Below are 57,671 nucleotides of genomic sequence, written 5' to 3'. Positions count from 1 at the left end.
CTTTAACACGGGATAATATCCAAATGAGGTCGACTCAGCAAATTCATAGCATTTCTGAAAGATTAATGGGACTGGTGGAAAAAAAGAAATTGGTGATTGTTGAAAACATCGTTAATTCGATTGTTCAAGAGCTGCCATTCTCAATGGCAGATAGTGCTTATATTGGTCTTGTGGTTCATTTAGCACTGGCTGTAGAAAGAATCCAAAAAGGAGAAGGAATTAATATCAATTTTTCTTATTTGGAGGACCAGAAGGTTACAAAGGAATACAAATTTGCTGAGAGAATAGTATCACAATTAGAACGGGTATTTACTATTAGTATACCGGAAGCGGAGATTGCTTATATTACCATGCACTTAAAGGGTGCAAAATTAAGGCATGAAAATGAACATTCAATCGAGGATACAAGTTTACAGGCCGCTATAAAAACGAAAAAGCTGATCGAAATAGTTGGGAAGCTAGCCGGGATGGATTTATCGACAAATCGTTCACTTTTTGAAGGATTAAGTGTTCATTTAAAGCCAGCTATCTATCGTATTAAGCAAAAGATGGGCATCAGTAACCCTTTGTTAGATAAGATTAAAAAGGATTATGCCGATTTATTTGAACTTGTGAAACAAGCGGTAAACCAGGTATTCCCTGAGTTTTATGTTCCCGATGAGGAAACGGCTATCTAGTCCTGCATTTTGGGGCAGCATTAATGGGCAGCAAAGACCTTGGCAATTTTAAAACACTTGTGGTCTGTTCGAGTGGAATAGGTACCTCTAAAATGCTGGCAACTAGATTACAAAAAGAGTTTCCTGAGTTGAGGTTCATCCAAAACGTTTCGGTAATGGAATTTCAGAAAATGGATAAGACCGATTATCAACTTGTTATCTCTACCATCCCTATACCTGATTATAACGGGGACTATATAGTGGTCAATCCATTCTTAAATAAGGATGAAATAGAAAAAATCCGCTCCTTTATCAATGAATATAAATTTGTAAATAGTTCAGAAACGCAACTTCCGGTGACGTTCCATCCGAATAAGAGTCAAAAGTCTACTTCCAAATTAATTGAAGAGATGAAAACAATCAAAGAGTATACAGGAACGATTGCAACCATTCTAGAGGGATTTGATTTAACCGAATTAGGTAATGAAACTGTAAAAGAGCTTTTAACCGTGACCTGTCAAAAGGAATTTCAGCTACAAAGAATCATTGACGTTGAAAAGGTTGTGGACGCCATCCTCGAAAGAGAAGGACTTGGAGGGAATGGTATTCCCGAAACAGCCATGGCGTTATTTCATGCACGATCCCCATATGTCATTCAGCCGATTTTTACTATCACGACACTAAATAAGCCGATAAGAGTTTTCGGTATGGATGGTGTAGAAATGAACATGGAATGTCTCATCCTGCTTTTATCACCTGCCAATGCATCAGAACAGATGTTAGAGGTATTAAGCTTTTTAAGTTCATTGTTAATTGAAAGCGAAGAGAATAGTAATGTTTTTCAATCTATTATCAAGGAAAAAATAGCTGGATTGTTAACAGATAGACTGGGACAATTTTTTAATCATAAATTAACGGAATTAAGGAGTGTATAAGGATGACAAAATCAATCTTAGCAAAAGAAAATATTCGATTAAACACAATCGTAAATTCTAAGGAGGAAGCGATTCGATTAACTGGGGGAATTCTTGTAGAAAAAGGCTATGTGGATGCTGACTATATTGAAAAAATGCTTGAAAGAGAACAATTAACGTCTACTTATATGGGCAATTTCGTCGCGATTCCACATGGTACCGAGGATTCCAAGCCATTTGTAAAGGAATCTGGCATATCATTTGTTCAAGTTCCACAAGGTGTGGACTTTGGGGCAGGAAATATGGTTAAGCTTCTGATTGGAATTGCTGGAAAAGATAATGAACACCTCGATATACTATCTAATATTGCCATTGTTTGTTCTGAAGAAGAAAACATCGAGAGACTTGTCTCTGCCCAATCAGCGGATGAGATCTTGGCCATCTTTGAAGATGTCAATTAATTCAATCGAGCCGTCATACCCAAATATAGTAGTTAGTTATTAAGAATAAGCCGTGGGCCTTTCCATGTATAACCTTTTGTTAGAAATGCTGTATATTCAATTTTCTTTGAGAAACAATAGGTTTGTCCCACTATGTGTGACAAATCTCACTTTACTCTTTATTGAATGCAGTGGTTCAGTGCCTTACTATAGATAGGGTACTATAACAAAGAAGGGATGAGAGCAAATGGCTCAATCTAATATAAAGGTAGCTGTACAAAAATTCGGCAACTTCCTAAGTTCGATGGTTATGCCGAATATATCAGCTTTCATAGCATGGGGGTTAATCACGGCCTTATTTATTCCAACTGGTTTCTTTCCGAATGAAAGCCTTGCCAAAATGGTCGGCCCAATGGTTACATACTTACTTCCTCTTTTGATAGGTTACACGGGTGGTAAGCTTGTACATGATCAACGCGGAGGAGTAGTTGGGGCAATTGCAACAATGGGGGTTATTGTCGGAACAGATATTCCAATGTTCTTAGGCGCCATGATCATGGGACCGTTCGGCGGTTGGGTCATTAAGAAATTTGACCAATCTGTTGAAGGAAAAATTAAAGCGGGCTTTGAAATGCTTGTCAATAACTTTTCAGCAGGTATCCTAGGTGGATTACTGGCGATCTTATCTTTCTTAGCAATTGGTCCAGCGGTGGATGTATTTACCGGGTGGCTTGTTGCGGGTGTTGATTGGCTGGTAAGCACAGGTTTATTGCCATTAACAAGTATCATTATTGAACCTGCTAAAATTCTGTTCTTAAATAATGCGATTAACCATGGTGTATTATCACCAATCGGTGTTGAGCAAGCAAAAACAACAGGAAAATCATTATTATTTCTTCTTGAAGCAAATCCAGGACCTGGTATCGGAGTACTTTTGGCATACTGTATTTTTGGAAAAGGTACAGCGAAACGAACTGCACCAGGAGCTGCCATTATTCAATTCTTTGGTGGGATTCATGAAATCTACTTCCCTTATATCTTAATGCGCCCAATGCTGTTCCTAGCAGTTATTCTTGGTGGAATGAGCGGCGTATTTACATTAGTCCTTTTAGGCGGTGGATTACTTGCTCCTGCATCACCGGGTAGTATCCTTGCTATTATGGCAGTCACTCCGCATCATGCAGGCACGTATCTTGCCAACCTGGCAGGGGTGCTGGTAGCAGGAATTGTTTCGTTTGTTGTTTCATCGTTTATTCTTAAAACAGGTAAACAACAAGAGGAAGATATCGAAGAAGCTGCCAAAAAAATGCAGGAAATGAAAGGAAAGAAGAGTTCAGTATCGAATGTCTTTTCTGCCACTTCCGCTACAATGCCTGAAACAGTAAATAAGATTGTGTTCGCTTGTGATGCAGGAATGGGTTCAAGTGCAATGGGTGCATCCTTGCTGCGTAAAAAAGTAAAAGAAGCCGGATTAAATATTTCCGTTACCAATACAGCGATCAGTAATTTGCCAGCAGATGCTCAAATTGTTGTTACACAAGAAGAGTTAACACCTAGAGCACAGAATAAGCTGCCAAATGCTTACCATATTTCAGTGGATAATTTCTTATCAAGTCCTGAATATGATAAATTAATTAACCAGCTTAAAAATCCGGAAACGGCTGGACTTCAAGAATTGGTAGACGATGCGGAAGCAAATGTTCCTGATGGAAAAAATCAGACGGATGATGCGTTACTTCTTGAGGAGAATATCTTCTTAAATCAATCATTCACGACAAAAGAAGAGGCGATTCGTTTTGCAGGAAGAGCGTTGGTGAAGGCTGGATACGTTAAAGAAAGCTATATCGATGCTATGATCGCAAGAGATGAAATGACGTCAACTTATATGGGGAATGATGTAGCAATCCCGCACGGAACAGAAGATGCGAAAAAGGATGTCTTAAATTCCGGGTTTACCGTATTACAAGTACCAGATGGTGTCGACTTTGATGGCCAAAAGGTTCGATTAATTTTTGGTATTGCTGGGAAAGATGGCACACATCTTGAAATCTTATCGGGAATTGCCGTTACATGCTCAGATATGGCTAATATAGAAAAATTAGTAGAAGCAAAATCAGCAAGAGAAATTATCGACATTTTAAATGATAAGTAAACATCAGATCGTTTGTGAATAGAAAAGCTGTTCTGCTGCTTTTCTATTCACTTTTTTAGAAAATGCCTCTATCCTCATTCATCATCCTTACCAAATTGTAAGTTCTCATATTGTTACGATCACAGAAACGAGCTGGTAGCATGTATATAACAAATAGGGAAAAGGCAATTATTGAATTACTCGTTAAAACATCTGGAAAACAAACAGCAGCATCTCTGGCGAACCACTTAAATGTAAGCGGCCGTACAGTTCACCGTGATTTAAACGGGGTAGAAAAGATCCTTCAGACGTTTGATCTTCACTTAATTCGTCATTTGGAAACAGGGCTTAGGATTGAGGGAAAGAACGAAAATATCTTTCGGTTAGTACAGAAGGTAATGAGTATGGTTCCAATCGATCAAACTCCGGAAGAGAAGAAATTGCAGCTGCTGATTGTCTTGATGCAAGAGGATGCCTTTAAAATTCAAGCTTTAGCAATGGAACTCGGTGTTAGTAACGCAACGATAACCAACTATATTGAGGAATTGACGGAATGGTTACGCCCTTTTAATGTGACGATTACTAGGAAAAGAGGAGTAGGCGTTGATCTTACGGGATCAGAGTCAGCTAAACGAAAAGCACTGGCGAGCTACTTTTTGTTGTATTTTTATGAAGAGTTAATTGAGAGTTTATTTTTAGTAGAAAACGGAAAATATACTCAAGAATTAATAGTGAACTACTTTGTTCCTGAATACATCGTTGTGATTGATCGACTAGTAAATACGATATTTAATCGTACACAGCAGCGGTTAGCCGATAATGATTATATCGGACTGATTGTACATATAGGTATAACCATGCAACGGACCTATGCTCTCTTCCTGCTTGAAGAAGAGGCTGGATCTATGAATAACCTGCTGACCGAATATAACTTGATTAAGGAAATATGCGGGCAGCTTGAAGAAGCCTTCTCAGTAACATTTAGGGAACAAGATCTGATTTATTTGGCTGGGATCTTGAAGGGATCTAAGCTTCAGTCTGTAGATGTTGTGCCTTATGACAGCCTTGTTCTAAGTAAAATGGTAAAGACCCTAATACAGGATGTTTCATCACAGTTACATATTGATCTCACGAATGATTTTTCCTTGTATCAGGGGCTCTTAGCTCATATGGAACCATCCCTGTATCGAATTAAACAACAAATGGGATTGTTTAATCCTTTAAAAGAGGAAATAAAACAGAAGTATCCCTTTCTGTTTTTAGCGGTTAAAACTAGTGTTGAAAAGCTGTTTACCGATATTGATTCTATCCCAGATGATGAAATTGCCTTTATTGTCCTTCATTTTGGGTCTGCCTTAGTGATGCGGGAAGAGAAATTATCAGTAAATGCATTAATTGTCTGTCCAACAGGTATTGGGACATCCAAAATGTTAGCTAGCAGGATCAAAAAAGAGATTATGGGTATTGACCATATTGAAATAAAATCATTAAAAGAAATCCAAAATCAAACAAATCTGAAAAGGTTTGATCTCATCATTTCGACCGTAAAGCTCCCTTTTTTAGACATTGATTATCTTTTGGTTTCTCCACTTTTAACAGAGGAGAACATTCTCGCCATTAGGAACTTTTTGAAAAACAACCTAAAAAAGGTAATGGAAAAAAGAAATTATCTACCCTCGTCAGATACCAATGCCTCATCAACGGGTGTTAAACCAATTGGAACCATTTATGAAAAGTTAAACCTGCTGAAGGATGTACAAAAAAGTATAGAGGCTATATTAACTAATTTCAAAGTGTATCAACTGCAACAGGTAAAGGAGCATGAAAAAGTGCTGGCAGAAATGGTCCTTACGATCCAAAAGCAAAAGCTTTTAAGCTCAAGCATAGATGTTCTAGCCTCGTTAAGGGAGCGGGAAAGAAAGGGCGGCCTGGGTATACCGGGTACGGGAATGGGCCTTTTCCATTGCAGAGATAAGAATATTCATGAACTTATTTTTCAAATCTCGCCTTTACAGGAACCGATTATGGTTAAAGGCATGGACGGAAAGGATATGTCCATGAAAACCTTGCTATTACTGCTCGCTCCTGAGGAATTAAGTGTGAGAGAGCAGGAAATAGTAAGCTTGATTAGCACTAGTTTGATTGAAAACCAAGAAGCCATTATGATTTTTTCATCAGCAAATGAGCAAGTGATTCGTGCAAAATTAGAGGCGATTTTTTTACATTATCTCCAAACAAAAATAATAAAGGAATGATAAGAATGGAACTAGCAGTTCATTTTGGAGCAGGGAACATAGGAAGAGGATTTATCGGGGCGCTTTTTTCACAGTCTGGCTATCATGTTACCTTTGTGGATATTGCCGATCAAATCATTAATCAATTAAATGAGGAAAAACAATACCAAGTAAAATTAGCCACGGCTGAACAAGAAAGTATGACGATCAAGAATGTTTCCGGATTAAATAATATGACGCAAGAAAGTGATGTAATCGAAGCCATCAAGCAAGCTGTCTATCTAACCACTGCGATTGGACCGAATATTCTTCCCCATATTGCACCGTTAATTGCTAAGGGATTGGCGGAAAGAGTAAAGGATAATGATGAAAAACTGTATGTAATAGCATGCGAGAATCAAATTTCGGCTACCGACTTACTAAAAGGATATATCTTTGAACATTTAGATAGTGAAACCAAGGAGAAATTAGAGGGTAAAGTATACTTCTTTAATTCGGCAGTTGACCGAATCGTGCCCCTTCAAAACAATCAAGGATCACTTGATGTATTGGTAGAACCTTATTATGAATGGGTAGTAGAAACCAGCGATAACATTCCACCAGTTGAAGGGATGAAAATGGTTGCTGATCTTGCTCCTTTTATTGAACGAAAATTATTTACCGTAAACACAGGTCATGCCGTGATTGCGTATTTGGGATATCTAGCGAAGAAGTCCACGATTGATCAGACATTAGCAGATGAGGAAATCGTAAAACAGGTACAAGCAACGCTAGGCGAAACAGGTGCCTACCTCATTCATGAATATGGTTTAGATCCTGAAGAACATGGCCAATACATTGATAAGATTATTCATCGTTTCCAAAACGCTTATTTAAATGATGATGTGACTAGAGTAGGACGCTCGCCTCTCCGTAAGCTTGGTCCTAATGATCGTCTCGTACGTCCTGCTGTTGAAGCAAATAAATCCGGTCTTTCCTACACGAACCTTGCAAAGGCAATTGCTTCCGCCCTGCTGTTTGATTATCAAGATGACCCAGAGGCTGTAAAGCTGCAAGCCATGATAAAGGAAAACGGACTCCCATCTGTCTTAAAAGAAGTGAGCGGGTTGGCTGAAAATAGTGAAATTACAGTAGAAGTAATCAGGTATTATGATTTGTTAAAGAAATAAAAGAAAGGGGTCAGTCCCTCGCTGCTTGTAAAGGAGCGGGAGGCCGACCCTTTTTTTGCTATTGAATAATAAAGATTTTCTCTTTAAGATAGTAGAAAAGTTGGTACAAAGGGGATTGAGTCATTTGGAACAAAAGATATTACCTGCTTCAGGGAATATGAAGGAATTTGAGAAATTCCTAAAAAGCCCATTTGAAATCGGTGTTTATTTAGATATGCACATAGCGCAGCTAAAAAATATTAACTTAATGGCAAAGCAGCACAATAAACAAATGATTTATCATGTTGATTTAATCCATGGAATTAAAAATGATGAATATGCAACCGAATATATCTGCCAAGAATTCAAGCCTTATGGATTAATTTCAACCAAGTCAAGTGTCATCCAAAAGGCAAAGCAAAAAGGTGTAGTTGCAGTGCAAAGGATTTTTTTAATTGATAGTCATGCACTTGAAAAAAGCTACAAGCTGATTGAAAAGACACAGCCAGATTATATTGAAGTACTTCCTGGAGCAATGCCTAAAATGATAACAGAAGTAAAAGAACGAGTGAAAACACCTATATTAGCTGGAGGACTCATTCGAACATCTGAAGACGTTTATGCTGCATTAGAAGCCGGTGCCTCTGGAATTACCACATCTAAAAAAGAGCTATGGAACCTATTTGCCAATTAGTTTTTAACTTTAATACTATTTTAATCATAAAAAGGTATTGACACCGCTTTCAACTTTGTACTATACTCGTCTTAAGTTAATATTTTGTGACGGAGATAAGGAGATTCACACAGAGACCCATTAATGGGTTCATTCTGTTGTGAATCTCTTTTTTTTCGTTTACAGCCTAGACATAACAGGAAAAATAATATAAAAGAGAGAGGGAAAGAAAAATGACACCATTCGTTGGGGAAATGATTGGAACAATGATTCTCATTGTGTTTGGCGCAGGAATTGGGGCTGGCTCTTCTTTAAAGAAGTCATATTCCAATAATGCGGGATGGATCGTAATTACAGTTGCTTGGGGACTTGCAGTAACAATGGGGGTTTTTGCGGTAGGTTCGGTCAGTGGAGCTCACTTAAACCCGGCTGTCACAATAGCCTTAGCACTAAATGGAGATTTTCCTTGGTCTGATGTGCCGTCCTATATTTTGGCACAAATGCTTGGCGCTATTTTAGGATCGGTGTTAATTTATTTACATTACCTGCCTCACTGGAAGGAGACGGACGATCCTGCAACAAAGCTTGGGGTATTTGCGACAAGTCCTGCTATATCGCATACTTTTTCAAATCTATTAAGTGAAATGATTGGTACCTTTATCCTTGTTCTTGGTCTATTATTTATTGGAGCTAATAAATTTACAGAAGGATTAAATCCACTTGCAGTCGGTTTATTAATTGTGGTCATCGGTATGTCTTTAGGTGGGACAACTGGTTATGCAATCAATCCAGCTCGTGACCTTGGTCCGCGAATTGCTCACTTCTTATTGCCAATCAGTGGAAAGGGAAGTTCTAATTGGGGCTATTCATGGATTCCGGTTGTCGGACCGCTTTTAGGCGGCAGCCTTGGTGCGGTTTTTTATAAAACAGTCTTTTTAGGAAAAGCAACAGGGTCTCTTTGGATTGTATTAGGAATCAGTGTTGTGGTCCTATTACTTTCATTTGTAACTAGTAAAAAGCAGAGTTCTCTTAGAAGTCAGGCTAACCAAGTAGCTTAATAGTAAGATATTTTATAAATGGGGGAATTTATCATGGAAAAGTATATTTTAGCTTTAGATCAAGGTACAACAAGCTCAAGGGCTATTCTCTTTAATAAAAATGGAGAAATTGTTCATACTGCTCAAAAGGAATTTACACAGCACTTTCCGAAGCCAGGATGGGTGGAACATAACGCAAATGAAATTTGGGGTTCCATTCTTTCTGTCATAGCAGGTGTGCTCTCTGAGTCAGGCATCAAACCTGAACAGATATCTGGAATTGGCATCACCAATCAGCGTGAAACAACGGTTGTATGGGATAAGGAAACGGGAGAGCCTGTATACAATGCACTTGTTTGGCAGTCTCGCCAGACAAGTGAAATTTGTGAACAGCTGAAAGAGAAGGGATATAATGATCTTTTCCGTGAAAAGACAGGGCTTCTTATCGATGCCTATTTTTCCGGAACCAAAGTGAAATGGATTCTTGACAATATAGAAGGTGCGCGCGACAAAGCAGAGCAGGGCAAGCTTTTGTTTGGCACAATCGATACATGGCTGATTTGGAAGCTCTCCGGAGGCCGTGCCCATGTAACCGATTATTCTAATGCATCTCGTACACTCATGTTTAATATTTATGACCTTAAATGGGACGATGAATTATTAGAAATACTAGGGGTTCCAAAAACAATGCTTCCAGATGTACGCCCTTCATCAGAAGTTTATGCAAACACCATTGATTACCATTTCTTTGGTAAAGAAATCCCGATCGCAGGAGTGGCAGGGGATCAGCAGGCAGCATTGTTTGGGCAGGCTTGTTTTGAAGACGGAATGGCTAAAAACACTTATGGCACAGGCTGCTTTATGTTAATGAATACGGGAGAAAAAGCAGTTCGGTCTGAACATGGCTTATTAACTACCCTTGCCTGGGGATTAAATGGCAAAGTGGAATATGCACTGGAAGGCAGTATTTTCGTAGCAGGTTCAGCCATCCAATGGCTGCGTGACGGCTTACGAATGTTCAAGGACGCCAAAGATAGTGAGGAATATGCGAAAAAGGTTGAATCTACTGAAGGTGTGTATGTCGTTCCTGCTTTTGTTGGATTAGGAACACCTTATTGGGATAGCGATGTCCGCGGAGCTGTGTTTGGTTTAACAAGGGGAACAACGAAGGAACACTTTATCCGGGCAACGCTTGAGTCGTTAGCCTATCAAACAAAGGATGTATTATCCGCAATGGAAGCAGATTCTGGAATAGAACTGAAAGCACTTCGTGTTGATGGCGGTGCTGTAAAAAATAACTTTTTAATGGAGTTCCAAAGTGATCTATTAAACGTCCCGGTTGAACGTCCGGTTGTAAACGAAACAACTGCATTGGGAGCCGCTTATTTAGCGGGACTGGCAGTCGGTTTCTGGGAAAGTCAAGAGGAAATCGCAAAGCAATGGGCGGTAGACTGTAAGTTTGATCCAAAAATGACAGACGACAATCGAAACAATCTATATGATGGCTGGAAAAAGGCAGTTAAAGCTGCAATGGCCTTCAAATAATATTAGTTGTATCATGATGATTCAATATGTTAAGATAAACCTAAGTTAATATTTGTCAGGAGAAGTCGGAGAGACCACAAAAACATTATCGCAATTGGATAATGTATTTTGTGGTCTTTTTCTATTTCCATCCTATATTTCAATGCATATGTAAATAATAAGACACGTAATCGGGAGGAAGAGACGATGAAATTTTCAACCTTACATCGAGAAGAGATAGTCAATAAATTAAAAGGTGAAACATTTGATGTATTAGTTATTGGAGGCGGTATAACCGGCGCAGGGATAGCCTTGGATGCCGAATCACGTGGATTGAAAGCGGCTCTTGTTGACATGCAGGATTTTGCAGCTGGTACATCAAGCAGATCAACAAAGCTCGTTCATGGCGGCTTACGATATTTAAAACAATTTGAAATAAAGATGGTAGCGGAGGTTGGAAAAGAACGGGCCATCGTTTATGAGAATGGTCCCCATGTAACGACACCAGAATGGATGTTATTACCGATCCACCAAGGGGGAACGTTTGGTAAGTTTAGTACATCCATCGGCCTGCGGGTTTATGATTTTTTAGCGGGAGTGAAAAAGCAAGAACGCAGAAAAATGCTTTCAGTTGAAGAGACACTTGCCAAAGAACCATTGGTGAAGAAATTAGGATTAAAGGGAGGCGGTTATTATGTAGAATATCGTACGGACGATGCCCGTCTGACGATTGAAGTAATGAAGGCTGCCGTTGAAAAAGGTGCCACTGCCAGCAATTATACAAAAGTAATGAAGTTGCTTTACAACAATGGAAAAGTGATTGGAGCACTTGTACAAGATCTGTTAACCGGTTATAAATACGAAATCCATGCAAAAAAGGTCGTCAATGCTGCCGGACCATGGGTTGATAAGATCCGCGAAATGGACCAGTCAAAAAAAGGAAAAGTGCTGCAGCTGTCTAAAGGGGTCCACCTTGTGATTGATCAGTCACGATTCCCTTTAAAACAAGCTATATACTTTGATACACCTGATGGCAGAATGGTATTTGCGATTCCTCGTGATGGTAAGGCGTATGTTGGAACAACTGATACTTTCTATAATGAGGATGCAGTAAATCCTAACCTGACGGTTGCTGATCGGAATTATATTATCGATGCTATCAATTATATGTTCCCAGAAGTAAAGATAAGCGAGAATGATATTGAATCAAGCTGGGCAGGTGTTCGCCCGCTGATTTATGAAGAAGGAAAAAGTGCGTCTGAGATCTCTCGAAAAGATGAGATTTGGGAATCTGAATCAGGATTACTTACAATTGCTGGAGGGAAATTAACGGGTTATCGTAAAATGGCTGAAATTGTGGTTGATCGATTAGTAGCTATATTTCAATTAGAAGAATCAAGAAGTTTCTTACCTTGTCAAACAAAGCATCTGCCGATTTCTGGTGGAGATGTGGGAGGTTCAAGTAATTTTAATAGTTATGTTGCTAAGATGCTTAAAAAAGGAGAGGAAGCTGGACTAACAAAAGCAGAAGCGGAACATTTATCGAGAATCTATGGCTCGAACGCAGCTGCTGTTTTTAACATTCTTAAGGAGAATGCAGCTGATGCAGTGAAATATAACTTGCCGCTGCCTCTTTTTGCAAAATTAATTTATGGAATTGAACATGAAATGGTTGTAACACCAATTGATTTCTTTAACCGCCGTACTGGAGCTATTTTGTTTGATATTCAAACAGTGCAAAGGTGGAAAAATCAGGTGATTGCCTGCATGGCTGAGAAACTAAACTGGACGGAACAAGTTAAAAATAATTATTTACTATTACTCGAAAAAAATTTAACAGATGCTATGATCCCTTTAGATGAACAAGATGTACCACTTCGTGTGGTTAACGGGGACTAAATATTCCCTTTTCAATATGGCACAAAAAAAACAATCCAGCTTCATAAAACTGGATTGTTTTTTTTGATCAAACTAGATTGCCCAATCCCCATTACGGAAGATAGGAACGATCGTACCATCTTGTTTAATGCCGTCAATATCCATCTTGTCAGAACCGATCATGAAGTCGACATGAACAGTCGAAGTATTCATGCCATTTTTGATTAATTCCTCTTCACTCATCTTTGTACCACCTTGAATCGTAGTAGGATAAGCTGCCCCTATGGCTAAGTGGTTGGATGCATTCTCATCATATAGAGTAGTAAAGAAGGTGATCCCAGATTGAGAAATAGGGGATGGGTCTGGAACGAGGGCAACTTCACCCAAGCCGGTTCCGCCTTCGTTATCAAAAACCAATTTCTTAATGGTCTCATCACCTTTTTCAGCGGAAATATCAACGATCTTTCCGTCTTTAAAGTGTACCTCGATGCCTTCAATTAATGTTCCAGCATAGCTAAGCGGCTTTGTACTGCGTACGACTCCATCCATACGGTGGGTATCAGGTGCGGTATAAACCTCTTCAGTTGGCATATTAGCGATAAACTCTTCCCCTTTTGGATTATGGCTTTCTGCGCTCATCCAAATATGATTTTTAGGCAGGCCTAAAGTCAAATCTGTACCAGGGGCTTTGTAATGCAAAGCATCAAACTGAATTTCATTTAATTTTGCTGCTTTATCATTCAATCTCTGCTTATGTTCATCCCAGGCTGTTACTGGGTCATCCGCATAAACACGGCAGGTTTTGAATATTTGGTCCCAAAGGGCATCGACTTGCTCTTCCGAGGTGGCTAAGTCAGGGAAGACCTTAGCTGCCCAGCCAGCTCCGGCAGCCGAAGCAACCGTCCATTTTAAATCGTCATTTTGTGTCGCTGTACGTTGAGCTTTGAAGGCCTTTCCGGCTTTATTTTGGTAGGCAGCAATTTTAGCGGGATCCACTTCATTTAATAAACCAGGATCACTTGAAACAATCGAAAGCCTGCTTACACGATGATTTAAAACATGGTCTTCAGATTCCTGAATTTCGTAGTCAGGGATGTTGGTTAATACTTCTACAGGTTGATGTAAGTAATTAAGTTTACTAATTTCATCATCAGACCATTTTATAATTACTTTTTCAGCACCTAGTGCATAGGCTTCTTTGGTGATATAACGTGCTAAAGGAGCTTGGTCAACAGTAATCGTCATTTTAACCCAATCGCCAGGCTGAACATTGATTCCTTTTGCAACAAGTAATCTTGCATATTTATGTAGATTTTCTTCAAAGTTAGGCAGCACTTTGTTTCCCTCCATTCATTTACCATCAATGACTATACTAGCATAGTATGCGAAATTTTCCAGAAACTAAGCCGTTCTTTCCCATCATGAATTTGATTTAAAAAAAGGTCAGTCTTTCAGAGGTGAGGGACTGACCTGTAATGGTCGAGATTTACCTGCTCTCGCTTGGTTTTTTATCTTTTTCCAGTAATACAATTAAACCGGGCAGTAAGATCCCTCTAATGAAGAAGGTATCAAGTAGAATTCCGACAGCAACAATGAAACCGAACACAAATAATAATTGAATCGGCTGGGTCATCAAGACGGCAAAAGTGGCAGCCAGGATGATTCCTGCCGATGAAATGACTCCGCCTGTGCTGGCAACAGCAATTTCCACTGCTTCCTTTACGGTATGTTTCTTTTGTTCCTCTTGGAATCTTGAGATTAGCATAATATTATAGTCAATTCCGAGAGCTACCAGGAAAACGAACGCATAAAGGGGAACGCGGTCACTGACGGTGCTGATATCAAAAAACAGACTGCTTAAAAACGTACCTAAACCCAGTGCAGCAAGGAAGGAAATTAAGATGGTCCCCATCATATAAATAGGCATCTTAAACGACTTGGTTAAGATAATTAACATGGCAAAAATTAAGATTGTCTCAAGCAGGACAATAACCAGTACATCGCGATTATTGGTCGCGCGATCATCTACTTTGGTAGCTGTTTCGCCTGCAAAATAAAGCTTTCCAACCAAACCACTGTTGTCGATTATTTTCCCGGATTTGTTAATGACTTTTTCCATCGCATCGATGGTCGAAGTGAAATATGGATTTCCCTTAAAGGTCAGGCTGTAGTTAATCACCTTTTGGTTTTCTGTTATCCTATTTACGCGGACACTGCTAACATGCGGCTGATTCGAGAGAACCTTTTTTAATTTCTCTTGTTGTTCGACAGTAACGGGCTTTGGTGATTCCAAAATAACGGTTGTTGGAGCCAGCTCCCCTTTTTCAAACTTTTTCTCTAATATCATAGCCTAATCATGATGGCATATCTTTAGGGAAAGACTTCATGGTGTCAAATTCATATTTAAGATTAAATATATTACTTGCAGCTAACAGAAGCAATATACCGATTGCAGCAACGGATAGACCGGGTTTATTGGCAACAAAACGACCTGCTTTGCTCCAAAGGGAATGGTGGTTAATAGCGGAATCCCCTACCTTTGGAACTTTAGGCCAGAAGGACTTCCTGCCAAAAAGGGTAAACAAGGCCGGAACAAGTGTAATCGAAGCCAGCATAATAATTAGCATCGTAGTGGCGAAAGCAGGAGCAAAATTATGATAGTCGCCGGACTTTGCAAAAAATAACACAAGCATTGCCGCGAGTACAGTTCCCCCTGAGAAGAATACAGGGGTACCCGTTTTCCTCATAGCTTCTTTCATGGCATCATATTTATTTTCATATGCTTTCAGCTCCTCACGGAAACGTAAGAAAACAAATAGTGAATAGTCTATAACCGCCGCAAAGAGAAGAATCGACATTATCGAAACGGTTTGGCTGGTCATCACGAGTCCTGCTTTTCCCATCAAACCGAGTGTTTGAGTCACAACCTCATAGACAAAGACTGCCGCAAGGAGTGGAATGAGTGCCAGCAATGGCGAGCGATAGATAATGATTAATAATAGAAGGATTAAACCAACTGTAGAGAAGATAAGGACTAAATCAGCACGTGAGAAAAGATCAAGTGTATCAGTTGCAATCCCTGCCGGTCCGGTCACATACAATTTTAATTTTGTTGTGTCGTTGGTAATCTTAGTAATTTCCTCAATTGACTTTTTCACTTCTTTTGTTTCTAGAGATGAATCAAAGGTTAAAGGAATGATGGCTGTCGTCTTGTCAGAAGAGAAGAATCCAGCTGCAGCCTGAGGAGGCAATGCTGATAAGGAGACTACTTGTTGTACTCCTTTGATTTTTTCATCTTTAACCTGGTCTAAAAGCTTCGTTAGATCACTAAGGCTGATCTCGCCATTTTTCATTTGGAAGACTAATATGGCCGGAAGCCCATCATTATCTTTAAAATATTGGTCAACTTTCTTTTGGGCAATGACGGATTTTGCGTCATCGGGAAGAGAAGCAATATTGGAAACCTCATAATCTCTTACACTTGGAGCAAAGACAGCTAAAAGCATAGTGAGAATTAGCCAGGCAGAAAGGGTAATCCACATTCCTTTTCTGGTTGTTACGCGGTCCGTAATAGCTTGGAGAAGATTTTTCATACATTTACTCCTTTTTTAATTAGTCCCCCTAAAGTGACAAATGTGTCACTTTAGGGGGAGAAAGAATAAACACCTGTGTTACTTTAATTATCAGTTAAAGTGACACTAGTGTCAATTATTCATTTCTTAACATTCCATGACGAATCATTTCTTTAATGGAACTAATCCATATGGAATGAGGAATTCCAAAGTGATTAGGAATCATAATCGTTTGAAAAATGAATCCAAGTATTAACGGATCGGGCAGTGTCTCTCTCAACTTTAATTCCTGCCTGCCAAGAGAGATGAAGCCTTGTAAATGTTGATACATATTTAAATGTTGTTTATCGAGCTTTTCGTGGTTTTCTTTGACCTTTTGGTTACCGTTGATGGGTATGCGGCGTCCTAATTCAATCATATGCGGAATGGTCGAATTCTTGAAAATAAGATTTATTAAAAAGTCAAACTGTGCATCAAAACCATCTACGGATTCAATGTCCTTTAATTCTGCCAGAAAATGCTCCATTTCATAGAGCATATAATCTGTGATGAGTTCTTCTTTATTATCGTAATACTTGTAAATGGCTCCTCTGGAGATTTCCAACTGGTCAGCTAAAAGACTAAATGAAAATCCTTCATAGCCATGTGCTAAAAGCATTTGTTTGGTAATTAGAAATAAACTATCTGTTGAAAATTTGCGTTCACGTGCCATGTGCTCACCCCAATCCTATTATAGACGATTGAGAGAGCAATGAAAATTCTCTCTAGTGATAGACTTGTGAACATTCATTTTTAAACAGCTAAGCCACAATATAGTTTCCTGTCCAACAAAGGAGGATTGTTCAAACTAACTAAACGTTTGATTAACTTTTTGAGGTGGTGAAAACTAATTAAACGTTTGATTGATTTTTTTAAGGTAGCGCTGGAAAACTAATTAAACGTTTGATTAGATGGAAATATGCCTATAGGGAAGGGATTTTGAGAACTAATCAAACGTTTAGTTAAAGAATAACAGTAAGGAAAAAAACTAAACGAACGTTTAATTAAATTTTTAAATGAAGTTGAAAACCGGAAAATACCGCTAGAGTAAAAGACAAGCCGGCCTCCATTTTGAGGCTGGCCTGTTTTACTTTTGAATATAATGCTCCTCACTCTTAAATTCCGGCTCACTTGTGTTCGGTAAATACCAGAGTGTTTTTAAGGTAATACCGTTTTCGGTAAACATCGCTCTCAGTTCTTCCATGAAAATTCCTCTTATCGGGTCACAAGATGGGCTGCTTTGTATTCCTAGTAAGCCCATAATCTCGTACCCGTTATTAACATAATCTTGTGCCTGAAGAAGGATCGAGAGTAAGATTTCCCTGCAATGTTTCCTGTATTCCGGGGTATTGTATTCTTCATAGGTCATTGATGGCCGGTCTAAACCAAGGAAGGTAAATTCCGGACAGGGAAGCTGAAGAAATCCGAATCCTTGTTTTAGGGCCCACTCAACTGCTGAAAGGACGGCGCCTTCTGCCCGGGCTTCACCTTCAATAACCGTATTCTGATTTAAAATGCAATGAGAGACGATTAAAATCTTTTTGCTACGCTGCATTACTTTTCCCCTTATTTATCATTTTTGAGAAATTTGGCAGACGGGAAACCATAAACGCAACCAGCAGGCAGGTAATAATTTTATCCATAAAGTTCCCAGTAATCCTTGAAATAAATGTCGAGGCAAACACGCTTTCTCCAGCAGAACGCAGCCATAAGACGACTAGGTCCATACCGCTTCGATTTAATCCTCCATAGACCGCCACGGCAATTGGCGTTCCGATAAGCGGAGCAATAATGGATAATACAATTCCGGTGAGTAAGGCAATGTACCATTTTCTAAAATCAAACCTTTTCCCCATGTATCCTGCAACCGATGCAATGGCAACATTGACAAGCCCAAAGAAGATCGCAGATGGTTCGGTTGTAACGCCAAGAACCATATTAGTTAAAGCGCCGGCCAATGCTCCCCACCATGGACCGAACAACACAGCAATAAGGACGGTTCCAATGGTATCGAGGAACAATAGCGGGATTTTCAGTGAAGAGACGACAGTGCCTAAGATAACGTTCAGTGCTATCGCCAATGCTGAGTAGGTTAAGATCAGTGTCTTGCTTGTTTTCATTCTATACTCCTCCTTGTTTAGGATCCTATTATTTCGGAAAATTCTTTGATAATCGGACGATCTTTCGCATCACTAAGAGTGGTAAAATAAAAATTTCGTTGGAAGGGCTCGAATTTTTCAATAATTTGAATCCGCTTTGCTTTGGCAGCTGGCACGGCTGCTAGTTTCGAAACAAAACTAATCCCAAGTCCTGCTTCTACCGCAGCAATGACGGCTTCAGTACTTCCGATGGATACAACAGGGTTTAAATCAGAAAGTGAAGGGGAATGGGAATGGATTGATAGGTAATCTTCCATAACCTTTCGGGTACCAGAACCCTCCTCTCTAATCACAAAATCAAACTGTTTAATTTGCTCAAAAGTCGGCTCATTAGAAAGCCCCAATGGATGGTGATAGGGGGCAATTAATACTAAGGCATCAGAGGAAACCTGTTTATAGCTAAGTGCTTTCGATTCAGAAGGCAGTCCGGTAATACAGACATCCACGAGCTGATTCTGAAGTTTTCTAAGAGCCTCTTTGGAATCGCTAATCTCAATGGTCACCGCTACGTTCGGATAGAGACTTCGGAATTTTTTAACCCAGCTTGGGACCAGGTAAGTTCCAGGGATGGTGCTGGCTCCGATGGTTAGGGTTCCTGTCAAGGTATCTTCAAAGGCACGGAGGTCATCTTCAAGCCTCCGCCAGCGCTGTACCATCTCTTTGGAGGCTTGGTAAACAAGCATACCTGCTGCCGTCGGCTGGATGCCCGAACTTCCTCGGTCTAAGAGGTCTAGCCCCAGTTCTTCTTCTAAACTCTTAATTTTTAAACTGGTCGCCGGTTGAGAACTTTTAAGAGCGATGGCTGCTTCGGAAAAACTTTTCTTTTCAATAACTAAAATAAATGCTTCAAGTTTCGTTAAATTCATAAATTCTCCATGAATGTATAAGATTTTTTAATACTTTGTATAAATTAATTTTAATGGGGGTAATTGGATTTTATAACCGAAAGATAAAAGAATATTTGTCTGCTTTGGAAAGACTTGATTAGGAACTATAGGTATCCTGTTCAAATAAGAAACGTGCATGATTTAGCGAATTGACGGGCTTTGTTTTTTTGAAAAAGGGTATTATTTAGACAAGTTATGTGGAGTTAAGGCAGTTATTGTCCAATAGCAGCGGTTCTAAAGGACAAAATTTCAGATTTGAAGAAAAAAATGTCCAATAGCAGAGTTCTATTGGACAAAAAAGTACCCCTGATTAAGAAATTGTCCAATAGAGCTGTTCTAAAGGACAAAACTTCTGATTTGAAGAAAAAAATGTCCAATAGCAGAGTCCTATTGGACAAAAAAGTTTCCCCGCTTAAGAAATTGTCCAATAGAGGGGTTCTAAAGGACAAAACTTCTAATTTGAGAGAAAAAATGTCCAATAGCGGAACACCTATTGAACAAAATAATCAAATTTTCTTGAAGTACTCCCAGCCAATCAATCAAACTAAAGTATCACTCATAATAAACCCATGACGCTCCCCAATCAAATTAAAGTTTCTCTCAAGAATCCGGTTTAATCTCCGCTTACACTCCACAACCTGACACCAATCATGGATTGTACTGGTTGTGATCTTTCGGTCTGGAAAAAGAAGCCGTAACTGTGCCACTTGCCGTAATACAGCTGATTCCACCTCCTCTTCATGACCGCATTCCCCACAGACACAGTATTTGCCGCGTAGAAAAACCATAAAAGAATGGCATACTTGAAAAACGATTCCCTTTTTTAATTGATCATGAGTATAAGCTGGCAAATTAGAATAGGGCGACTTAACAATATGAAGGGAGAGTAGTTGATCGGCAAGCCGTTCGTGCTTACTAGTTAATTTCGATGGGGTAGTGTTTATTTTATTTAAATAGCGTTTAACTTGTGTTGGGAGAACAAGTTGCTCATTCCGTGGGGCTTGATATAAGGAAAATTCAGGATTGATATGAACAACCCAAGGTTCAATTGGTATAGGATATCCAAGATATTGGAGCAATTGGCGGAGGAGAGAAGAACAGCGGTCCAATTGGAGTAGGGGGTCTTTCCGTTCTTTTTCAGTTATAGAATAGAACTTCTTATTTTCATAGAAGTAGTCACCTTCAAAGTTTTTCACTTCGTTTAGGTAAATAAGCTGTTGCATGATGATCAATGAATCAATTTGGAATTTTGTATGGTTGATCTCAAGTAGTAACCCATTTAAAATAAGACAATCACATTCAAGTTTTTCCGTCATCCCATTGAAAATCACCTCACCCTCATAGCCTCTTTTTAAGTTTTCGAAATTTTGCTTGTCATCCTTGGATAAATTCATTCGTGTAATTAATTAATCAAGGATAAGTAAGTCAGTCGATTTAGTTAAAGCCTTCTTAATCATCACTTCCACTTCCTTTCTAATATCAAATCTATTCTACTAAAAAATCTCTCCTTGATAAGTGAAAACTTTGAAAACATTTCCAAATATCTCTTACCTATGTTTGAAAGGAAGCAAAGGCTATGTTATAGTAAAATATGACCAGAGAACTAAATTAGTCAAATAGGAGGGTTGTGAAATGGCTTCCGACAGAAGAACCATGATTGTAGAAGCGGCAACAAAGTCCTTTTCTTTATTCGGCTATAAGGCCACCACCATGGACCAGGTAGCAAGGCTCGCTAATGTTGGAAAAGGAACCATTTATACCTTTTTTAAAAATAAAGAAGAACTATTTGAAGAAATCATATCTAAATTAGTAAAAGAAATGATTGCCGAGGCAGAAGCTGTTATCGAACCTGGATTACTATTCACGGAAAATGTTCACCGGGCTCTGACTCGATTATTAGCTTTTCGTTCGCAGCATCAGCTGATGATCAAGCTAGTCCAAGAGGAAAAAGAAATGGGGACATTAGCCGTATCAGATATGTTACGGCATGTTGAGGATGAAATCATTGCTTATTTAAGAAAAAAGATTAAAATAGCGATTGAAAAAGGAGCTATCCCACCTGGAAATACAGAGGTTATTAGTTTCCTCTTGTTAAAAATGTACATAGCCCTTGTTTCCGATTGGGAAAGAGATCATGAACCATTAAGTTCGGAGCAAATTGCCGAGCTCATGAAAATCTTCCTAGTAGGAGGAAAGACAAAATAAAAAGACTTGTGAGCACTCACAAGTCTTTTTTTCTAGCTCCAGCGTCTGGAAGCCCTAAGGTCAAAGCCGCTCTTCAGGGCGCTTTCGTTTCTTTTTGTATAATCATAATAAAACTGCCCTGAGGATCGTGCCATCGATGTTTTTCCTTTATTTGAATGCGTGTATTCTTCCATTAAAGATAAAAAGGTTCCACATAGGAATAGGACGATAGAGGCGGCGGTTATGCCGATGCCAAGTCCAAGTATAAGATTGTAACCGCTTGCAAAAATTCCGAATAAAAGAAAGATGATTCCAATTCCGCCACCGTAGGCTGCTGCCATTTTAAAAGCCCGTAAATTCTTTACCTGTTTTTCATGCATCTCAACCATTCCCCCTTATACTGAATATTCTACCAATTGTCACAGAATTGTCAAACTTTTTTTGAAATAGTGTTAGAGCCATTGACAAATGGCTCCTTTAAATTATTGCTTTTTACTCAAATTTTCCTGTGCCATTTTGACCAGTTCACGGACCATGCTGCCGCCTAGCCTGCCGCCGACCTTCCCAGCCTGTTCAGATGTCAGTTGGCCATTATACCCTTTTTTCAGGGGAACACCAACCTCTTCGGCTGCTTCAAATTTAGCATTCTCAGGACTACCCGATTGGACCACTCTTGCTTTTAAAGCGTCTAATCCATTACGGGCTTCTGGAACAAGTATTTTATTTCGTCTTGACATGAAAATCCCTCCTTACAGTAAGGATTCCCAATGAAAAAAATAATCAACGCCTATGGATAAATCCTAATCTTTCCAGTATAATAACTGTTAATCAACCTGTAAAATCTATGAAAAAGAGAGTAGTTATCTGGGAAGTCCTAGCGAGTCAGGGACGGTGGAAGCCTGATATTGAGCAGATAATGAAGCGCACTTTGGAGATGCCAGCCTGAACGAAATAGGGTGTGGCCGGAGATTCCTCCGTTACAAAAGAAAGCTGGTTCATGTGAACAATTAGAGTGGTACCGCGGGAAATACAAACTCTCGTCTCTTTTATAGAGGCGGGGGTTTTTTTATTTATTTTTATCAAAAAAGGAGGTTTTTAAAATGAACTATAAAAAGGAGCTGGCATCCATACTCAATGGGCTGCTTGACCAAGAAATTTCAACTGCACAATTGGAAATATTAATTGAAAAACCAAAAAATTCCGACCATGGAGACTTAGCATTCCCCTGTTTTACACTTGCTAAAATAAAACGAAAATCACCTAACGTTATTGCCAACGAACTAAGTGTGCAAATTAAATCACCAGCTTTCGTTAAGGTAGAGGTCGCAGGCGGGTATATCAATATCTTTTTAAATAAAAAGCTTGTGTCCGAAAAACTCATTAACCAAGTGATCACAGAAAAGGGACAATTTGGCGCACTTGATTTCGGGAAGGGCGGCACGGTCACGATTGATATGTCATCGCCGAATATTGCCAAGCCGTTCTCAATGGGGCATTTGCGTTCGACCGTGATAGGGAATGCCTTAGCCCATATAGCAGCAAAATGCGGCTATAAGCCGTTCAAGATTAACCACCTTGGCGATTGGGGTACACAGTTTGGAAAACTAATAACAGCCTATAAACTTTGGGGCGAAGAAGAAAACGTTAAACAAAATCCAATCAAAGAACTCTTATCCCTGTATATTAAATTCCATGAAGAGGCAGAAGAGGACAAATCATTAGAAGATGAAGGCCGCAGCTGGTTTAAAAAGCTGGAGGATGGAAATGAGGAGGCCCAGAAACTTTGGCAGTGGTTCCGCGATGAGTCACTAAAAGAGTTCTCGCGAATATATGACCTGATGAATGTAGAATTTGATTCGTTTGCCGGTGAAGCTTTTTACAATGACAAAATGGATCGAATCGTTAACCTGCTTGAGGAAAAACAGCTGTTAGTAGAATCTGATCAGGCGATGGTCGTGGATTTAACAGAGGAACAGCTCCCGCCATGTCTAATCAAAAAGTCGGATGGGGCTACCCTTTATGCCACCCGCGATTTGGCAGCGGCGCTGTATCGTAAAGAAAACTATGATTTTGTTCAGTCGTTATATGTAGTCGGCCATGAACAAAGTCTGCATTTCAAGCAGCTTATCGCAGTTCTAGGGAAAATGGGCTATGAATGGGCTGAGAAAATGGTTCATGTCCCATTCGGAATGATGTTAAAAGACGGCAAAAAGATGTCCACACGTAAGGGTAAGGTCGTTTTATTAGAGGAAGTATTAAACGAGTCGATTGCCATGGCCCGCCATAATATTAAAGAAAAGAATCCGAATTTGCTCAACAAGGATCAGGTAGCGAAACAGGTCGGCGTAGGAGCGGTCATTTTCCATGATTTAAAAAATAACCGCATGAATGATATTGAATTCTCCCTGGAGGAAATGCTCCGTTTTGAAGGAGAGACAGGACCATATGTGCAGTACACCTTTGCACGTGCATGCTCGATTTTACGAAAAGGAGAGTATCACGCAGAAGCCCTTGCCGAAAACGAGCCAAATACGTGGGAAAAGGAATGGAAGGTCGCGAGTCTCTTGCTTGACTTTGCACCGGCTATTAAGCGGGCATGTGAGAATCATGATCCATCGCTTGTCGCGAAGTACATTATTGATGTAGCGCAAAGCTTTAACAAGTACTATGCAGAAGTGAAAATCCTAGAGGAAAATGAAAATCTAGCGTCACGCCTAGCACTTGTCTATTCGGTTACCATTGTACTTAAGGAGGGCTTGCGCCTGTTAGGTATTGAAGCACCCGAAGAAATGTAAAGTCATTTCATTTAATATTAGTTCACTATTGAGTATAGAATAGAAAGCGAGAAGGTATGAGAGGAGAAGATAGAATGAGTGAACTTCTAATTAAAAGCTTTGAGCTGACAAGAAGTAAATTAGTAAAAAGTGTAGAGATGCTTGATGGGGCAAATGTGGATGTACAACCAGTGGGATTTAACAATACCATCCATTGGCATGTGGGACATGTCCTAACGGTTGCAGAACAATTTATGTTTGGTTTTCCTATAAAGTCAACCAGTCTTCCTGCTAATTATATGGAGTTTTTTGCCACTGGTACAAAACCTGCTGATTGGCAAGGTGAGGTTCCATCCATAAAAGTATTAGCGGAGCAGTTAAAAGACCAAATGAACAGAATCAAGGTAATTCCGGCCGAGAGCTTTAGTGAAAAGTTAAAAACACCGTTTCTTGGTCAAGAAACCTTTGGAGAATTGGCTAATTTTGCTATCTTCCATGAGGCGATCCATCTAGGGCAAATTCAGGCGATGAACCGAGTAATTGAGACAGCAAACACCAAATAATTTTCGCGGAAAGTCGTTTCTATTGATCAACAGAAACGGCTTTTCATACATATAAGGGAAGGAGAATCTTTGCTTTATGGAAAAACAGCTTCAGAAAGAAAGAATTTGGACAAAAGACTTTATACTGATTTGTCTGGCTAATTTCTTTATCTTTCTTGGGTTTCAAATGACACTTCCGACGATTCCACTGTTTGTGGAAGATTTAGGCGGCAATGATCAACTAATTGGCTTTGTTGTCGGAATATTTACATTTTCTGCGTTATTGCTTCGACCTTATGCAGGTAAGGCTCTTGAAACAAAAGGCAGAAGATTTGTGTATATATTCGGCCTGGCCATCTTTGTGGTTTCAGTTGGTTCTTTTGGTTTCTTAACTAGCATCGTCTTGTTATTTATGATGCGGGTCGTACAAGGTGGCGGCTGGGGCTTTTCTACAACCGCATCAGGAACGATCGCCTCAGATTTAATTCCTGTCTCGAGGCGGGGGGAGGGGATGGGGTTTTACGGACTTTCAGGTAATTTGGCGCTGGCGTTTGGCCCGTCACTAGGTCTGATTTTAACAGGGATGATCCCGTTTAAACCATTTTTTCTTCTTTGTGCTGGTTTAGGTTTGGCCGCACTGATTCTCTCATCGAGAATAACCTATAAACAAGTCGACCCCAAACCAGTGCAAGGAAAAACCAAACTTGATTTGTATGAAAAAGGTGCCTTAAAGCCATCAGCTCTAATGTTTTTTATTACGTTTACCTTTGGCGGGATTGCAGCTTTTCTTCCGTTATATACAGCCGAAAAGCATATCTCGGGGATTCAATTATACTTCTTATTCTACGCATTGGCTTTAATGATTACGAGAACGTTTGCGGGTCAGTTATATGACCGAAAAGGACTTCGGGCCGTTTTTATTCCGGGAACCTTACTCATTTTAGCTGCTATGGTACTGCTGGCCTGGCTGCCTAATAGCCTAATCTTATATCTTGCGGCGATTCTTTATGGGTTGGGATTTGGGATGGTCCAGCCTGCTCTTCAGGCCTGGTCTATTGAAAAGGTGCCTGTCAACCGAAGGGGAATGGCGACAGCCACCTTCTATTCCTTTTTTGACTTGGGAATCGGCCTTGGTGCCATGATATTCGGCCAAATAAGCCACCTCCTTGGCTACAGCAGTATTTATCGAACATCGGCTGTCTCGATTGCGGTTTCGATGCTGCTCTACTTCTATTTCTTACATAGGGATCGCTTGAGGTCCCAAAGAATGGGTAATTAAAAGGTATGGATTAGATCCATACCTTTTTCGATCCTTTGGGGATAAAGCTGGATGATTTCATTGGAAATGGAAACAGTAAAGGTAGCTATCCCTTTTTTTAAAATGACAGACGCTTACATCAAAAGCGTTCATCAAAATGTTAAATATTGCGCTCTTTTTTAAAGAAATACTTCATATTAACAACGCTGTTGTGATAAAATCAATCGGTAATTCTACTTCAAAAAGTGGTGGGTGAAAATCACGTGCTTTCTTCTTTTAAGCGTTTTTTAATCGGCCGTCCGTTAAAATCGACGGAATTAGGCGAGCAAAAGTTAGGAATTTTAAAGGCGTTAGCCATTTTATCTTCAGATGCCTTATCATCAGTAGCTTACGGAACTGAACAAATCCTGATTGTACTAGCAACAATTAGCGTTTTGGCTTTCTGGTATTCCGTACCTATTGCTGTTGGGGTACTATTTCTCTTAGCTGCACTCATATTATCTTATCGGCAAATTATTTATTCTTATCCTCATGGCGGAGGGGCTTACGTCGTTTCGAAAGAAAATATCGGAGAGAAGGCAGGTTTGATTGCCGGTGGCTCCTTATTAGTTGATTACATCTTAACGGTGGCGGTTAGTGTTACAGCCGGTACGGATGCGATTACCTCTGCATTTCCGTCTTTACATGCACATACCGTTTCTATAGCCTGTGTATTAGTTATCTTGATTACAATTTTAAATCTGCGCGGATTAACCGAATCTGCCACTATTTTGGCTTATCCGGTCTATTTATTTGTCATCGCGCTGTTTTTACTAATTGGTGTTGGGATTTTTAAAGTTTTAACGGGGGATATTTCCCCAACTGCCCAGCATGCTCCAATTGGGGCGCCTGTTCAGGGAATTACCCTATTCTTGCTTCTTCGTGCCTTTGCGTCAGGATGTTCAGCCTTAACAGGAGTAGAAGCCATTTCTAATGCAATCCCGACCTTTAAAGATCCGGCACCTAGAAATGCCGCGAAAACATTAGTATTAATGGGTTCTCTTTTGGCTTTGTTATTTTCGGGAATCACCTTTTTGGCTTATTATTACGGAATTGCACCAAAAGCGGACGAAACCGTTGTTTCACAAATTGCAAAAGAAACTTTTGGGCGTAATTATCTTTACTTCTTTGTCCAAGGAACAACAGCCTTGATTTTGGTACTAGCTGCCAATACCGGCTATTCAGCATTTCCACTATTAGCGTTTGCGCTCGCAAAAGATAAATACATGCCGAGGATGTTTACGATTCGAGGAGACCGTCTTGGTTATTCCAATGGGATAGTATCTTTAGGAGTTGCTTCCATCATTTTAATCATCGTGTCAAAGGGCCAAACGGAGCACTTAATCCCACTTTATGCGGTTGGGGTGTTTATTCCGTTTACCTTATCGCAAACAGGGATGATTATTAAATGGCTGCGTTCAAAACCAGCGGGCTGGGTAGCCAAATTAACCGCCAATCTCATTGGGGCCCTAATTACTTTAACCGTATTAATCATTTTCTTTGTCACGAAATTTAGTCAAGTATGGTTTGTCGTTATATTCTTGCCGTTAATTGTTCTCATGTTTAAACGAATTAACTCGCATTATGAAGCTGTTGGGGAACAGTTACGAATTCATCCGGAAGATGAAGCAATGGCGATTCAAGGAAACGTGATTATTGTTCCGGTTGCTGGGATTACCAAAGTGGTAGAAAATTCTATTAATTATGCCAAATCTCTAACGGATCAAATTTTTGCTGTTTATGTCTCCTTTGATCGTGAAGATGAGAAACGATTCGAGGAAAAATGGCAGAAATGGCAGCCTGATGTCCGGTTGGTCACCTTGCACTCGCACTATCGCAGCATCTTAAATCCATTGTCAAAGTTTATTGATACGGTTGAGCACAAAGCGAGTGAAAATAATTATCGAGTTACCGTGCTGATTCCGCAGTTTATTACGAAAAAAAGCTGGCACAATATCCTGCATAACCAATCAAGTTTGTTAATTCGTGCCTACCTGATTTTTAAGAAGAAGGTTATTGTGGCGACACTTCCATTTCATTTTAAAAAATAGGAATGGCTGCTTTTAAGGAAAATATACTTATAAAAAATGGTTTTCTAGGGTTCCGTGGTCTAAAACCAGTCTGGTCCGAGAGAAAACGTACAGAAGCATCTGCTTCTGTATCCACGGAAGGAGAAAAGCCTGGGAGAAATGGTCGTGCTGCGATCTTTCTTTCAGGTTTTTTATTTTGAATAGGAAGGGGTTGTTGATGTTGGATTTTTTGCTTGAAAATAAATGGGTGATATTAGTCAGTCTTGAGGTTCTGGCATGGACTTCCACTTTTTTTCTTTTATATGCACGGTATCGGCTTAAATCTAGCTTTTGGTTTAAGGTGGCGACGGTTTTATTCGCCCTAACAGGTGTGATTCCGCAAGTGCTCATGGGGATCATCAATTTTATTTCTTCGAAACGAATCGATCTGTTTACGCTGATTATTGTCCTGCTCCTTGTATATGGCTTTACGATTGGGAAACAACATGTAAAAAGGCTTGATGCCTGGGCCCAAACAAAATTTTCGAAGCAATCAAAATGAAAAAAACCACCGAGTATCCATTATTCGGTGGTTTTCTTCATTTTTTTAACTAAATAATAAATAGCACCCAACACAATAGCTGCAATAATAAGCGGAAGGACATAAGGCTGTGCGACCTCTTTTACATGTGACCAATTGCTGCCTAACGCCTTACCTAAATACAAAAATAGGATCGACCAAGGCAATATGGCTGCGACACTGTAGAGAATAAATTTACTGACAGGCATTTTGGCAATCCCTGCAGGAATAGAGATAGCGTGTCTTACCACGGGAATAAACCGAGCAGAAAAGATAACTCCGGCTCCATATTTTTCAAACCAGTGTTCTGCGACATCGATATGTTTCTTTTTAATGAGGATATATTTCCCGTATTTCTCCAAAAAGGGTCTCCCGCCATAATAACCGGCCCAATATAAAAATAGCTGGGCAATCGTTCCGCCGATTGTCCCGGCAATCACAGCGCCGATAAAATTCAAGTGCCCCTGTGAAACCATATAGCCGCCATAGCCTAAAACAATTTCACTTGGGATGATCTCGATCATCAGTCCCAAAGCAACACCAAAATAGCCTAACTGTGATAAGAATTCCAAAATAGAGCTAATATAGTCTGTCATAATTCACCTTCGCTTATTTCTTGTTAACAAATTATGTTTCTTATTTTAAACCAGTTTGTCTCATATTGAAATAAATATGGTGGTACTTTCGAAATCATGCCTGATTCAGGAATGTGACTTCTAGTATTAACGAATTGTTAAGCGAAAGGTTTCATATTTTTTGTGAATTTAAAAAGTATAAAAAATGACTTTGAAAATTGTCCAGCTCCAGCGCCCTAGCGGCTAGTGTCCTTCGCGCTCCGCCCTACGATAAGTCAACATCGAATCGCTGCCGCTCTTCGTGTTTCCTTTATCTCAGTTGGAGCACTCCAGGCCATACGCCGCTGACCAGGGCGCTTGCGCTTTTCTTACATCAAATGTTTCAAAAACATCGTTGCGATCCCAAAGTAAGTCATGAGCGAGAAGATATCATTTAACGTTGTAATTAACGGACCTGACGCTACAGCTGGATCAATCTTCAAACGATATAAGATCAACGGAATAATCGTCCCGGCAAGGGTCCCAATAATGAGCGTGAAAAAAAGCGAGGAACCTACGACAGCACCTAAAATTAAATTTCCTTGCCAGATGTATGCGATAATGGCGATAATTAGCGCACAGATTACCCCAATTGTAATCCCAACACCAAGCTCCCGTGCAACTAATCGAGTAATCACCTTTTTATTGACCTCTTGTGTAATCAAGCCTCTGACCACCACTGCGAGCGACTGGGTACCGGTATTTCCCGTCATCCCAGCAATCATCGGCATAAAGAAGGCCAGTGCGACAACTTTCTGCAGGGTCTCCTCAAAACTGCTAATGATCCTTCCAGAAATAACACCTATAAATAATAATAAAATCAGCCATGGTAACCGCCTCGCTGCAGCTACTAGCGTTTTTGTTTCGAAGTCAATCGATTTCCCTGAAGCTGATAATTTTTCAATATCCTCATTCGCCTCTTGGATGAAAATATCAATAATGTCATCGACGGTCACAATCCCGACTAAGACAGAGTTTTCATCCACAACAGGTATGGCTAGAAAATCATATCGTTCAGCCGTTTGGGCAACGACTTCCTGGTCGGTTGTAACGGAAACGGCAATCACTCGTTCGTACATAATGTCACGGATTTTTTCCGCCGGTTCGGCCAGTAATAAATCGCGGTACGAGACAACGCCAACCAGCTTCCGGTCCTCATCAATGACATACAAGTAGTTAATCGATTCAGCAAACTCGGCAAATATTTTAAACTTGTCTACGGCTTCCCTGACTGTAAAATAGTCCCGAATCCAAACAAAGCGATTGGTCATCACTCGCCCCGCCGTTTCCGGCGGATAATTCATAATGCCTTGAACGGCATGAGACTCCTCTTTCTTCATTCCAGATAAAAGGGAATCCTTTTTCTCTGGGGATAATTCATTTAACAACAGGGCTAAATCATCATTGTCCATCAAGTCTAAAACTTTACTGGATTTTTCAATTCCAAGAATATTTAATAACCCAAGCTGTTCCTCCTTATCAAGCTCCTCCATTAAGTCTGCTAATACATCAGTGTTTAGAAATAGTAAAAATCTGCCCTTATGCTTTTCCGGCAGGTCCTTATAGATTTTAGCGATATCATAAGGCTGGAGTTCCTCAAGGATGGTTTCAAATTCAGCTTTTTTATTTTCCTTTAGTGTTTTAATAATATAAAGGCTTATTTCATCTGCCGTCATATTTTTTATCATCTTAAATTGCCCCTTTCTATGGGTGCTTTTAAAAATTAGCTATTAAAAATGGTAGATGAACAAATAATAACAAGTAGGATATATAAAGTAGTATGTGTAATTGCTGAAAATTTTTTGTAAAAGAAATGAAATATGCTATTAGGCCTATAATTTGATAAAATAAGGAAGGACTTACAAAAGGAAAATTGGAAGTTTCACGGAAACTGTCCATTAACATATTACATATGGTTGAACGGAGGAGTTTGGCTTTGAAAAAGCATCATCAAGACATACGGGATCTTATCTATGTTCATCTTAATCAATCCGACCAGTATGTCATGTCCTACGGTATCGAATTCAGCGAATTTGCTGCTGCTTTTTCAGGTTCATTAAATCATCTGCTTTTACTCAAGCACCGTTTTGATGATGCTGATTTTAATATGCATACCCTGCTCGATTATTGTCCGGATGACCGAATTGATAAGTTAGCAGCAGAGGATGTTTACAGTTACGGAAACTTTTGCTGGATTGATTTCACAGAGGAAGAAGTATTGAATGAACTTTCTGGTCAGGAATTAGCTGAATTATTATACCTAGGACATCAGAAGCAGCATTTAAAGCTGCCCTTTTACAATAAACTAGGCAATCGCTTTGTTTATTTAGCGCATGATGATGGGTGGTATAACAAAATTTATTATCGAAGCTTTAAGGACTTTTTTCACTTACTAAGTGAAGTGATTGCCGTTAAGCTTGGGGAACTAAAGCTTGAAAAAACGATCCTTGGAATCAGAAAGAAACGGAGTTATCCGCAGGTCAATAAAGAATTTCTTCTCTCGTTAACACCGTTTATGAAAGAGGGTATTTGTATATCCTTACGAGATGCGGAACACCAGCGGACAAGAATTGATATTCCGATTTGGGTCATGGGCGATTTTGATAATATGGATGATATGTATGAGGAGTATCAAGACATTTCCAATAAGCCATACCATGCCAAACTCATCTTTGATAAGAGAACAAAAGAGTGGAAGCTCAATGTCGTATAAGATAGAAAAACAGTCCTAGTGGCAGGACTGTTTTTCTTATAAATGGAAGTTTATTCTTCCCTAGCTTTCGTCTTGATCGTGCTTCATAAGAAGTGCTCGCGCTTTCTTTGTTAACCCCTATTATGCAGGAAAAACAGGCCTTATGGATAGACATCGTGACAAAATGCTGATAGACGGTATTGAAGCAAGCACTTGGCATCATAAAATAATACATAAGGGAAAAAAACATGTAAAAACAGGTCTGCGACATTTCCTTTCTTAATTAGTAAAATGGTAAAATAAAATGTGAGAGAGAATTTGGAGGAATAGAAATGAAAACAAAATTAGGTTTGTTATATGGAGGGAAATCTGCTGAGCATAAGGTTTCCTTACAGACAGCTCTAGCTGTCATGCGAGCATTAGACCTTGAAAAATTTGAAATTTACCCCATTTATATAAATGTTGAAGGACAGTGGATTAAAGGACCGCAGCTGCTTGAGCCGGTTGAAAATGTTCAAGCACTTGAATTCACCAATGCGCCTCAGTTATCCCCTTTAACCTTGGCGCCTGCCCTTTTTCAGGCCAATCAGCAGGAAGCTGCAGCGCTTGATGTTATTTTTCCATTACTACATGGGCCAAATGGTGAAGACGGGACGGTCCAAGGCTTATTAGAGCTGCTTAATTTGCCGTATGTGGGAAATGGAGTTCTTGCGTCAGCCGCTGGTATGGATAAAGTGTTGATGAAAAATATTTTTGAGCAAGCAGGGCTGGCTCAGGTTGACTATGTTTCTTTCATCAAAAGTGAATGGGCGAAGGCGAAGGAAGAGGCCTATACTCGTGTAGAAGAACAGCTTGGTTATCCGTGCTTTGTTAAACCAGCTAATCTTGGCTCTAGTGTGGGAATCAGCAAATGTACCAATCGTGCTGAATTAGATGCTGCATTTGTTGAGGCCTTCCAATTTGACCGGAAAGTCATTATTGAACAAGGAGTCGTTGCCCGTGAGGTTGAAATCGCAGTTCTTGGCAATGATGATCCGGAATGCTCGGTAGCCGGTGAAATCGTTCCGAAGAAAGATTTTTATGATTACAAAGCGAAGTATGAGGATGGGGAAACAGCGTTAATTATCCCTGCTGAGGTAACCAAAGAAGAGTATGAACAAATGAAGGAGATGGCTGTTCGTGCTTTTAAAGCACTCGACTGTTCTGGACTTGTTCGTGCTGATTTCTTCTTAACAAAGGATGGCAAAGCCTTCATTAATGAGGTAAATACGATGCCGGGCTTCACCCCTTTCAGTATGTTCCCGCTTTTATGGAAGCATACAGGCATAGAGTATCCGCAGTTGATTGAACGACTTGTTCAGCTTGCCAAAGAGCGCCATGCGGAGAAACAGCAGATTAAGTATACCTTTTAATTAAAATAATGGAGGCACGGCTCAGCTGCCGTGTCCGTTTCTATTTAGCAAATAAAAAAAGGAGGGAAACCAATTGATCAAACGTTCTTTAAAACAGATTTCAGACATGGCCTCCGCCATAAATGATATTACCCCATTCGCTGATATTGTCATTGAGGGGGTTACCATCGACACGCGAAAAGTTCAAGCAGGAAATTTATTTGTCCCTTTTAAAGGCGAACATGCCGACGGTCACAAGTATGTAGAAGAGGCAATCAAAAAAGGGGCAGCAGCATCTCTATGGCAAAAGGATGTACCCAATCCGCCACAAGGGCTGCCGATCTTACTTGTTGACGACTGCCTTGTTGCTTTGCAGGAGATGGCACGAAAATATCGACAGGAATTATCAGTAAAAGTAGTAGGGATTACGGGCAGTAATGGTAAAACCACTACAAAGGATATGACAGCTAGTTTATTAGCTACCCAGTATAAGGTTCAAAAGACGGAAGGGAACTACAACAACCATCTTGGACTTCCATTAACGGTTTTAGGGTTAAGTGAGGAAACTGAAATTGCGGTATTGGAGATGGGAATGAGCGGCCGAGGGGAAATTGCTTTCCTGACCAAACTTGCCTGTCCAGATGCTGTAGTGATTACCAACATTGGGGAATCTCACTTACTTGACTTAGGTTCAAGAGAAGCGATTGCCGAAGCAAAGCTTGAAATTCTTCAAGGACTCCGTGATGGTGGACTTGCCGTGATTCACGGTGATGAGCCCTTATTAATGGAGCGGATTTTCGAATATAAAGGGAATATTAATATCCAAACCTTTGGAAGAAATGTAACGAATGATCTTTATCCTAAGGATATAACCCAAATCGAGCAAGGCAACTCCTTTAAAATTAACGTATCCGAGACGACCTTTGAACTTCCTGTTCTCGGCACGCATAATATTTTAAATGCACTAGCCGCCATGCTGATTGCCCGTTATTTTTCAATTCCATTTGAAAAAATGAATCCAGGATTGGCTAATATTAAGCTGACAAACATGCGAATGGAGTTAGTCGAAGGAAAACAAGGTGAAAAGATTATCAACGATGCTTATAATGCCAGCCCGACATCCATGATAGCAGCGATCGAATTGGTATCCAATCTTCAAGGTTATAAACGAAAAATCCTCGTTCTCGGAGATATGCTCGAGCTGGGACCGCAGGAAGAACAGTACCATCTGCAAGTAGGCTCACAACTAAACCCAGAAAAAATTGATTATCTGTTCACCTATGGGGAGTTAGGCGGACATATTGCCAAAGGGGCAAGTCAAGCTTTAGGCGAGAATCAGGTATTTGCCTTTACAGATAAGTCAAAACTAATTGAAAAGCTAAAAACATTTGTAGATGAAACCACGCTTGTTCTTGTAAAAGCTTCACGCGGAATGAGATTAGAGGAGATTGTTCAATCCTTACAAAAGAAGTAAAGGGACGGGCAGGTGAGAAGATGATTGGCTGCTTACTGATTCATGGCTTTACGGGTGCTCCTTACGAAGTCGAGCCCCTGGCAGAGTTTTTAAAAGAACGAACGGATTGGAAGATTAGTGTTCCCACACTGCCGGGGCATGGTGTTCCCGGCTCCCTAAAGGGGGTGCACTATCAAGAGTGGATCAATCATGCTGAAGCCGAATTGACAAAACTAATTGATACCTGTGACACGGTATATGTGGTAGGTTTTTCAATGGGTGGAATGATAGCCAGCTATCTTGCCGCCCAATACCCTGTGGACAGGCTTATTCTTTTGAGTGCTGCTGCCTACTATGTGAACCCCAAGCAATTAGCAGTTGACATTAAAGAGATCATAAAAGATTACCTGCGCGGAAAATTACAGGAAAATGAATTATTTCTCCGTTATAAACGAAAAATAACAGAAACACCCTTTGCGGCTACCTTGCAATTCCGCAGGCTTGTTTCTTTTATTAAACCTCTACTGCATCAGGTAAACGTGCCAACCTTCATTGCACAAGGGGAGTGTGACGGGATTGTGCCGCCTAAAAGCGCTGAATATTTATTCCATACGATAAGTGCCAAACAGAAAAAACTCGCCCTTTTCAAGCATTCCAAGCATCTTATTTGCCACTGTGAGGAACGGGATACCCTGTTTTCTCAAGTGCTGGAGTTTTTAATGGAGAAAAGGACTATTTAAGATAAAGACTGGTTTAAAACATGTCTTTATTGCAAAATACTAGTAATAGTGGTATGATATTCATCAACGTGTCTAAAGGACGATGATTGAAGGGCATACTCTTTTGGAGAATGTCTTTTTTTTGGTAAAATAAAGAAGTAATATTACCGCATTTTGATGCGTATGTTTGTATATTCAGCACTTATATACCAAATATTTCCATATAGATGAAGGAGAATGAACACATTGACAAAGTTTGAAGAATTAGGCATAAGTCAGGCCACCTTAAAAGCTGTTCTCAAAATGGGTTTTGAGGAAGCTACACCAATCCAATCCGAAACTATTCCGTTGGGGCTAAAAGGTATTGATTTGATCGGGCAAGCTCAGACAGGAACTGGTAAAACAGCTGCTTTTGGTATTCCGTTGGTGGAGAAAGTTGATACAAAAAGGGATGCCATTCAAGGGATCATTATTGCGCCAACTCGTGAATTAGCGATCCAGGTTTCCGAAGAGCTCTATAAAATTGGGTCAGGAAAAAGAGTCCGCGTACTGCCGATTTATGGTGGTCAGGATATTAGCCGGCAAATCCGCTCATTAAAGAAAGCTCCACATATTATTGTTGGTACCCCTGGACGGGTTCTAGACCATATTAATCGGAAAACAATGCGCTTAGATACCGTCAATACGGTTATTCTGGATGAAGCAGATGAAATGTTAAACATGGGATTCATCGAGGATATTGAATCGATTCTTGCTGCAACACCAGCTGAGCGTCAAACACTATTGTTCTCTGCGACAATGCCAGCTCCAATTCAAAGAATGGCAGAAAAATTCATGAAGGAGCCGCAAATTGTTCGTGTAAAAACGAAAGAGATGACCGTTCCTTTAATTGAACAATATTATATTGAAGTGCAAGAAAGAAATAAATTTGATGTATTAACAAGACTTCTTGATATTCAGTCACCTGAACTTGCGATTGTTTTTGGACGGACAAAGCGCCGTGTGGATGAATTATCAGAAGCATTGACTTTAAGAGGATATACAGCAGAGGGTATTCATGGCGATTTAACTCAAGCAAAGCGTATGTCGGTCCTTCGAAAGTTTAAAGAAGGAACAGTGGATGTGCTTGTTGCAACAGACGTAGCAGCAAGGGGTCTGGATATTTCCGGCGTTACACATGTATATAACTTTGATATTCCGCAGGATCCAGAGAGCTACGTTCACCGTATTGGACGTACTGGCCGTGCCGGAAAGACTGGTGTTGCGATGACTTTCATCACACCACGTGAGAAATCTTACCTTGCCGTTGTGGAAAAAACAACGAAGAGGAAGATGGAAAGAATGCAGGCTCCAACCCTTGATGAGGCTTTGGAAGGTCAACAGCGTGCAGTTGTAGATAAAATTGTACAAACAATTGAATCCAACAACCTTCATTATTACAAAGCAGCAGCACAAGAATTATTAGATGGCAATGATGCTCAAACAGTTGTGGCTGCAGTCTTAAAGATGTTAACAAAAGAGCCGGATACGACTCCTGTTAAATTAACTGAAGAATCTCCACTTCCACAAAAAAGAGATAGAAAACAGTTTGATCGTGGAGACCGTCGTAGAAGGGACGACTCTAGAGGTTCATACAACTCTGATCGTAACCGAAAAAAAGCACCGGTAAAACCAAGAAGCGGTGAAAAGCGGACTGGCGGTAAGACATCAAAGCCAAGAAGTTATAACCATCAATAAACATTAGAAGAGCAAGGACAATGTCCTTGCTCTTTTATGGTTTTTTCTCGATTTGGTTCATCGACTTCTTATTTACATAATTCTTAATGGTATCCATTAGAAGGTATAATAATGGGATGGACTCTACACAGAGGGCGAAGGTAGGCCATGCGTGTTCATAAACATCAATAAGACTGGCATAGTTCTCCGCCATCGTTACCGACATTGAAACCACAACTGCGGCTAAGGAAAAGGTTAAGGGTCTGTAATCTTTTAGTTTTAATAACTGAGCAAGGATTTGAACGGCCAGATAAAAGAAAAAGCTAATTTTGATATAAACCATTGTAGACCACACGGCAATTAATAGCGGATCTAAGTTCTCAATAAATTCAGCGATTTTAATGAATCGAACCATTTCTAATATTGGGTAGGCTAAATGTACCGTTAAATTTGGGCCGAAAAGTAGTATTAAAATACCAATATAGATGATAATCAAACTAATTGAAAAGAATATCGCCCAGAAAAGCGATCTTCTTGTTCTTTTCTTATCCATAATATAAGGAAAGATAAAAATTAAGAGGACTATCTCGCAGAAAAAGGGCGAAATAAAATAACCTCCTTGTAGAATTCCTTGGAAATCATGATTGGTTATAAAAGCGATTGAACGCTCCCATCTTAGCTCTTTTCCAACAAAGAGAGTGTTTAAAAGGATGGCGAAAATGGTGATAAAAAATAAACCTTGAGCTGATCGAAATAATGTAACGATACCTAATCGAGCCATTATGGCGACAGTTGCACCAAAGAGAATCCCAATGGCCCAGTTTGGTGTTTCCGGCAGATAGACTTGGATAATGAAGTCCTCATACTCTCTTAACATAAAGGCGCTGCCATGAAAGCAAAAAAAGAACATTGCCCCCATAAGGAAAAGATGAATCCAGTAAGGAAAAATTTCTTTTCCATAAATCACAATAAATTGATCTGGTCTTCGATTGGCAAGTTTTATTCCTATTAAGGCTTGAACAACAGCACTTAGACCCCCGATAAAAATGACAATTAAAGAATCATATTGTGCCATTTTAATGAGTTGAACCGAAGAAAATCCAACAAATGTTGAGTAAAAAAAGAGAATTAAAAATTGGATGATTTGTTGTTGAGAGATTCCCTCTGTTTTCAACGATGCCCCACCTAACTTATAATCTTTTTTTGCAGCGGTTTAAAAAGGATTTCAATTAAATCATTGGGATCCAGACTATACTTGAAAAGGTGAGTAGATAGACAATAACAGAACGAAACGCCCATGATACATAAGACAATGAAGAAGGTTCTTTTCTTTCGATTTCGATTCTTAAGGTAATTCCATTCGTATAAAAAGATAATGAGGAAAAATAGAATAATGATCATCATGAGCTTAATTCCTTTGTCCAAAATGGATTATTCTCGGTACCTCTGCGTTTAATTTTTAAATCAACAGTGATATTAAGTTTTACTTTGTCTTGATAAATTGATGTCCAATTCCTTTGTGCTTTTTTCCATATTTTTGGTTTGTACCATGATAAATATTCACCAAATTGAAAGGCATCAGCACCTGCTTTTTTAGAGGTGGTAAAGGCTGCCTCAATCCTTTTTCTAATATCTTTTTCTGCAATTAATTCTAACTTTTTAATGTTTGCTTCCCTACTTAAATCGATCGTTGAGTCTGATTCAGCAAGGTCATCCTCAACATTGAAGTGTACATCAAATGCATATGGTTCGTTTTTTGATGGATGTATTTTTGCTTTTGCCTGCAATACGGTTAAGTTAATTTCTTTGTGATCCGTTGGGGAATGAATGGTGACTAACGCCTGTTTGATTGTGTTTCGCAGCCAAAGGGCACCCCGTCCTTCATAAGCTGTAAGTTTACCGACCATTTTGTAATTTTTAAATAAGGCGACCCCATCAGTACCAACCCAAACGACCTTTTTGCCATTTTCACTAACCATTTTGCGTTTTCCTACTTTTAAAATACTGACAGCCATATCACCATTTACTGTTTCAAGGAAGTCCTTAGGTGTAGTTAATAGGGCAATTTCATTTTTACTAAAACCTAACAGGATTCGTGTTTGCGACTTTTCAAAGGTTGGAGCCATGTAAATAACTTCCTTTGCCTTTCCGGGTGCTACAAACATAGCTAGATTGATGTTGAGGCTGGGTTCACGAATAATAAATTCCAATATTTTTTTAATTCCTTCCTTTGCCATTTCTTGCCCAATAATCACAAGTTTCGCTTGTCCAAAACTAATTTTCCGCGGCAGGTCCACCTGCATTTTATGAAAGGCTTGCGAGATATTTGTGCCTGAGTAAGTTAAGGTGGCATAAGGTTTCCCCAATGACAGCGATCCGCCTGATTGGCCTGTTGCAAGCCGGTTGGGGAGTGGGAAGGTCAAGGTTACATCAATATTGCCGTTTTTCCCCTTATCCACTAGGATGGATGATACAAACGACCGTTCATTTATTTCCACGCGTGACCAGCATCCTGTTAAAAATAATATGCAAGATACCATTGTTAAAAATAGAGCTTTGATCAATCCTCATCTTCCTCTTCAAATCGATATTTGACATTAGACCTTTGTGAATCCTTTGTTCCGACGAATGAAGGACGACGTTTCATCAACCACCATGGGACTCGTAAAATCGAATCCTTTAAATCATTGACACGTAAGGGTGCAATAGGGGCCATGTACGGCATTCCAAATGAACGCAGGTGTACCAAATGAATATAAGTAAGGAGACAGCCAATCATCAATCCAAAAATTCCAAAAGAACCCGATAATATCATGATGGGAAAGCGGAGCACACGAATCGAAAAACCTAAATCAAAATAGGGTACGATAAACGAGGCAATCCCTGTTAATGAAACAATGATGACCATTGGAGCAGAAATAATTCCTGCTTGAACCGCTGCTTGCCCAATGACTAATGCACCTAATATGCTTATAGCTTGCCCAATTGCTTTTGGAATCCGAAGTCCAGCTTCTCGTAAGGCTTCAAATGTTAATTCCATAATAAGGGCCTCTATTAATGCTGGAAAGGGAACTAAATCCCTAGCCGCAGCTACACTTAATAATAGATCAGATGGAATCATCACAGGATGAAAAGTGGTTAACGCAATATAAAAGGATGGAAATAGCAGTGATAGGATTAAAAAACCCGTCCTCAGCCAGCGGACAAAACTAGCGAAAACATAGCGTTGATAATAGTCCTCCGGAGATTGAAGAAACATCGAAAAGGTAACGGGTACAATAAGCGGGATCGGTGTTCCATCCACCAAAATAACCGCTCTTCCTTCGAGCAGGGCAGCAGCAACCACATCAGGCCGCTCTGTTTTTTGCGATTGCGGAAAAGGGGATAATGGGAAATCATCAATATTTTCTTCAATATAGCTGCTTCCCAATACACCATCCATTTGAATACGGCCAATCCGCTGTTTGACTTCCTCGACGATTTCCGGCTTGCATATTCCTTCTAGATATCCAATCACTACTTTTGTTTTTGTGAATTTACCAAGTAGTTGCTGGTCCATTTTCAATGCGGGGGTTTTAATTCTTCTGCGGATCATGGTGATGTTCGTATGAATATCCTCAACAAATGCTTCCCTAGGTCCCCGGATTACATTTTCGTTTGCAGGCTCACTGATGGCTCGTTTTTCAAATTTTTGTAATGGAAAGGCAAGCATCCGCGGATCGCCCTCGAAAAAAATTAAGATATTTCCATCAAGGACAAGTTCTACAGCCTTCTGCATATCTGTTAGTACAATGCTTGACATAGAGCTGACTAATTTTAATTCAAGTAATTTATGAATAAATTCCTGATGGGAAGAGGCAAAATCCTCATTCGTAATGTAGGCTAGCACTTGCTCATCAAATAACGCATCATCAACCATGTTCTGTAAGTAAACAATTCCGCAGCGAGTGCGATTAGCGGTTAATTCGTAGATGGTGATATCCGAGCATTGCTGGAATGACTGCTTCAGCCAGTTAAACCGGTCTTCAAAATCCTTTCCTAAAAAAACTTGTTCAGGTGTATTGCTGTTTGGGGTTTGTTTTTTTTCTTTTGAAAAGAAGGGCATAGTGTTCACTCTCTCCGCAAACTTTTTTATAGATTTCCCCTTTTTTAGGAAAATAATTTGTAGTTAAAAAGTTCCAATTAGGTGAGAATAATGATAACGATAAAGCAGAGGGTGGAAAGAAATGATTGTGAAACTAGGGTATGTAGCGATGAGTGTGGAATTGCAGCATGCATCGCCCTCTCAAACCATGACGTTTGCCCAATTCTCAAAAATTAAAGACCGGGAGGCTGCGATTCGGAAATTAGAAAGAATTGCTGAATCCAATTTGGAGAATTGCCTGCGTCTCCTTAAGCATAATGTGGGGAATGATATTCAGTTTTTCCGATTTAGCTCACGCTTGATTCCACTTGCCAATCATGAGGAGTTAGGGGACTGGAACTAGATTAGACCGCTGAAGGAGTCTCTTGGGAAGATTGCGGATTTTTTAAAGGATCACTCGATGAGAGTCGATTTTCATCCGGACCACTTTGTTGTGTTGAATACTTTAGATAAAGATATACTAAAAAATTCTTTGAAGACATTATCGATGCATGAGGCTCTATTGAAGGGGATGGAGATCAATCCCGAGCACCGGTGTGTACTTCATGTTGGCGGCGGGTACGATGATAAGGAAAAAGCGCTGGAACAGTTTATTCATAATTGGGGCTACATTAAGCCTGGGATTCAAAGAATGATTATGTTAGAAAATGATGACACGACGTTTACGGTCAAGGAGACGTTATATCTTTGTGAGAAGTTAGGGATTCCGATGGTGTTTGATTACCATCACCACCTGGCGAACCATGAAGAGAGGGAGTGGATCTCAGATTGGGATCGGATTGTTTCGAGCTGGGATCATTCGGATTTGCCGATTAAGATGCATATTTCGAGTCCCCGGTCGGAGAAAGAGTTTCGAGCGCATGCTGATTATGTGGACCCGGAGATGTTTTTGACGTTTTTAAATGAAGTAAAGGGGAGCGTACCGGAGATTCATTGTATGATTGAAGCGAAGCAAAAGGATGCAGCCTTGTTTCAGCTGGTTCGGGATTTGAAGGAGCGCGGCGGATTGAAATGGCTGGATCAGACGAATTTTGTGGTGGAGTAGGGGAAGTGTTGTCTATTGGACGGATTTTTGAATTTTTCCTTGGTAGTGACCGATAGACCAGTTCTATTGGACACTTTTGAGGTTTCTTTTTGAGATTTTGTCTTATAGAGGAGTTCTATTAGACACTTTTGAGGTAGCAGCTCGGAATATTGTCTAATAGAACCACTCTACCTGATAATTCCCTAAACAAAAAAATAGCCCTCCTAACAAACAAGAGGGCCATCTCCTTTAAACAAAACTTACGCACGATAAGTCCGGCTGTATACGGTATACTTATTAACCTTTTCCAAACTAGTCTCAAAACCAATCCCAGGTGCAGTGGGAAGGGTAATCTCCCCATTTTCAACCGTTACCTCAGGCTCAATGATATCCTCAGCCCAATAAAGAGAAGAAGCTGCCGTATCACCGGGGAGAGTAAAATTCGGAAGAGAGGTAATCGCGATATTATGAGCCCGGCCGACCCCAGACTCAAGCATGCCGCCGCACCATACCGGGATATCGTTAGCTTGGCAAAAATCATGAAGCTTGCGTGATTCCGTTAACCCGCCAACACGTCCAATTTTAATATTAATAATTTTACAGCTGCCAAGCTTTAGCGCTTTTCGGGCATCCTCAACAGAATGAATACTCTCATCTAAACAAATAGGTGTTTTTAGCTTAGCCTGTAAGTCAGCGTGATCAATTATATCATCATGGGCCAAAGGCTGTTCAATCATCATTAACTGATAATCATCCAATGCTGCCAATCGATCTAGATCATGAAGGGTATAAGCAGAATTGGCATCAGCCATTAACGGAATATCAGGATATTCCTGACGAACCCGGTCAATTAAAGCTACATCCCAGCCTGGCCTAATTTTTAATTTTACCCGCTTATAACCTTCCTCGAGGCGTTCGCCAATCGTTTCAATCGTTTCTTCAATCGAATCTTTAATTCCGATGCTGACACCAACATCAATCTTGGAACGATTACCACCCAGAGCTTGGGCAAGCGGCATATTTTGCTCTTTTGCATACAAATCCCAAACGGCACCCTCAATGGCTGCTTTCGCCATATTGTTGCCGCGCAGGTGAGCAAACCATTTTTCTGATAGTTCATCGGGATGCTTGATGTCATTTTTTAAAACGATAGGGATCAAATAATCCGCTAGGATATGCCAATTAGTTTTGACGGTTTCTTCATTATAGAGCGGATCGAGCATCGCTACCGATTCGGCCCAGCCTGAAAGCCCGTCCTCGTTTTTGACTTCTACCAAAATAAAATCCTTATCATACTCGGTCCCAAAGCTAGTGGTAAAAGGGTAGAGTAAATCAAGTTTTAAATGTCTTAAAATGACTTGCTTAATTTTCATGCCAAACGTCTCCTTTAACGCTAAGGGTTACTGTTTAGTGAGAATATAAAAATTCACCGGAATCCCGGGATTGCTTATTTTTTTAAAACCGCTGACCTGCCAGCCTTGGGCGAACAGCCCAGAAAAAGCGTCTCTAGTTCTCATCCGCCAATCGCTTGCTAGTTCGATGTCTGTCTCCCGAATCGTACGATAGTTTTTTGGGACAGGAACAAACTGAACTTCATGATTATGTAAGTCCTCATTCCTAAAAGGCAATACAACAGGCAATCCTTTATCATTACCATTCCACTGAACAAGCGAGTTTGCCAAGACAAAGTCTTGGTCGAAGGCATTCCCGAAAGTATCCGCAGATTTTTCATCATCAATATGCCACTCCACAAGAAAGCGGTCTGATGGGAGCCCACTATTTAACAGATCCTCCATCTCGCCGTAGCAGTTGGGAAGATAAGTGGAGACCATCCCGCCAAGCTTGGCGATATTTAAATAGCCATTAATGCTTTCAAGTGGATCATACGTCCAGGTGATGAGAGAGTAGCCAAGCTTTAAGGCCTCATCGCGCTGAGCAAGTTTTAGTTTTTCACCAATCCCTTTATTACGAAACAGTTCATCCGTCCCTAAAATATGCGAGCAAAGATAGACAGATTGGCCGTTAAACCCTGGGAAGCTGTATTGAAATCCAATAAGCTCATCACCACTATAGGCACCAAGCACTAAACCGCCGTTTTTGACGGCGGTAATGGTTTGGTGTGTGGGGACGGAGTCAGACTCACCCCAAATTTTACTTTCAAGTCTGCGGACAGCTTCTAACTCTGCTGTGCTAGATAGGGAGCGGATTTTGATCTCTTCTTTCATCATCGTTATATCCCTCCAGTAAAAACTATTCGCGGCTGAAATCCGCATCTTGCAATGGAACCAATTTGGTCTTTTTCACAACCTTAAAGCCGAAATAAGCAAGTAGGAATAAAGGCAGACCAATATAAGAAACTAATGCACCGTACCAATCAATTTTTGGACCAAAGAAGGCGCCATAGTTTTGTCCGAAGACGGCCACTAAACATAATACAGTAGCTAAGATTGGCCCAAGTGGGAACCATTTCGCCACGTATGGTAAATCTGACAGACTTCTTCCTTGGGCAACATAGGCCTTACGGAAACGGTAATGCGAAATTGAGATTCCTAACCATGATAAAAAGCCTGCTAAACCAGAAGCATTTAATAACCAGCCATATACCGTTCCATCACCGAACAGGGAGGTTAAGAAGCAAAGCATACCAATTACGGTTGAGACTAATAATGCATTAGTCGGAAGACCTTTTTTGCTTACCCTTTTTAAGAAGGCTGGAGCTTTTCCTTCCTTCGCCAGCACCCATAATACACGGGATGCAGCATAGAGGGCCGAGTTACCAGCAGAGAGTACTGCTGTAAGGATAACAGTATTCATTAGGGCAGCTGCAAAAGCAAGACCGGCATTTTTAAATACAAGTGTAAATGGACTTACGGCCACATCTTTTACATCTGTGCTTAGTAATAATGGATCTTTATAGCTGACCAAACAGCCGATAACAAAAATCGCTAAAACGTAGAATAACAGTATTCTCCAGAAGATCTGTTTAATCGCTTTTGGCATGTTCTTTTCAGGGTTTTCACTTTCACCGGCAGCAACTCCGACAAGCTCTGTTCCTTGGAACGAGAAACCTACAATCATAAACACACCTAAGATGGAAAGGAATCCGCCTTTAAATGGAGCTTCACCTTTTGTAAAGTTGTCAAATCCGCCAGTATGACCTTTCATGATTCCAAAAATCATTAATAATCCCAGTACGATAAAAATAATAATCGTAGCCACTTTGATAATGGCAAACCAGAATTCAGATTCACCATATCCTTTTACAGATAAAATGTTTAATCCAAATATCAATACGAGGAAGATAGCACTCCAAATGAAACCAGGAACATCTGGAAACCAATATTTCATAATCAGCGAAGAAGCCGATAATTCGAGCGCAACAATAATGGCATTGTTATACCAGTAATTCCAGCCAACCGCAAATCCTAATGCAGGGTCGACAAATCGATCTGAATACGTACTGAACGAGCCTGTAATGGGAATAAATGCTGACATTTCTCCTAAGCTTGTCATAATAAAAAAGACCATGATTCCAGCAATTAAATAGGCAGTAAGCGCTCCGCCAGGACCGGCATCCGCAATGGTTGCTCCACTTGCTAAAAATAATCCTGTACCAATCGTTCCACCAATGGCAATCATTGATAAGTGTCTTGTTTTTAACTTTCTTTCTAATGGTTCATTTGATTTGTTTTGTTCAATAGTTGTATCTATTTTACGTGCGGAATTTTCCATATTAGACCTCTCCTAATTTTTTAAGTTTCTTGTAAAGCTGTTAACAGGGTTTGTGTTAAGATCTTCGTTCCATATATGAGTGCATCTAAATTAAATTTCATCTCGGGATGATGTAACCCGGGTGTTAACCCGCAGCCTAAACCAATCATCGTGGCCGCAAGACCGGGATTTTTAGCCGTGTAAAAATGAAAGTCTTCAGCGCCTTGGGAGATACAAACCGGAGCGACACTTTCTTTGCCAAGAATCTCGCCAATCGCCTTTTCTGCCAATTTGATTGCTTTTTCATTTATCGCTGCGGCGGGAACCAATTCCTCCGTTGCTGACGTAATGACCGCACCTGTTCGTTCAGCTGCAATTTCCATTCCCTGGTAAGTCTGCTTTTCTAGTTCGGACATAACGTCGTTGGCTTGTGCTCTTATATCGAGAGCAAAATGTGCCGTCTCGGGGATTACATTGGTTGCATCACTTTCCGTCGTCAGCTGTGTCATTTTAACCGAGTACGAAACTTCTGTTCGTAAGTCGATTTCTTTCAGCTTTTGGACCAAAAGCGAAGCAGTCTCAATCACATTGATTCCTTCATTCGGCCGGCCTGCATGGGCTTGCCGCCCCTTTATCGTTCCCCGAATCGTTCCAGCTGAGCCATGAATGATGACGGGAGAGGCCTTCCGATATGGGAGCTCACTAACCGGCCGGACATGGGTGCCAAACAACAAACTGACCTTCTCTAGTGCACCATCCTCCATCATTTTTAGTGCGCCTCCTCCTTTTTCTTCGGCAGGCTGAAAAATAAACCTGATTGTATGTTTTGGTTTGAGACCGCTGGCGGCCAGTGCCAGTGCCGTATAGAGAACCATCGTGCTGTGTCCGTCATGTCCGCAAGAATGATTTGGTCTTACGACACCATTCACTTCTTGAACAAGGGCATCCATATCAGCCCGCAGTGCTACGACTTGATCGGATGTGCCAGGTATTTCTGCCAGCAATCCGTAATGATCCGAGAATTTTTTCACCTGAAAGCCGGCAACTTGCAGTTTTTCTGCAATGTAGGCGGAGGTTTTCTCTTCTTTCCAGCTTGGTTCCGCCAGGCCATGTAACTCTTGATAGGTGGTGAGTAAATCGTCTTTATGCTGCTCAATAAAGTCTAGCGGATTCAAATTTTTTCACCTCTTTATTCATTAAATACATCAAAGGTTGTATAAAGCTGTTCTAGTTTTTGCTGGTATGCCAGTATGCGTGTCTTGTCTTTCTGCTGAATTCCTTCCATCACTAAATCTAATAAACTAATAACGGAAGCGATTGAGTTTGTGCCGGTTTCCGCATTTTCTTCAGTAGTTAAGACGATATTGGAAAGCCTGCCCACAGGAGATAGAAGCCGGTCGGTTATGGAAATCAGGGTAATGCCATGCTCAACTGCACACTCAGCCATTTTTATCGTTTCATTGGAATAACGCGGAAATGAAAACACGACGACAACGGAGTCTTCTGTCAGATTGCAAAACTTTTCGAAAAAGCCGTCTGAAGTGGAACATAAATTCACCTGACCTCGAATGGTACTTAACATATAGGAAAACCAATAGGCGGCCGCATGAGAAATGCGCTGGCCTGCTATTAAGATTTGATCGGCCTTGATTAACACCTCGACGGCTTTCCAAATCTCCTCGATGTTTGCTGAATCCAGCAGGTTCCTTAATATATCAACCTGGTTTTCTATCACTTTAGTAAAAACATGCTTATCGGCAGATTGAGAGGTGTCGGCAGCTGCGGCGGTTTGGTTCTGCGCTAGCATTTGTTGCTGAATATGTTCCTGCATTTGGCTGAACCCTTGAAAACCTAACGCATATGAAAGACGGATGACGGTGGTTTCGCTCACCGAAGCTTGCTGACCAATTTGGAAAGCTGTTTTAAAGACAGCTGTCTCTATATTTTCAATCAGGTAATTGGCTACCTTCTTTTGTCCTGCCGATAAATTGTTAAATCGGGTTTTAACCAATTGTTTAAAAGGAAGTGGCTCCATCTAATCCACCTTTCCATAAGAAGGAAATCCTTCAATTTATCTAAATGTTGCAGTTAATACTTTTTATTTTTATACATTAACATAAATAAATATTAATTAAAAGATTATTTGTTGAAATTTTGTGGTCTAATTTGATGGGATATATTGTAGGTAGAGAAATCTTTTTCCTACTTTTGTGGAGGGGGAGGAAGATACTGTCCAAAGGCCGCTTTTAAAAACTTAAATTAGCCTCTGTCACGAGAACAAGAAAAAGGGAGCAGACCAGAGAAAATCGGGTACTCCCTGTTGTGTTGACTATTCATCTCCAAAATCCTAGAATTGCCAGGATGATAATAACTGACCAAATTAGAACCTTAACGGGGGATTGAAAGGAGACATTTCTCCTTTGGCTGCTGGCCCAAGATGTAGTGGTCTGGAATGATTCTGCTAAAGCTTTTTTATTAAAGTGGGGGATTGCCCCTATAAGAAATCCTCCTAGTAATCCAAACAGATGGGCAACCACATTTATATCTGGCTGTAAGAAGGTCATAATTAAACTAACTGCACATAATACGAGGATAATTTGACTGTTTTGCTTGGGCAGAATAGACTTTCTAAAGATAATGATGGCAATATAATAGCCAAATAAGCCGAATATAGCCCCGCTTGACCCAACGTGGGTGTAGGTCAATGGCTCAAATATGAATGTGGCCACATTGGCAGTTAAACCTGAGAAAAGGTAAATGAATAGAAACCTGCCGCTCCCCAGCATCCGTTCCAAAGCCGGTCCAAATAAGATTAAGGAAAAACTATTAAACAGCATATGTGAAAAACCGCTATGCATAAACGTGGGGGTAATCAGTCTCCAAACTTCCCCCTCCTTAATATAAAGATTGACTCCTGAAAAATTTTCAAAGAACCAGTTGTTTGGGAAGATAGGAAGAATGGTTAACAGATATAATACTAAGTGAATTGTTACAATAAGGGAGACCATCGGAAATAAGCGGATAAATTCACGAAAGCTTTCGGTTCTGGTAAAAATGGCTAAAACCTCCTTTCTATTACATCTTTAACCGTTTTTTGGTCTTGTACACTAATATGCTGACAATAAGTTAAATAGAAGGAGGATAAACCGTGATTAAAGGAATTGGCATTGATATTATTGAACTGCATAGAATTCGCGAACTGATCAGCAGGCAAAGTAAGCTGGTCGACCGGATCTTAACAGTAAACGAAAAGAAAACGTATGAAGGCTTATCTGAGGCTAGAAAAGTGGAGTTTTTAGCAGGAAGGTTTGCGGCAAAAGAGGCTTTTTCCAAAGCATTTGGTACTGGAATTGGAAAGGAGCTATCCTTTTTAGATATAGAAATAGACACAGATTGGTCAGGAAAACCGCTTTTTCGAAAACCAGAGGTTCAGTCGCATCTGTCAATCTCCCATAGTAAAGAATATGCCGTTGCTCAAGTTGTAATAGAAGAATAGACCGAATAATGTGATTGGCTCTCCACCTGGGGGGCCTTATTTTTTAAATAGCTTGCCTCTTTGCAAGAATAATCCCCATGGTTGTCTCATATATTCATAGGGAAATAGGAGAGACAAGGTCAGCTATGGTTTATAAGCCTGATTCCTGCCTTTCTCTTCTTTGATAATCATATGAAAATGAGACAAGAAGGGGCTGAAGGAATGAGGAAAAGGTTTTTACTGCTTATTACAGGGCTAATGGTCATGTTCGTGCTAGCTGCCTGTGGAACAAAATCACAAGACGATGTGGTAAAGGAGCTAAAGGGTAAGCAGAGTGATTTAACCAGCTATAAAGTCAATGCGAAGATGACGTTGAAAATGGGCTCAGATTCGCAAGTTTATAATGTAGAAATCTGGCATAAAGATCCTACATTCTACCGCGTTAATTTAAAAAATGCAGAGAAAGACCAAAGTCAAATGATCCTAAGAAATAAAGAAGGTGTCTTTGTTCTTACACCGGCATTGAATAAAAGCTTCCGTTTTCAAAGTGATTGGCCGCAAAATAGCAGTCAAGCGTATTTGTATGAATCCTTAATAAAGGATATTGTGGCGGATAGAGAGGCTAAGTTCTCTTCCACAAAGAACTATTATATCTTTGAAACGAAGACCCGTTATCAAAACAATAGTATGCTTCCATTCCAGGAAATTAAGCTGAATAAAAGCGACTTATCACCTGCTGTCGTCAAAGTAATGGATCCTGATCGGAATGCCCTTGTAACCGTTGAGTTTTCGAAGGTTAAATTTAATGCGAATTTTGACAAGGACGATTTCGATATGAAAAAGAATATGACGCGGGCACAGTTAAATTTACCAGCGATGGCAAGCGGCAAAGAAAAGGATCAAGCATTCTCTGTTAAATATCCAACCTTTGAACTAAAAGGAACCAAGTTAATCGAAGAAAAGACGGTTAAAATGGACGATGGCAAACGGGTTGTCCTTACCTATGACGGCAAAAAATCTTTTACACTTGTTCAAGAAAAGGCAGCCACAAAGGTTGTATCTGCTGTTCCGACTCGTATGGACGGGGATATCGTTGATTTAGGTGCAACCATTGGGGCGTTGTCGGATCATTCGCTTTCATGGTCACAAGGCGGTGTCGATTATATGATCGCATCGAAAAACCTGAAGCGGGATGAGATGGTTGAAATCGCAAAATCAGTTCAAGGTGATGCGGTAAAATAAGCTCTTTCCAAAACAGGCCTTGTGCCTGTTTTTTTTTGGTATGTAAACGAAAAAAGTAGTATGATACTTTTATATGGATGAGCGGGGATCAACGCTCGAAATAAATGTTCACATCCCATTCGGCAGTAAAAAAACTGGAATTTAATTAGGAAGTGGAAAGATGGAAGAGCAAGCTTTTTTTTATCGAGATACATGGGCAGAAGTTGACCTGGAGTGTATCGCTGAAAATGTTTCCTCTGTAAGAAAACACTTACCAGAAAAAGTGGAAATCATGGCAGTGGTAAAAGCGAATGCCTATGGCCATGGTGATGTTCAAGTGGCGAAAACAGCACTTTCAGCGGGGGCGGGCCTTCTTGCGGTAGCTTTTATGGATGAAGCAGTGGCGTTAAGGCATAAAGGGATTCAGGCTCCGATCTTAGTATTAGGCGCATCTCGGCCTGAAGATGTTCAAGTGGCAGCCAAGTATGATATTTCGCTGACTGTTTTTCAGAAAGATTGGCTGCAGAAAGCGCAGCAGCATTTGGCTATTTGCGACAGAGTTTCCTTGCACATTAAAGTGGATACGGGAATGGGCAGAATTGGAGTACGAAGCCGGGATGAATTAGCAAGCGTCGAGCAATTCATTTTAAAAGATGAACGATTTCATTTTGAAGGAATCTTCACTCATTTTGCCACAGCAGATGAACTGGATACTCGTTACTTTCAGCAGCAACTAGCGCTTTTTGAGGAAATGCTAAAGGGATTAACAAAACAGCCAAAGTATATTCATACCAGCAATAGTGCAGCAGCCATAAGATTTCCTAAAGCCTACTTTAATGCAGTCCGGCTTGGAATTACGATGTATGGACTGACACCATCTCTTGAAATGGAAAAGGAAATTCCATTCCCATTGAAGGAGGCCTTTTCACTGCAAACACGGCTTGTCCATGTGAAGCAGGTGAAACAAGGAGCTAAAGTCAGCTATGGGGCGACTTATGAAAGCAGCAAAGATGAGTGGATTGGCACAATCCCGATTGGTTATGCCGATGGATGGATCCGCAGGCTGCAAGGACAAGAAGTATTAGTCGACGGAAAGCGTTCGCCCATTGTCGGGAGAATATGTATGGACCAGTGTATGGTACGTCTTCCTGCTCATGTGCCTGTGGGTACACCTGTCACACTTATTGGCCGGCAGGGACAGGAATTCATTTCGATCAATGAAATTGCGGCGAAGCTTGACACCATCAATTATGAGGTCCCCTGTATCATTACCAATCGTGTTCCCCGTCTTTATAAAAAGGGCGGTAAAATTGTCGATATAAAAAATGACCTTCTTGGTAAATTTACAGGCGTAAAGGAAGAAATTTAAACATATTTATGATATTGCGGTAAATTGTGCATAAAAGCATCTTTGATTGGCTTATAATACAGTAGAATTATATTTAGTCTATGAATTGGGCTTGATTAGTGTTATTATAAAATATGGTACAGATATTAAATTTAAAACTCGCTGATGGAAACCCTTGAAGGGCCAGACAGAAGTGCGGTTAAATTTAAGCATCAGAATGAATTTCTGGTTAGATAAAAATGGTGTGTAGTGATGGTGGAGGTGTATGTTTGTGTCTGAAACTGGCGCAACTACGGAAATCTTAGTAAAGTTACCGCAACATCTTTTAACTGAGTTAGATGGTTTCGTTAAGCAAGAAAATGTGAACCGCAGTGAGTTTATTTACCAAGCAACCAAAATGTATTTACGCGAACGGAAAAAGAGACAAATTCGCGAGTCGATGAGACGTGGATACATGGAAATGGCTAAGATCAATCTTAGAATTGCATCAGAAGCATTTTTGGCGGAATATGAGGCAGAACACACAGTTGAACGTCTTGTAAGCGGAGGATAATCCTTTGATTGTCAAGCGTGGTGACGTTTATTTTGCGGACCTATCCCCAGTTGTTGGTTCTGAACAAGGCGGCGTCCGACCTGTACTTGTCATCCAAAACGACATCGGGAATCGGTTTAGTCCCACAGTGATTGTTGCAGCGATTACAGCTCAAATTCAAAAAGCAAAGCTTCCTACTCATGTCGAGATTGATGCGAAGCGCTACGGATTTGAACGTGACTCGGTCATTCTGCTAGAGCAAATTCGTACAATTGATAAGCAGCGGTTAACCGATAAAATCACCCATCTCGATGACGAAATGATGGAGAAAGTGGATGAAGCCCTACAGGTAAGTTTAGGTCTCATCGAATTTTAGTTTTAAAGTACGCTCTTTTAAAAGAGCGTTTTTTCATACATAACCTGTCTCTTAAATTTTCTGCCTGCGAGCAAGCTAATCCTAGCTTGCTTTTCTTTTTGCAAAGGAATAGAGGCCTTTAATGAAACCATTCCTCGAATTTGATACAATAAAATGAATAACGGATGGAGGATTATTTCAATGAACGATACGGTTGTAAAAGATGAGCAACTCTTAGGAAAAATAGCTGCAGAGCTGACGATCTCCTTTAAACAAGTAAAAAGTGTTATTTCACTGCTTAACGAAGGAAACACGGTTCCTTTTATTGCTCGTTACAGAAAAGAAATGACTGGCGCCCTTGATGAGGTGCAAATCCGGTCAATCTTAGAACGCTGGCAGTACATTCAAAACCTGGAGCAAAGAAAAGAGGAAGTCCTCCGAATTATTGAAGAACAAGGGAAGTTAACTGTTGAATTAAGTAAAGCCATCACAAAGGCTGAAAAGCTGCAAGAGGTAGAAGATTTATATCGGCCATATAAACAAAAAAGAAGAACGAAAGCAACGGTGGCGAAAGAAAAAGGACTTGAACCATTTGCGGTGTGGCTAATGACTTTCCCAAAAGACCCCGTTGAGCAAAAAGCAAAAGAGTTTCTATCAGAGGAAAAACAAGTGGCTACGATTGAAGAAGCCATTACAGGTGCGAAGGATATTATCGCAGAAATGGTATCTGATGATGCCGAAGGGCGTAAATGGATTCGTAAAGAAACGTTTAAATCGGGTACAGTTGGATCCGTGGTGAAAGATGCAGAAAAAGACGAAAAAAATGTCTATGAAATGTATTATGAATATGAGGAACCTGTCAATAAGATTGTTCCCCACCGGATTCTTGCCTTAAATCGCGGTGAAAAAGAAGACATCTTACGTGTTTCAATTAAGATGAATGCAGACCTGATTATGACCTATTTATCAAGAAAATGGGTGGGGGTTCAGTATTCGCCAGCCGCTCCGCTTGTGCAAGAAGCGCTGGAAGATGGATATAAAAGGTTGATCCAGCCGTCAATCGAACGGGAAATCCGTGCGGAGTTAACGGAAAAGGCGGAAGAGCAAGCCATACATATATTTTCAGAAAACCTTCGAAATTTGCTGCTGCAGCCGCCTCTAAAAGGCAAAGTGGTCATCGGTGTAGATCCAGCCTATCGGACAGGATGTAAATTAGCGGTAGTCGATGAAACAGGAAAGGTCTTAAAAATTGATGTCATTTATCCACATCCCCCTGTTTCAAAAACAAAAGAAGCGAGTGAAAAGTTTATAACTATTCTCCGCGAATATAAAGTAGAGATGGCCGCCATTGGCAACGGAACGGCTTCCAGGGAGACAGAACAGTTTGTCGCTGATATTTTAAAAGAGATGGAGGAAGAAATCTTTTATCTCATCGTAAACGAGGCCGGTGCCAGTGTTTATTCGGCTTCAGACGTTGCCAGAGAAGAGTTTCCGAATTTCCAGGTGGAAGAAAGAAGTGCTGTTTCGATTGCACGCCGCCTGCAGGACCCTTTAGCTGAATTGGTGAAAATTGATCCAAAATCGGTTGGAGTTGGCCAATACCAGCATGACGTTTCCCAAAAACGTCTATCCGAATCCCTGCACTTTGTGGTAGAAACCGCCGTTAACCAGGTTGGGGTGAATGTGAATACTGCTTCTTCTTCGCTGCTTCAATATGTGGCGGGGTTAAACAAAACTGCTGCCAATAATATTGTCAAAAAGCGCGAAGAAGAAGGTAAGTTTACAAGTAGAGTGCAATTAAAAAAGGTACCGCGATTAGGGGCGAAAACCTACGAGCAGGCCATTGGCTTCTTGCGTGTAATAGACGGTAAACAACCACTTGATCGTACTGGAATCCATCCTGAAAACTATGATGAGGTAAAAAAATTGTTAACTAGTCTAGGTTTCTCAGCAAAGGACTTAGGTACAGAAGCGTTAAAGACGGCTCTCGGCGGACTTGATTTAAAATCCGTTTCTGAAGAATTATCCATTGGTGAATTAACCTTAAAGGATATAATTGATGCATTGGTCAAGCCGGAACGAGATCCGCGTGATGATTTACCTCGCCCGCTGCTGAAAAAGGATGTCTTAAAACTAGAAGACCTAAAAGCGGGAATGGAGCTCCAAGGTACAGTACGGAATGTTGTAGACTTTGGCGCGTTTGTGGATATCGGTGTCAAACAGGATGGGCTTGTTCATATTTCTAAGCTCAGCAATCGTTTTGTCAAACATCCTTTGGACATTGTTTCAGTAGGTGATGTGGTAACGGTTTGGGTGGACTCTGTTGATATGAAAAAGGGCCGTGTTGCCTTAACTATGCTGCCGCCATCTTAAGATAGGGAAAGCGCCTTTGGTACCGCAGGCTTGGGGACTAGAGGCGCTGTAACTAGTAAACACTGCTTCTAGGAGCAGTGTTTTTTTCTGTAAAAAAACCAGCACTGGTTTAGCAGCTTAATCTGATAGCGGTCCTTCTCATAGAAAGCCCTTTTCATTTGGTTTTGCAACCAAGTTGGCATAGTGTAAAACCTCCCGAAAAGTACATCATTCATTAAAGGTATATACAATATATGCTATAATAGGTTGTCATGTTCGCTTGAAAGTGGGGAACTGTAAAAATGGAGCAGCGGGAACTACAACTATTAGTAGAAAAGATATCTCTTGAATTCTTTGGTAAGCCGTTTAAACATACGGCCCTGTTTAATCCAAGGTTACGATCTACTGGGGGAAGGTATCTTTTAGGGACGCATCATATCGAAATTAATAAAAAGTATCTAGAACAGCTGGGAGAAAGAGAGTTAATTGGCATCATTAAGCATGAGTTATGCCATTATCACCTTCATCTTGAGGGTAGAGGCTATCAGCACAAAGACCCTGAATTTAAGTCCTTATTAAAGAAGGTAGGCGCCCCTCGTTTCTGCAATCAGCTGCCTGAAAGTAGTGTGAGACGTACTGCGAAAAAAGTTCTTATTTATCAATGCACAAACTGTAAGACAACCTATCAGAGAAAAAGAAGTATTAACACTTCTAGGTATGTGTGCGGGAAATGTCGAGGAAAATTATCAAAAGTTGAGGAAATCCAATTATAATTCTTCGGAAAACTGGTTATAATTTTTATGTAAAAATAATGTTGACTTTATTACAGCAGGTCATTATAATGTAAAGAGTCGATAGGGCAAACGCCTTATTGAGAAGATAACTATTGATTATTCCGCAGTAGCTCAGTGGTAGAGCTATCGGCTGTTAACCGATCGGTCGTAGGTTCGAGTCCTACCTGCGGAGCCATTTTATGGGGAAGTACTCAAGAGGCTGAAGAGGCGCCCCTGCTAAGGGTGTAGGTCGGGTGACCGGCGCGAGGGTTCAAATCCCTCCTTCTCCGCCATAGAATAATCTGGCCCCTTGGTCAAGCGGTTAAGACACCTCCCTTTCACGGAGGTAACACGGGTTCGAGTCCCGTAGGGGTCATCAGGGGACGGGGAGTGACTCTGTTTCATTTCCTGTTTCTTAAAATTTTAAAACCTTATTGGGCTATAGCCAAGCGGTAAGGCATCGCACTTTGACTGCGACATGCGTTGGTTCGAATCCAGCTAGCCCAGCCATTTGTGATTTTTATCAATGATGAGCCGATAGTTCAGTCGGTAGAAACGAGCGAAGCTCCTTTGATTTAGCTTTGGGTCTGCGAGAAAGAATGCAAGTTCTTTTGGTATCTGATCTACTACGAGTCAGTTGTAGGGAATCATCCTTGAATGAGCCATTAGCTCAGTTGGTAGAGCATCTGACTTTTAATCAGAGGGTCGAAGGTTCGAGTCCTTCATGGCTCACCATTCGATTATCATATGCGGGTGTGGCGGAATTGGCAGACGCACCAGACTTAGGATCTGGCGCCGCAAGGCGTGGGGGTTCGACTCCCTTCACCCGCACCATAAATTTCCTCTTGAAACAGATGAAGATAGATGGTATGATTGATTCTGTCGCTAAATTATATGCGGTCGTGGCGGAATGGCAGACGCGCTAGGTTGAGGGCCTAGTGGGGGCAACCCCGTGGAGGTTCAAGTCCTCTCGGCCGCACCAAAAAAGAAGTTGTTGACAAACCTTAACGGTTTTGATATACTTTAAAAGTTGCATTACCAAATGCGCCCGTAGCTCAATTGGATAGAGCGTCTGACTACGGATCAGAAGGTTATGGGTTCGACTCCTTTCGGGCGCGCCATATATACGGGAAGTAGCTCAGCTTGGTAGAGCACTTGGTTTGGGACCAAGGGGTCGCAGGTTCGAATCCTGTCTTCCCGACCATTTAACATTTATATTTGCGGGTGTAGTTTACTGGTAAAACCTCAGCCTTCCAAGCTGATGTAGTGGGTTCGATTCCCATCACCCGCTCCAAATTGTTCTTTGAAAACTAAACAAACAAAAACGTCAACAAACAATAATATTCATTTCTTATGAAATGAAGCCAACGTTTTAAATTATGAGCTAAATCAACTTTCTTGGAGAGTTTGATCCTGGCTCAGGACGAACGCTGGCGGCGTGCCTAATACATGCAAGTCGAGCGAACCAATAGG

Annotated in this window: 48 protein-coding genes, 10 tRNA genes, 1 rRNA gene, 2 pseudogenes, 1 riboswitch and 1 other annotated feature (1 of these 63 running past the window's edge); of the genes and pseudogenes, 40 read left to right on the top strand and 21 right to left on the bottom strand. The window is 40.5% G+C overall.

Going from position 1 to position 57,671, the window contains the following annotated elements:
* From J7E81_RS30755 to J7E81_RS28865, 10 genes are all read left to right on the top strand, one after another.
* On the top strand, nt 1-677 hold the 3' portion of the coding sequence (locus J7E81_RS30755; protein ID WP_251028954.1) for a BglG family transcription antiterminator. Its footprint begins 529 nt before the window's first position; 677 of the gene's 1,206 nt are visible here — the last part of the coding sequence; its start codon lies beyond the left edge, outside the window; the stop codon is at nt 675-677.
* Between the two features lie 23 nt (nt 678-700).
* A complete protein-coding gene (locus tag J7E81_RS30750) occupies nt 701-1,591 on the top strand; it encodes a PTS sugar transporter subunit IIA (RefSeq protein WP_251028953.1) in 891 nt (296 codons plus the stop codon).
* Between the two features lie 2 nt (nt 1,592-1,593).
* Complete coding sequence (locus J7E81_RS28900) at nt 1,594-2,031, top strand: PTS mannitol transporter subunit IIA (RefSeq protein WP_215047617.1); 438 nt, start codon at nt 1,594-1,596, stop codon at nt 2,029-2,031.
* A gap of 226 nt (nt 2,032-2,257) precedes the next feature.
* Entirely contained in the window at nt 2,258-4,162 is a 1,905-nt protein-coding gene (locus J7E81_RS28895; RefSeq protein ID WP_215047616.1) for a PTS mannitol transporter subunit IICBA, read from the top strand.
* A gap of 140 nt (nt 4,163-4,302) precedes the next feature.
* Nucleotides 4,303-6,396, top strand: coding sequence for a BglG family transcription antiterminator (locus J7E81_RS28890; RefSeq protein ID WP_215047615.1), 2,094 nt, complete (start codon nt 4,303-4,305; stop codon nt 6,394-6,396).
* A gap of 5 nt (nt 6,397-6,401) precedes the next feature.
* Nucleotides 6,402-7,544, top strand: a complete 1,143-nt coding sequence (locus J7E81_RS28885) for a mannitol-1-phosphate 5-dehydrogenase (protein WP_215047614.1) — start codon at nt 6,402-6,404, stop codon at nt 7,542-7,544.
* A gap of 124 nt (nt 7,545-7,668) precedes the next feature.
* Nucleotides 7,669-8,217: a glycerol-3-phosphate responsive antiterminator gene (locus tag J7E81_RS28880; RefSeq protein WP_275677339.1), complete on the top strand. Its 549-nt coding sequence runs from the start codon at nt 7,669-7,671 to the stop codon at nt 8,215-8,217.
* Nucleotides 8,218-8,429: 212 nt separating this feature from the next.
* A complete protein-coding gene (locus J7E81_RS28875) occupies nt 8,430-9,254 on the top strand; it encodes an MIP/aquaporin family protein (RefSeq protein WP_215047612.1) in 825 nt (274 codons plus the stop codon).
* A gap of 33 nt (nt 9,255-9,287) precedes the next feature.
* Nucleotides 9,288-10,778, top strand: coding sequence for a glycerol kinase GlpK (gene glpK, locus J7E81_RS28870; protein WP_215047611.1), 1,491 nt, complete (start codon nt 9,288-9,290; stop codon nt 10,776-10,778).
* A 186-nt stretch (nt 10,779-10,964) separates the two neighbouring features.
* Nucleotides 10,965-12,656 (top strand): glycerol-3-phosphate dehydrogenase/oxidase, encoded by a 1,692-nt coding sequence (locus tag J7E81_RS28865; protein ID WP_215047610.1) that lies wholly within the window; start codon nt 10,965-10,967, stop codon nt 12,654-12,656.
* 72 nt (nt 12,657-12,728) lie between these two features.
* Here J7E81_RS28865 and J7E81_RS28860 read toward each other — a convergent pair whose 3' ends face one another.
* The 7 genes and pseudogenes from J7E81_RS28860 to J7E81_RS28830 all read right to left on the bottom strand — a co-directional run bounded on the left by J7E81_RS28860 (nt 12,729) and on the right by J7E81_RS28830 (nt 20,608).
* Nucleotides 12,729-13,985: an aminopeptidase gene (locus J7E81_RS28860; protein ID WP_215047609.1), complete on the bottom strand. Its 1,257-nt coding sequence runs from the start codon at nt 13,983-13,985 to the stop codon at nt 12,729-12,731.
* Between the two features lie 136 nt (nt 13,986-14,121).
* Nucleotides 14,122-16,228 (bottom strand): annotated as a pseudogene (locus J7E81_RS28855) (MMPL family transporter).
* A gap of 115 nt (nt 16,229-16,343) precedes the next feature.
* Nucleotides 16,344-16,919 (bottom strand): TetR/AcrR family transcriptional regulator, encoded by a 576-nt coding sequence (locus tag J7E81_RS28850; RefSeq protein ID WP_215047608.1) that lies wholly within the window; start codon nt 16,917-16,919, stop codon nt 16,344-16,346.
* 414 nt (nt 16,920-17,333) lie between these two features.
* Nucleotides 17,334-17,801 carry a CD3072 family TudS-related putative desulfidase gene (locus J7E81_RS28845; RefSeq protein ID WP_215047607.1) on the bottom strand — a complete coding sequence of 156 codons (468 nt, stop codon included), beginning with the start codon at nt 17,799-17,801 and terminating at the stop codon, nt 17,334-17,336.
* The gene (locus J7E81_RS28840; RefSeq protein WP_215047606.1) at nt 17,791-18,366 is read right to left on the bottom strand and encodes a CD3073 family putative ECF transporter S component; all 576 of its coding nucleotides are present in this window, start codon (nt 18,364-18,366) and stop codon (nt 17,791-17,793) included. The genes J7E81_RS28845 and J7E81_RS28840 overlap by 11 nt, the downstream gene beginning before the upstream one ends.
* 17 nt (nt 18,367-18,383) lie before the next feature.
* The gene (locus tag J7E81_RS28835) at nt 18,384-19,271 is read right to left on the bottom strand and encodes a selenium metabolism-associated LysR family transcriptional regulator (protein WP_215047605.1); all 888 of its coding nucleotides are present in this window, start codon (nt 19,269-19,271) and stop codon (nt 18,384-18,386) included.
* A 560-nt stretch (nt 19,272-19,831) separates the two neighbouring features.
* Complete coding sequence (locus tag J7E81_RS28830) at nt 19,832-20,608, bottom strand: nuclease-related domain-containing protein (protein ID WP_251028952.1); 777 nt, start codon at nt 20,606-20,608, stop codon at nt 19,832-19,834.
* A gap of 316 nt (nt 20,609-20,924) precedes the next feature.
* On the opposite strand from J7E81_RS28830, the gene J7E81_RS28825 reads away from it, so the two are divergent.
* Entirely contained in the window at nt 20,925-21,497 is a 573-nt protein-coding gene (locus J7E81_RS28825; protein WP_215047604.1) for a TetR/AcrR family transcriptional regulator, read from the top strand.
* Between the two features lie 32 nt (nt 21,498-21,529).
* On the opposite strand, the gene J7E81_RS28820 is transcribed toward J7E81_RS28825, so the two are convergent.
* Both J7E81_RS28820 and J7E81_RS28815 read right to left on the bottom strand, forming a co-directional pair.
* Nucleotides 21,530-21,856: a hypothetical protein gene (locus tag J7E81_RS28820; protein ID WP_215047603.1), complete on the bottom strand. Its 327-nt coding sequence runs from the start codon at nt 21,854-21,856 to the stop codon at nt 21,530-21,532.
* 102 nt (nt 21,857-21,958) lie between these two features.
* Nucleotides 21,959-22,213 carry an alpha/beta-type small acid-soluble spore protein gene (locus tag J7E81_RS28815; protein WP_215047602.1) on the bottom strand — a complete coding sequence of 85 codons (255 nt, stop codon included), beginning with the start codon at nt 22,211-22,213 and terminating at the stop codon, nt 21,959-21,961.
* A 98-nt stretch (nt 22,214-22,311) separates the two neighbouring features.
* Nucleotides 22,312-22,524, top strand: a binding site (T-box leader).
* A 52-nt stretch (nt 22,525-22,576) separates the two neighbouring features.
* Here J7E81_RS28815 and argS point away from each other — a divergent pair.
* The 5 genes from argS (at nt 22,577) to J7E81_RS28790 (ending at nt 28,660) form a co-directional block, all read left to right on the top strand.
* A complete protein-coding gene (argS, locus tag J7E81_RS28810) occupies nt 22,577-24,271 on the top strand; it encodes an arginine--tRNA ligase (RefSeq protein ID WP_215047601.1) in 1,695 nt (564 codons plus the stop codon).
* A 74-nt stretch (nt 24,272-24,345) separates the two neighbouring features.
* Nucleotides 24,346-24,813, top strand: a complete 468-nt coding sequence (locus J7E81_RS28805; RefSeq protein ID WP_215047600.1) for a DinB family protein — start codon at nt 24,346-24,348, stop codon at nt 24,811-24,813.
* 76 nt (nt 24,814-24,889) lie between these two features.
* Complete coding sequence (locus tag J7E81_RS28800) at nt 24,890-26,071, top strand: MFS transporter (protein WP_215047599.1); 1,182 nt, start codon at nt 24,890-24,892, stop codon at nt 26,069-26,071.
* 242 nt (nt 26,072-26,313) lie between these two features.
* Nucleotides 26,314-28,140, top strand: coding sequence for an APC family permease (locus tag J7E81_RS28795; protein ID WP_215047598.1), 1,827 nt, complete (start codon nt 26,314-26,316; stop codon nt 28,138-28,140).
* A gap of 33 nt (nt 28,141-28,173) precedes the next feature.
* Nucleotides 28,174-28,278: riboswitch (guanidine-I (ykkC/yxkD leader) on the top strand.
* A gap of 58 nt (nt 28,279-28,336) precedes the next feature.
* Complete coding sequence (locus J7E81_RS28790) at nt 28,337-28,660, top strand: hypothetical protein (RefSeq protein WP_215047597.1); 324 nt, start codon at nt 28,337-28,339, stop codon at nt 28,658-28,660.
* Nucleotides 28,661-28,680: 20 nt separating this feature from the next.
* On the opposite strand, the gene uptA is transcribed toward J7E81_RS28790, so the two are convergent.
* Complete coding sequence (gene uptA, locus J7E81_RS28785; RefSeq protein WP_215047628.1) at nt 28,681-29,277, bottom strand: undecaprenyl phosphate transporter UptA; 597 nt, start codon at nt 29,275-29,277, stop codon at nt 28,681-28,683.
* 344 nt (nt 29,278-29,621) lie between these two features.
* On the bottom strand, nt 29,622-30,980 hold the full coding sequence (mgtE, locus tag J7E81_RS28780) for a magnesium transporter (RefSeq protein WP_215047596.1): 1,359 nt from the start codon (nt 30,978-30,980) through the stop codon (nt 29,622-29,624).
* Between the two features lie 248 nt (nt 30,981-31,228).
* Here mgtE and J7E81_RS28775 point away from each other — a divergent pair, with 248 nt between their 5' ends.
* The 5 genes from J7E81_RS28775 (at nt 31,229) to cshA (ending at nt 37,284) form a co-directional block, all read left to right on the top strand.
* The gene (locus J7E81_RS28775) at nt 31,229-32,005 is read left to right on the top strand and encodes a hypothetical protein (protein ID WP_215047595.1); all 777 of its coding nucleotides are present in this window, start codon (nt 31,229-31,231) and stop codon (nt 32,003-32,005) included.
* A 311-nt stretch (nt 32,006-32,316) separates the two neighbouring features.
* Nucleotides 32,317-33,396: a D-alanine--D-alanine ligase gene (locus J7E81_RS28770; RefSeq protein ID WP_215047594.1), complete on the top strand. Its 1,080-nt coding sequence runs from the start codon at nt 32,317-32,319 to the stop codon at nt 33,394-33,396.
* Nucleotides 33,397-33,469: 73 nt separating this feature from the next.
* A complete protein-coding gene (locus J7E81_RS28765; RefSeq protein WP_215047593.1) occupies nt 33,470-34,849 on the top strand; it encodes a UDP-N-acetylmuramoyl-tripeptide--D-alanyl-D-alanine ligase in 1,380 nt (459 codons plus the stop codon).
* Between the two features lie 20 nt (nt 34,850-34,869).
* Nucleotides 34,870-35,568, top strand: a complete 699-nt coding sequence (locus tag J7E81_RS28760) for an alpha/beta hydrolase (protein ID WP_215047592.1) — start codon at nt 34,870-34,872, stop codon at nt 35,566-35,568.
* Between the two features lie 216 nt (nt 35,569-35,784).
* On the top strand, nt 35,785-37,284 hold the full coding sequence (gene cshA, locus J7E81_RS28755; protein WP_483861577.1) for a degradosome RNA helicase CshA: 1,500 nt from the start codon (nt 35,785-35,787) through the stop codon (nt 37,282-37,284).
* A gap of 34 nt (nt 37,285-37,318) precedes the next feature.
* Here the strand turns inward: cshA and J7E81_RS28750 are convergent, their stop codons facing one another.
* The 3 genes from J7E81_RS28750 to J7E81_RS28740 form a co-directional block, all read right to left on the bottom strand.
* Nucleotides 37,319-38,437, bottom strand: coding sequence for a GerAB/ArcD/ProY family transporter (locus J7E81_RS28750; RefSeq protein WP_215047590.1), 1,119 nt, complete (start codon nt 38,435-38,437; stop codon nt 37,319-37,321).
* 226 nt (nt 38,438-38,663) lie between these two features.
* Complete coding sequence (locus J7E81_RS28745) at nt 38,664-39,827, bottom strand: Ger(x)C family spore germination protein (protein ID WP_215047589.1); 1,164 nt, start codon at nt 39,825-39,827, stop codon at nt 38,664-38,666.
* Nucleotides 39,824-41,368 (bottom strand): spore germination protein, encoded by a 1,545-nt coding sequence (locus J7E81_RS28740; RefSeq protein ID WP_215047588.1) that lies wholly within the window; start codon nt 41,366-41,368, stop codon nt 39,824-39,826. The genes J7E81_RS28745 and J7E81_RS28740 overlap by 4 nt, the downstream gene beginning before the upstream one ends.
* Before the next feature lie 121 nt (nt 41,369-41,489).
* On the opposite strand from J7E81_RS28740, the pseudogene uvsE reads away from it, so the two are divergent.
* Nucleotides 41,490-42,452: pseudogene (gene uvsE, locus J7E81_RS28735) on the top strand (UV DNA damage repair endonuclease UvsE).
* Between the two features lie 239 nt (nt 42,453-42,691).
* Here uvsE and menC read toward each other — a convergent pair.
* From menC to J7E81_RS28705, 6 genes are all read right to left on the bottom strand, one after another.
* Entirely contained in the window at nt 42,692-43,804 is a 1,113-nt protein-coding gene (gene menC, locus J7E81_RS28730) for an o-succinylbenzoate synthase (RefSeq protein WP_215047587.1), read from the bottom strand.
* 27 nt (nt 43,805-43,831) lie between these two features.
* Nucleotides 43,832-44,659, bottom strand: a complete 828-nt coding sequence (locus tag J7E81_RS28725; protein ID WP_251028950.1) for a GNAT family N-acetyltransferase — start codon at nt 44,657-44,659, stop codon at nt 43,832-43,834.
* A gap of 22 nt (nt 44,660-44,681) precedes the next feature.
* Complete coding sequence (locus J7E81_RS28720; RefSeq protein ID WP_215047586.1) at nt 44,682-46,163, bottom strand: amino acid permease; 1,482 nt, start codon at nt 46,161-46,163, stop codon at nt 44,682-44,684.
* A gap of 20 nt (nt 46,164-46,183) precedes the next feature.
* Entirely contained in the window at nt 46,184-47,317 is a 1,134-nt protein-coding gene (locus J7E81_RS28715) for an amidohydrolase (RefSeq protein ID WP_215047585.1), read from the bottom strand.
* A gap of 14 nt (nt 47,318-47,331) precedes the next feature.
* Nucleotides 47,332-48,177, bottom strand: a complete 846-nt coding sequence (locus tag J7E81_RS28710; protein WP_215047584.1) for a MurR/RpiR family transcriptional regulator — start codon at nt 48,175-48,177, stop codon at nt 47,332-47,334.
* A 298-nt stretch (nt 48,178-48,475) separates the two neighbouring features.
* Nucleotides 48,476-48,979, bottom strand: a complete 504-nt coding sequence (locus J7E81_RS28705) for a rhomboid family intramembrane serine protease (protein WP_374104116.1) — start codon at nt 48,977-48,979, stop codon at nt 48,476-48,478.
* A gap of 311 nt (nt 48,980-49,290) precedes the next feature.
* Between J7E81_RS28705 and acpS the strand changes: the two genes are divergently transcribed.
* From acpS to J7E81_RS28675, 6 genes are all read left to right on the top strand, one after another.
* A complete protein-coding gene (gene acpS, locus J7E81_RS28700) occupies nt 49,291-49,638 on the top strand; it encodes a holo-ACP synthase (protein ID WP_215047583.1) in 348 nt (115 codons plus the stop codon).
* A 201-nt stretch (nt 49,639-49,839) separates the two neighbouring features.
* Nucleotides 49,840-50,859 (top strand): LolA family protein, encoded by a 1,020-nt coding sequence (locus tag J7E81_RS28695; RefSeq protein ID WP_215047582.1) that lies wholly within the window; start codon nt 49,840-49,842, stop codon nt 50,857-50,859.
* A gap of 160 nt (nt 50,860-51,019) precedes the next feature.
* Nucleotides 51,020-52,207, top strand: a complete 1,188-nt coding sequence (alr, locus tag J7E81_RS28690; protein WP_215047581.1) for an alanine racemase — start codon at nt 51,020-51,022, stop codon at nt 52,205-52,207.
* Between the two features lie 250 nt (nt 52,208-52,457).
* Entirely contained in the window at nt 52,458-52,739 is a 282-nt protein-coding gene (locus tag J7E81_RS28685; protein WP_098531723.1) for a CopG family ribbon-helix-helix protein, read from the top strand.
* Nucleotides 52,740-52,743: 4 nt separating this feature from the next.
* Complete coding sequence (gene ndoA / locus J7E81_RS28680; RefSeq protein ID WP_007083556.1) at nt 52,744-53,094, top strand: type II toxin-antitoxin system endoribonuclease NdoA; 351 nt, start codon at nt 52,744-52,746, stop codon at nt 53,092-53,094.
* A 180-nt stretch (nt 53,095-53,274) separates the two neighbouring features.
* Entirely contained in the window at nt 53,275-55,446 is a 2,172-nt protein-coding gene (locus tag J7E81_RS28675; protein ID WP_215047580.1) for a Tex family protein, read from the top strand.
* Between the two features lie 68 nt (nt 55,447-55,514).
* Here the strand turns inward: J7E81_RS28675 and cmpA are convergent, their stop codons facing one another.
* Nucleotides 55,515-55,628 (bottom strand): cortex morphogenetic protein CmpA, encoded by a 114-nt coding sequence (gene cmpA, locus J7E81_RS28670; protein WP_007083554.1) that lies wholly within the window; start codon nt 55,626-55,628, stop codon nt 55,515-55,517.
* 99 nt (nt 55,629-55,727) lie between these two features.
* Between cmpA and J7E81_RS28665 the strand changes: the two genes are divergently transcribed.
* The 12 genes from J7E81_RS28665 to J7E81_RS28610 form a co-directional block, all read left to right on the top strand.
* Entirely contained in the window at nt 55,728-56,198 is a 471-nt protein-coding gene (locus tag J7E81_RS28665; RefSeq protein ID WP_215047579.1) for a SprT family protein, read from the top strand.
* 121 nt (nt 56,199-56,319) lie between these two features.
* Nucleotides 56,320-56,394 (top strand) — tRNA-Asn (locus tag J7E81_RS28660).
* A gap of 6 nt (nt 56,395-56,400) precedes the next feature.
* Nucleotides 56,401-56,491, top strand: a tRNA-Ser gene (locus J7E81_RS28655).
* An 11-nt stretch (nt 56,492-56,502) separates the two neighbouring features.
* Nucleotides 56,503-56,574: transfer RNA gene (locus tag J7E81_RS28650), tRNA-Glu, on the top strand.
* A gap of 59 nt (nt 56,575-56,633) precedes the next feature.
* Nucleotides 56,634-56,708 (top strand) — tRNA-Gln (locus J7E81_RS28645).
* 149 nt (nt 56,709-56,857) lie between these two features.
* Nucleotides 56,858-56,933, top strand: a tRNA-Lys gene (locus J7E81_RS28640).
* Between the two features lie 14 nt (nt 56,934-56,947).
* A tRNA-Leu gene (locus J7E81_RS28635) sits at nt 56,948-57,032 on the top strand.
* Between the two features lie 62 nt (nt 57,033-57,094).
* Nucleotides 57,095-57,180: transfer RNA gene (locus J7E81_RS28630), tRNA-Leu, on the top strand.
* Between the two features lie 62 nt (nt 57,181-57,242).
* Nucleotides 57,243-57,319 (top strand) — tRNA-Arg (locus tag J7E81_RS28625).
* Between the two features lie 6 nt (nt 57,320-57,325).
* Nucleotides 57,326-57,402 (top strand) — tRNA-Pro (locus J7E81_RS28620).
* A gap of 16 nt (nt 57,403-57,418) precedes the next feature.
* Nucleotides 57,419-57,492: transfer RNA gene (locus J7E81_RS28615), tRNA-Gly, on the top strand.
* A 101-nt stretch (nt 57,493-57,593) separates the two neighbouring features.
* Nucleotides 57,594-57,671 (top strand): 16S ribosomal RNA (locus J7E81_RS28610); the annotation flags it as partial.

Source organism: Bacillus sp. ISL-18, assembly GCF_018613415.1.
Taxonomy (GTDB): domain Bacteria; phylum Bacillota; class Bacilli; order Bacillales; family Cytobacillaceae; genus Neobacillus.
This window is presented reverse-complemented; position numbering and strand designations above follow the sequence as displayed.

Bases quoted from the DNA above. Each gene is read 5' to 3' on its own strand.
- J7E81_RS28790 (WP_215047597.1), top strand. From the start codon at position 28,337: ATGTTGGATTTTTTGCTTGAAAATAAATGGGTGATATTAGTCAGTCTT.
- J7E81_RS30750 (WP_251028953.1), top strand. From the start codon at position 701: ATGGGCAGCAAAGACCTTGGCAATTTTAAAACACTTGTGGTCTGTTCG.
- J7E81_RS28675 (WP_215047580.1), top strand. From the start codon at position 53,275: ATGAACGATACGGTTGTAAAAGATGAGCAACTCTTAGGAAAAATAGCT.
- J7E81_RS28815 (WP_215047602.1), bottom strand. From the start codon at position 22,213: ATGTCAAGACGAAATAAAATACTTGTTCCAGAAGCCCGTAATGGATTA.
- J7E81_RS28895 (WP_215047616.1), top strand. From the start codon at position 2,258: ATGGCTCAATCTAATATAAAGGTAGCTGTACAAAAATTCGGCAACTTC.
- J7E81_RS28850 (WP_215047608.1), bottom strand. From the start codon at position 16,919: ATGGCACGTGAACGCAAATTTTCAACAGATAGTTTATTTCTAATTACC.
- J7E81_RS28770 (WP_215047594.1), top strand. From the start codon at position 32,317: ATGAAAACAAAATTAGGTTTGTTATATGGAGGGAAATCTGCTGAGCAT.
- J7E81_RS28875 (WP_215047612.1), top strand. From the start codon at position 8,430: ATGACACCATTCGTTGGGGAAATGATTGGAACAATGATTCTCATTGTG.
- J7E81_RS28740 (WP_215047588.1), bottom strand. From the start codon at position 41,368: ATGCCCTTCTTTTCAAAAGAAAAAAAACAAACCCCAAACAGCAATACA.
- J7E81_RS28710 (WP_215047584.1), bottom strand. From the start codon at position 48,177: ATGGAGCCACTTCCTTTTAAACAATTGGTTAAAACCCGATTTAACAAT.
- J7E81_RS28840 (WP_215047606.1), bottom strand. From the start codon at position 18,366: ATGAAAACAAGCAAGACACTGATCTTAACCTACTCAGCATTGGCGATA.
- J7E81_RS28885 (WP_215047614.1), top strand. From the start codon at position 6,402: ATGGAACTAGCAGTTCATTTTGGAGCAGGGAACATAGGAAGAGGATTT.
- J7E81_RS28720 (WP_215047586.1), bottom strand. From the start codon at position 46,163: ATGGAAAATTCCGCACGTAAAATAGATACAACTATTGAACAAAACAAA.
- J7E81_RS28725 (WP_251028950.1), bottom strand. From the start codon at position 44,659: ATGATGAAAGAAGAGATCAAAATCCGCTCCCTATCTAGCACAGCAGAG.
- J7E81_RS28695 (WP_215047582.1), top strand. From the start codon at position 49,840: ATGAGGAAAAGGTTTTTACTGCTTATTACAGGGCTAATGGTCATGTTC.
- J7E81_RS28805 (WP_215047600.1), top strand. From the start codon at position 24,346: ATGAGTGAACTTCTAATTAAAAGCTTTGAGCTGACAAGAAGTAAATTA.
- J7E81_RS28800 (WP_215047599.1), top strand. From the start codon at position 24,890: ATGGAAAAACAGCTTCAGAAAGAAAGAATTTGGACAAAAGACTTTATA.
- alr (WP_215047581.1), top strand. From the start codon at position 51,020: ATGGAAGAGCAAGCTTTTTTTTATCGAGATACATGGGCAGAAGTTGAC.
- J7E81_RS28830 (WP_251028952.1), bottom strand. From the start codon at position 20,608: ATGACGGAAAAACTTGAATGTGATTGTCTTATTTTAAATGGGTTACTA.
- cshA (WP_483861577.1), top strand. From the start codon at position 35,785: ATGAACACATTGACAAAGTTTGAAGAATTAGGCATAAGTCAGGCCACC.
- J7E81_RS28845 (WP_215047607.1), bottom strand. From the start codon at position 17,801: ATGCAGCGTAGCAAAAAGATTTTAATCGTCTCTCATTGCATTTTAAAT.
- mgtE (WP_215047596.1), bottom strand. From the start codon at position 30,980: ATGATAAAAAATATGACGGCAGATGAAATAAGCCTTTATATTATTAAA.
- J7E81_RS28890 (WP_215047615.1), top strand. From the start codon at position 4,303: ATGTATATAACAAATAGGGAAAAGGCAATTATTGAATTACTCGTTAAA.
- J7E81_RS28865 (WP_215047610.1), top strand. From the start codon at position 10,965: ATGAAATTTTCAACCTTACATCGAGAAGAGATAGTCAATAAATTAAAA.
- J7E81_RS28705 (WP_374104116.1), bottom strand. From the start codon at position 48,979: ATGCTGTTTAATAGTTTTTCCTTAATCTTATTTGGACCGGCTTTGGAA.
- J7E81_RS28820 (WP_215047603.1), bottom strand. From the start codon at position 21,856: ATGCATGAAAAACAGGTAAAGAATTTACGGGCTTTTAAAATGGCAGCA.
- argS (WP_215047601.1), top strand. From the start codon at position 22,577: ATGAACTATAAAAAGGAGCTGGCATCCATACTCAATGGGCTGCTTGAC.
- J7E81_RS28665 (WP_215047579.1), top strand. From the start codon at position 55,728: ATGGAGCAGCGGGAACTACAACTATTAGTAGAAAAGATATCTCTTGAA.
- cmpA (WP_007083554.1), bottom strand. From the start codon at position 55,628: ATGCCAACTTGGTTGCAAAACCAAATGAAAAGGGCTTTCTATGAGAAG.
- J7E81_RS28760 (WP_215047592.1), top strand. From the start codon at position 34,870: ATGATTGGCTGCTTACTGATTCATGGCTTTACGGGTGCTCCTTACGAA.
- J7E81_RS28825 (WP_215047604.1), top strand. From the start codon at position 20,925: ATGGCTTCCGACAGAAGAACCATGATTGTAGAAGCGGCAACAAAGTCC.
- J7E81_RS28860 (WP_215047609.1), bottom strand. From the start codon at position 13,985: ATGGAGGGAAACAAAGTGCTGCCTAACTTTGAAGAAAATCTACATAAA.
- J7E81_RS28835 (WP_215047605.1), bottom strand. From the start codon at position 19,271: ATGAATTTAACGAAACTTGAAGCATTTATTTTAGTTATTGAAAAGAAA.
- menC (WP_215047587.1), bottom strand. From the start codon at position 43,804: ATGAAAATTAAGCAAGTCATTTTAAGACATTTAAAACTTGATTTACTC.
- J7E81_RS28900 (WP_215047617.1), top strand. From the start codon at position 1,594: ATGACAAAATCAATCTTAGCAAAAGAAAATATTCGATTAAACACAATC.
- glpK (WP_215047611.1), top strand. From the start codon at position 9,288: ATGGAAAAGTATATTTTAGCTTTAGATCAAGGTACAACAAGCTCAAGG.